The following is a 57,323-nucleotide window of genomic DNA, read 5'->3' as shown; positions in this document are numbered from 1 at the left end:
GTGGTTGGACGAGGGATGTCGCGGTAGCGTCGTCCACCGATCGTCACGCTGCCGGACGTGGGCACGACATGGTCGATCATCATGCGCATGGTCGTGGTCTTGCCGGCCCCGTTGGGGCCGAGGAAGGCGGTGACCGCTCCCGGTCTGACGGTGAAGCTGAGGTCGTCGACGGCGGTGAGCGCACCGTACCTCTTCGTCAGGTTACGGACCTCGATGCCGCTCATGAGGCCACGGCCCGGATCGCCTCGACGAGCCGGTCGGTGTCGGGGGCCGAGATGACGACTTCGTCGAATTCGCCGCCGGAGCTCGCGCGATCCAGCAGCAGGTGCACTCCGGGCAGGTGGCGGTTGACCGACACCAGTTGCCGTGGACCACCGTAGAGGCCCCACACGCCGATCTTGGTGTGGCCTGACACGGTCAGTCCCCTTCTTGCGCCGCGCGGGACACGCAGCGGCTGATCCGCGGCGATCGCCTGTCGTACCGCTGCCAGGGGAATGGTGTGCCGGGCGCGGCCGACGAAGAATCGCTCCCACGGGCCGAACTCCATAATGATCGAACCGTCTTTGATGGTCACCGTCGCCATGTGTCAGCCTTCTTTCGTCAGAGGAAGGAGAATCGTCGCCAGCAACCGGGCCGTGCGGCCTCGTCCCGGCTCGTTGGTGAGCAGGGGCTGGACCAACTCGGCGAACCCCTGCGCGAAGCGGATGAACTCCTCGTCATCCAGGTGCAGCACCAGCTGCTGGTAGCCGGCGCCGTCGGCAGCCAGGTCGACGTGCTCCCTGGCGAGGTAGCGCGAGAACTCCGACAGCAGGCTGCTGACGAACGCGGTGAAATACCGCGCGTGATCTTCGGTGGAAGTCGAAGCCAGCGCTTCGGCGGTGGGGGTCACCCCGCCTTGCGCCACGGCGTAAATCCGCTCCGTCGCTCCTCCGACCTTGCGTTCGTCCACCACCTCCAGAAGACCCGCCTTGGCCAGCGTGGCGATCTGCCGGTACAGCGTCGCCTGTGGCACGTCGGGCAGCAGGCCCGCCAGATCGGATGCCGTGCGACGGCCGCCGGCCACGGCGCCCAGGATGCGGATGCGCACGGGATGGAGCGCCAACTCGGCCCAGCGCCCTGTCGAAGTACTCACGATCAGAACATTATCACTATCGATAATGAGAAAGACATGGGGATGCGAACACGTGAGCTTGATCGCTGTCGGCGTGATCCCACCCGGACATGATCGGCCCGACACCTACGCCGACGCGGTAGATGAAGGCCGCCATCGCCTGGTGGCGCAGCCGTGGCCGGCGGCCCCCGGCCGGCCTCGGCCCAGCCGGCCTCCTCGGCGAGTCGATGAGCGCGCCGCCCATTCACGGGACCGCACGAGGACCGTGACCATGGCCGGTGCGACCGTGTTCACCCCCGTGGGAAGACCGGGCGGGAAGGAGCGTCCTCCCGTGTCACCCGGTGCCCGGCCGGTCGCGCCAGGCCAGGCCGCCCCCCTCCACCTGGACACCGACCTTGTCGCCGACGGTCATCGGCTCGGTCGGGGCCGTCACCCGCGCGGTGACGTGCGTGCTGTCGGACAGGCTCAGGGTGACGAGCGCGTCGTGGCCGTGGAAGTCGTCGCCGACCACGGTCGCGATCACGGCCTGCGGCGCCGGTGGCGTGGTGATCCGGACCTGTTCCGGACGGACCAGCACGGTGAGCGCTCCGCCTCCCGGGGGGAGTTCGGCCACCACGACCGGGCCGAGCGCGGTGCGCAACACCGCGGGATCACCGTGGTGACCCGGCTCGTCCTGTGCGGACAGCAGGATCGCCTCGCCGACGAAGGCGGCCACCCAGGCGTCGGCGGGCCGGTGGTAGACGTCGGTGGGGGAGCCGCTCTGCACGATGACGCCCTCGCGCATCACCGCGATCTGGTCGGCCACAGACAGCGCCTCGCCCTGGTCGTGGGTGACCAGGATCCCGGTGGCGCGGTCCGCGCGCAGCGCGGCCCGTACGTCGTGCCTCAACTCGGCGCGGAGCCCGGCGTCGAGCGCGCTGAACGGCTCGTCGAGCAGGATGAGGGAGGGGCGCGGCGCCATGGCGCGGGCGACGGCCACCCGTTGCTGCTGTCCTCCGGACATCTGGTGCGGCATCCGGTCGCCGTACCCGGCCAGGCCGACCAGGCTCAGCGCCTCCTCGATCCTGTCGCCCCGCCGCTCGGCCCGGCTCAGCCCGTACCCCACGTTCTCGCGTACCGACAGGTGGGGGAAGAGCGCGCCCTCCTGCGGCACGATCACGATCTGGCGCCGCTGAGGCGGCGTGTGCGCGGCGGGACCGGCGACGACCCGCCCGTCGACGGTGATCTCGCCCGCGTCGAGGCGTTCGAAGCCCGCCACGCAGCGCAGCAGGGTCGTCTTGCCGCAGCCGGAGGGGCCGAGGACGGCGGTGAGGGTGCCGCTCGGCACGGTGAGGTCGACCCCGTCGAGGGCGGCGACGGACCCGTAGCGCCGGGCGAGCCCGCGCAGTTCCAACCGGCTCACCGCTGAACCTCCTTGCTGAGAATCCCGGTACGCGCGGCGAGCAACCAGGTGGGCACCGATGACAACACCACGAGCAGAACCGCGTAGGGGGCGGCGCCCGCGTAGGCGGCGACCGCCGTGTTCGACCACAGCTCGGTGGCGAGGGTGTCGACACCGGTCGGGCGGAGCAGCAGCGTCGCGGGCAGTTCCTTCATGCAGGTGAGGAAGACGAGCGCCGCGCCGGCGCCGATCCCCGGCAGGGTGAGCGGCAGGGTCACCGTGCCCAGCACCGCGAGCGGCCCCTTGCCCAGGGAGCGGGCGACCTCTTCGAGTACGGGCGGCGCCTGGGCCGTCGCGGTGGCGACGGCGGCGACGCCCAGCGGCAGGAAGAGCGCGGCGTAGGCGAGCGCGAGCAGCCAGGTCGTCTGGTAGAGCGGGAAGGCGACGTTGATCCCGAAGAACACCAGGGACAGGCCGATCACCACCCCCGGCAGGGCGTGGCTGAGGTAGCTGAGCCGCTCCAGCGTCGCGGCCAGGCGCCCCGGCACCCGGGCGTTCAACACCCCGACCGGCAACGCGAGCAGCATGGTCAGCGCCGTCCCCGCCAGCGCGAGCAGGAGGGAGTTGCCCGCGGCGGCCAGCACCTCCGGCCAGGTTCCCGGACGGGAGATGCCCTCGGCCATCCGCCGGGCGAGACTGTACGTGGTGACGCCGAGCGCGAGGACCGCGACGGCGAGCAGTGCGGCCGCGGCGGGCAGGCGTGCCACGCCCAGAGCGGCCCTGGCGGGCGGGCGGCGGGTGCCGCTCAGCCGGGAGTAGCGGGCTCCGCGCCGCCGGGTCGCGCCCTCCCCGGCCAGGATGAACACGGTCAGCACCACGAGTACGGTCGACAGCACCAGTGCGCCGGTACGGTCGAAGCCGAGGTCGAAGGCGAGGAAGATGGCGCGGGTGAAGGTGTCGGCGCGCAGGATCGAGACCGCGCCGAAGTCCGACAGCACGTACAGCGCCACCAGCAGCCCGCCACCGGCGATCGCGGGGCGGATCTGGCGCAGCGTCACCCGGGTGAAGGTGTGCCAGGCGTCGTGGCCCAGCGACCGCGACACCTCCTCCTGCGCCGGGTCGGCACCGGCGAGGGCCGCGGCGGTCGGCAGCAGGACGTAGGGATAGGAGCAGAGCGTCAGCACCAGGGCCGCCGCCCAGAAGCCCTCGAAGCCGTCCACCGCCGACACCCAGGCGAAGGCGGCGATGTAGGTCGGCACCGCGAGGGGCAGGACGGCGAGGACGGCGAAGACGCGGCGGCCCGGCAGGTCGGTGCGCACCAGCAGGAAGGCCGAGCCGACCCCGAGCACCAGGCAGGCGAGGGTCACCACGGCCGCGAGCGCGAGCGTGCTCGCCGCCAGCGCCGCGACCCGCGCGGTGAGCAGTTCCTCGGCGATCCTCATCCCGCCCGCCTCGGCGGTCCGGACGGCGAGGTAGGCGAGCGGGATGAGGGCGACCGCGACGGCGAGCACCGACAGCGCCAGCACCACGGGCCTGGCCGGGCGGGGCCGCCTCGCACCTCCTGCCGGGACGCCGGGACGGCCGGGCCGCGGCGAGGATCCGCCGCGACCCGGCCGCCTCACGGAGAGCGGCGACGTTCTCAGGGGACCAGTCCCGATTCCTTGATGAGCGCGATCGTCGCCTCAAGCTGGTCGAGGTCGTTCAGGTCGACCGACGGGACCTTCAGCTCGTCCAGGGCGGGCACCCCGGCGGGCGGGGCGGCGTCGGCCAGGACCGGGTACTCGAAGGTCTCCTCGGCGAAGTACTTCTGCGCCTCGGCGCCGAGCAGGTAGTCGACGAAGGCCTGCACGTCAGGGTTGTCGGCGGCCTTCTTCAGCACGCCGACGCCCGCCACGTTGACCAGGGCGCCGCTGTCCCCGTCGGGGAAGAAGTGCAGCTTGGCGGCGAGCCCGTCGGGCGTCTTGCCCCGCTCCTTGGCCAGCTCGCCCAGGTAGTAGTGGTTGATCAGGCCGACGGCGACCTTGCCCGAGTCGACCTCCTCCAGGATCGGGCCGTTGCCCTCCCGGATCTGCGGCTCGTTGGCCTTGAGCCCGGCGAGGAACTCCTTCGCCTTGGCCTCTCCGTGCTGCACGGTCACGGCGGTGACGAACGACTGGAAGGACGCGTTGGTCGGGGCCACCCCGACCTTGCCCTTCCACTCCGGAGCGGTGAGGTCGAACACCGAGGTGGGCAGCTGGTCGGCGGGGACCAGGTCGGGGTTGTAGACCAGCACCCGCGAGCGGGCGGTGACGCCGACCCACTCCCCGCTCTTGGCGCGGTAGGTGGCGGGCACCTTGTCGAGCACGGCGGCCGGAAGCGGGGCGAACATCCCCTTCTTGGCCACGGCGCCGAGCGCGCCGGCGTCCTGGGCGAAGAAGACGTCCGCCGGTGACTTCTCCCCCTCTTCCAGGAGCTGGGTGGCCATGGCCGAGGTGCTGGCGTAGCGGGCCTCGACGGCGATGCCGCTCTGCGCGGTGAACTTCTCCAGCAGGGGCTTGACCAGGGCCTCGTTGCGCCCGCTGTAGACGGTGATCTTCTTCTCGGCCGCCTGGCCGGCGGCATCGCCGGTGTCCGCGGACTCGCCGCCGCACGCGGCCAGACCGAAGAGGAGAGCACCCGTGGTGGCCAGTTTGAGCATGGTTCTGGGGAGGGACGTCGGCACCGGGGTGCTCCTTCGATCATGGCGCTTGCAACTACATCGCTGTAGAAGTTAGCAGAGCCTAACCTAAGGAGCTGCGGCAGGGGGTGGGGCGCCTCCTGGGAGGGGCATCTGATCTACGTGCCGGGGAGGCCGGGTTCGGTCAGGACTTATGTGTGGGGAGGCCGGGTTCGGTCGGGACCTATGTGCCGGGGAGATCGAGTTCGGTCAGGCCGAAGCCGAGTTGGCTGTACAGCTCCAGCTGGTCGAAGTAGTCCCGTTGCGTAATGATCTTTTCGTTGGCGACGTAGGCCATGCACGCGCCGCGGACGGTGATGCGACGGCCGGTCTCCTCCACCTCGCGCCCGTCGGGCAGAAGGAAGGGGCCCGTGTGGGTGCCGGTGAGCGTCCATTCCGCGACCACGGGATCCTCGCAGGGGACCTCCAGCCAGACCGTCTTCTTGAAGTCGGGAAACGCCTTGAAGTACTGCTCGTAGAGCCAGGCGATCTGCTCATGTCCCTCCATCGTGCCCGACGGTGCGACGAGGACGGCGTCCGGGCTGTAGCAGTCGAGTACTCGGTGCAGATCGTGAGCGTTGATCGCTTCGATCAGGCGGCGTTCGAGCTCCAAGGAATTCACGTGACCCTCCTGGTGCTGGACGAGGCGTTGGGCTTCCGGGACTTCCGGTCCGACCGGGATGCCGTACGTCGGGGGTGCTCAGGGGGCGTCGGACCGAGAGCCTTGACGGCGCTCTTTCAAAGCTATCCAGTGGGAAGTGAGCCTTTGGTCCGGGTGTCGTGGTATTCGCACCACGGAAGGTGCTGTAGGTCCCCGGTCGTCCCATGGGAGTGTCATGTCTTCGTCATGCCCGCTCGCCCGGTGCATCGGAGAGGAGGATTCACCTACAAAATAGCTGAAACCGCCAAAAAAGCGATTTATATTGAACTCTGCGCTATAAATGGAAATCAGCGAAAATAGCGCTGGTCGGCGAGTCCCGTGCGGGTTAGGTTGACCAGCATGAGCACCTCCTATCACCCCCCTCACAACTACCGGGTCGTGGCACCCGACCAGCTGCGCGGATTCCCCAAGGCGCTGGGGATAAGCGACTACTGGATGCCGAGGACGATCGCCCTGGTCACACAGGGGAAACCCGGCGACCTGGCCCTGGTCGGCGATCCGCCGTACGACTCCTCCCAGCACGACTCCTCCGGGATCGGGGTTGGCACGTTCCACTTCGACATGACGACCCGCACCTCCCAGGGATGGGGCGGCGGCATCGTCCGCTATATCCAGTCGGGCAAGCCTTGTGTGTGGAAGCCCGCGGAGCCGAAGGAGGGCACCTTCAACCTGGTGGTGGAGATAACCGCCGAGGACGCCACCGAGATTCGCATCTCGGAACGGGAGCACATCGAGGATTTCCAGCGCGCCTGGGACTGCTCCTTCGGGCTGGTCGCCGGCCTGGCGCCCAAGTGCTCCGCCGAGTCGACGGAAGGGGCGATCAGGGCACTGGTCACCCGTCTGATCGAGATGGGAGCGGCGTACGTGATCCCGGCCGACCCCGGTGACCTGGCCAACTGGGGTCCCCGCGTCCTCGCCGTCTACAAGGCCCTGTGCGCCCACTCCTACAAACGCGACGACAAAGGCCATCACTCGCCGATCGAATACCGGTTCACGGTGCACGAGAAGACCATCACCGTGCGTTTCGCCTTCGGCCCGAGACATTCCAGTGAGGAGTTCGTGATTCCCGGGGAGATCTCCCCGGTGTTCACCGCCGCGAGCTACGAGGAGTACCTCCAGGCGAAGAAGGCCGCCGTCTCCCAGCCTCCGGTGGTGGCCGTTGCCGGGTTGAAGGTCGGCACCGTGGTCGTGTGGTCCGATGTCGTCGCCGACGGCCGGCTGTTCGAGGACTATCCGCTGGGGCCCTCCATCGCGGAGCAGACCGTCTACGCCGTCCCCGATCTTGAGACGGAGCGGTGGGTGGTGGACATGCCGGCCATCAACGGCCGGCTCCACTTCGAGGAGGGAACGGTGGTCGCGGTGGGCGACACCCACGCCTGGGTGAAGATCGACTTTCGGGATCACGGCTCTGACGGCACCTTCTCCTGGGTCACGTCGAAGGTGGCGGAGCTCGACCTCCCCGGCGGGTACGGCTACGTGTGGCTGCGGCACCACCTGCTGAAGCCGAAAACCTGACCGGCGTCACCGCCCGTCTCTCTCGACCGCTCACCTGATCGCCTGATCGCCTCGCTCGATCGGCCCGCATCCCGTGATCCGACCGCGGTGGCCCGGCGAGAAGCTCGCCGGGCTACCCCGGAAGGCGCGGCTCGGAAGGTGCGACGGCGGTCGGTGGTCATCGGTCTGTGACCCCCGCGCTGAGAAGGTGAACCACTCCCGACCGTAACTGTCGAACAGGAGTCAAGTTCGGCGGTCAAATTGGGCCTTCTCAGCCGCCCGGTCGGCGGGTTATCAAGAGTCTGGGGGCGCCCGCGCGCCATCCCCGCTCATGACCACCACTCCGATGCGGACGAGGGATGACATGCGCCGGCTATGGGCAGTGATCGTACGAACGCTCTGCGTCGCGGCCCTCGCCGCGACCGGGCTCACCGGGACCGTCACGACCGCCGCAGCCACTGTGACCGCCACCGCGGCCGAGCCTCCCCGCTGGGGATTCGCCGTCGTCAGAGGCAGCGCGGTGGTGGAGACCCTGCACCAGGCGGGCTCGTGGCCGCAGGGGCTCAAGGTCGAGGCCACCCAGGGCGAGCCCGGTCAGGTGTTCGTGAGGTTCCCGCAGATCGGTAGGGCTTCGGGGGGAGTCGCCCACGTTACGGCGATCTCCCAGTCCGCCGACTGGTGCCAGGTCGAGGGCTGGTGGCAGTCGGGCGCCGACGAGATCGTGGCGGTGCGGTGTCACCGGTACGGCGTCGGGCCGATCGCCTCGCGGTTCTCGGTCACCTTCGGCTCCAGCGAACAGTACCTGCCCGCGCGCCAGGCGTTCGGGTACGTGCACTGGGACGGCTCCGCCGTGGCCACGGGGTTCAACTCCTCGGGGCCGGCCGCGGTGAACACCGTCGTGCCGCTGACGGCCCCGGGAACGTGGCGGGTCACCCTGCCCGGACTCGGCTCGGCGGGCCAGGCTGGGAACATCCAGGTCACCGCGGTCGAGCCGACCGTGCCGGCACACTGCAAGCTGGGCGGATGGAGCGCGACGACGACCACGCAGAGCATCGTGGTGCGCTGCTACGACGCCACCGGCACATCACTGAACACCGGATGGAGCCTGACCTACCACCGCGAGCGGGCCATCACCTGGACACCTTCGGGGTACCGCTTCGCCTACACCTTCGACAACGCCCCCACGACCCAGGGCCCCTATGTGCCGACGCCGTACCCGGTCAGCTACAACTCGCAGTCCGGGGGCCTGCAGCTCAACAATTTCGGGGTCGCCAGGAAACAGGTGATGTTCGGCGAGGTCAGCGGATATGCGGACAACGTCCAGGTGACCGCGTTCGGCTACGGCCCGGAGTTCTGCAATCTGTACGCCCCCTGGGAGACGTATTCGACGTATGTGAGCATCCGGTACGTCAGCTGCTACAACGGCACCGTCCCGGTCGACCACCCGGCGATGATCACCTACATAGCCCGCTGACCAGGGTCTTCTTTCCCCTTAGGCGCCGGACCGCCGACGGCGGAAACGAGCGTCCGCCTCCCCGTGCGGCGATCGGCGGTGATGAGGATGCCGTCGAACGCCACGTCGCCCGCGAGGTCGGCATCACCCGAACGGCGCCTGAGCCAGAGTGATGCCAAGCTGAGCCAATATGGCTTGTAAGTGGCATCACCGTGTGCCATAGTGATGCCATGGACTTGACCCCGTATGTGGCCTCGCTCGGTCGCGAGTTGCTGACCGCCGCCGAGACCGGTGAAGGCGACGCCAGTGTGCTGATCGAGCGGTTGACCGTTTCGATGGAGTCGGCGATCCGGCTCACCCTGCTTGAGGCGTTGTCGGCGGCCGCCGACGAGATCACCCGAGATCTGGCTCCCGGTTCGGTCCAGGTTCACCTGCGGGGGCGTGACCCGAGCTTCGTCGTGGCGGTTCGGCAGATGGAGCATCTCGCCGCCGACACCCCGGCTCCGAGCGCGCCGTCGGCCGACGACGCCGCGGCGAGCTTCGAGGACGGGCCGGTGACACGGATCAACGTCCGCCTCCCCGAGCAGCTCAAGGCCGCGATCGAGGAGGCGGCCGCCAAGGAGGGCCGTTCGCTCAACGCCTGGCTGGTGCGGGCCGCCTCGACCGCGCTGCGCGCCTCGGAGCGCGACCACGACTCCGACCGACGCGGTAAACGCGGCGCGCAGCGTTCCACCGGCTGGGCCCGCTGACCCACCCGATCGACGCGGCGAACGCGGCCTACGGCGTTTCACGGGCCGAGCTCACTGCCCCACCCAACCGACGCGGCGTACGACGTTCCACCGGCCGGCCTCACCGGCCCACCTCGACATCCAGAGCCACTTTCTCCACACACCTCCGACCAGCGGAAATGTTCTTCTGACTCACTCCGAGGGGACAGCCATGCCAATTTTCGCCACGCCCGAACCGATTTCCGCCACGATCGAGCTCTCCACCGGTGACGTTCAGATCATCGCGAGCGACCGGACCGACACCGTCGTCGAGGTGCGGCCGAGCGACGCGTCCGACGAGTCCGACGTGGACGCCGCGCAGAAGACGCGCGTCGAGTACGCCAACGGCACCTTGACGGTGAGAGGGCCGAAGGCCCGCATGCTCGACTTCTCCAAGAAGACCAGGTCGGTCGACCTGCTGATCGAGCTTCCCACCGGCTCGCACGTGCACGCGGACCTGTCGATGGGAGACCTGCGCGGCGTCGGCACGCTGGGAGAGTGCCGGTTCAAGGCGTCGGCCGGGCACTTCCACCTCGACCGGACCGGACCGCTTCGACTGAGCACCTCCGGTGGAGACATCACCGTCGAAGCGGTCACGGGCGACGTCGACGTCTCCACCGGCACCGGGCGCGTGCGCATCGGCGACATCGACGGCGCCGCCGTCGTCAAGAACTCCAACGGCAACACCGAGCTCGGCACCGTCACCGGTGAGCTGCGGGTGCGCTCGGCCAACGGCGACATCTCCGTCAACCGGGCCGACGCGCTGGTGGACGCCAAGACCTCCAACGGAGCCATCCGCGTCGGCCGGGTCGCGCGCGACACCGTCACGCTGCACACCTCGACCGGCCACCTCGACATCGGCATCGCCTCCGGCACCGCCGCATGGCTCGACCTGGACACCTCCTACGGGCGGGTGTCCAACTCGCTGGACGACCTCGGCGAGGCACCCGAGGAGTCCGAGCAGACCGTCGAGGTCCGCGCGCACACGTCGTTCGGCGACATCACCGTCCGTCGCTCCTGACCAGACATCAGAAGGGTCTCTCATGAACATGCCGTCCCCCTCCGCGATCACGGCGACCAGACTGCGCCGCTCGTACGGCGACCACGTCGTGCTCGACGGCGTCGACCTGGACGTCCCGCGTGGCACCGTCTTCTCGCTGCTCGGCGCGAACGGCGCCGGCAAGACCACCACGGTCAAGATCTTGTCCACCCTCATCCGGGCGGACGGAGGCAGCGCGCGCGTCGCGGGCCACGACTTATCCACCGAGCCGGACGCGGTGCGTGCCGCGATCGGCGTCACCGGCCAGTTCTCCGCGGTCGACAACCTGCTCACCGGCGAGGAGAACCTCGCCCTCATGGCGGACCTGCACCACCTCGACCGCAAGACGGGCAGGCACAGGATCGCCCGGCTGCTCGACCGGTTCGACCTCGCCGACGCGGCGAAGAAGACGGCGGCGACCTACTCCGGCGGGATGCGGCGACGGCTCGACCTCGCGATGACGCTGGTCGGCTCACCACAGGTGATCTTCCTCGACGAGCCGACCACCGGGCTCGACCCGCGCAGCCGCCGCGCCATGTGGCAGATCGTGCGGGAGCTCGTGGCCGATGGCGTCACCATCTTCCTCACCACCCAGTACCTGGAGGAGGCCGACGAACTCGCCGACCGGATCGCGGTCCTCGACCACGGCAAGATCGTCGCCGAGGGCACCGCGGACGAGCTCAAGCGGCGCGTCCCCGGCGGCCACGTCCTGCTGCGGTTCGCCGACGAACGCGACCTCGAATCCGCCGCACGCGCCGTGGGCGAGGTGTCCCGCGACAGCGAAACGCTCGTCCTGCGCGTACCGCACGACGGCAGCCTCGCATCGCTGAAGGCCCTGCTCGACCGGCTCGACCGCGACGCGGTCGAGGTCGGCTCGCTGAGCGTGCACACCCCCGACCTCGACGACGTCTTCCTCGCTCTCACCGGAAACAAGGAGAAGGTGGCCCCCCGATGAGCACCATGTCGCACGCCCTGACCGACTCGGCGACGATGCTCCGCCGCAACCTCAGACGCATGGTGCGCTACCCGTCCATGACACTGCAGCTCATCGGCATGCCGATCGTCTTCCTGCTGCTGTTCGTCTACGTCTTCGGCGGCACGCTCGGCGCCGGGATCGGCGGAGTCACCGGCGGACGCGCCGAATACGTCAACTACGTCACCCCCGCGATCATCCTGATGACGATCACCGCCGCGATCCAGGGCACCACCATCTCGATCGCGATGGACATGACCGAGGGCATCGTCGACCGGTTCCGCACCATGGCGATCGCCCGCGTGTCCGTCCTGACCGGACATGTCATCGGCAGCCTCATCCAGACGATGCTCAGCATCGCGGCGGTGCTCGGCGTCGCGCTGCTCATCGGCTTCCGGCCGTCGGCGGGGCCCGGCGACTGGCTCGCCCTCGCCGGTGTCCTGGTGATGATGGCCTTCGCCTTCATCTGGCTGGCGGTCGCGCTCGGTCTGGCCAGCAAGTCCGTCGAGTCCTCCAGCAACGTCGGCCTGCCGCTGGTGCTGCTCCCGTTCCTGGGCAGCGGGTTCGTCCCGACCGACTCGATGCCGACCGCGCTGCGCTGGTTCGCCGAGTACCAGCCGTTCACACCGCTCATCGAGACCCTGCGCGGCCTGCTGATGGGCACCCCGATCGGCAACAGCGCCGCCATCGCGGTCGGCTGGTGCCTCGTCATCGGCCTCGGCGGCTACCTCTGGTCGAAGAGGCTCTTCAACCGCGAGTCCACCCGCTGAACCCGATGTCCGCGAATCCATCCGATGGCCGCGAGTCCACTCGCTGAGCCCGATGTCCGCAAGTCCACCCGCCAAGCCGCGCCTCAATTCGCGGACACCCGGTTCGGCCCATGCGCTTCCCACGGCTGACAGGAATTTCGAGCCGCGAAGAACACACGCCATCGCAAGTAACCCCCGAGCAGAGAAGAGGAACGACCATGGAACACATCGTCACCACCCTGCCGACCGCGCGCCCGTCCGGCTGTCCCTTCGACCCGCCCAAGGAGCTGCTCGACGCGCGCGAGCACGGCCCGATCAGCCGCTTCACCTTCCCCGACGAGCACTCAGGTTGGCTGGTCACCGGCTACGACCTGGTCAGGGCGGTCCTGGCCGACCCCCGGTTCAGCTCGCGCAGGGAGCTGATGCGCCACCACCCGCTGGTCGACCTCGGCGACATCGAGGTGCCTCCGGCGCCGCCCGGCGAGTTCCTGCTGATGGACGAGCCGCAGCACGGCCGCTACCGCAAACCGCTGGTCGGCAAGTTCACCGTACGACGGATGCGGCAGCTCACCGAGCGCGTCGAGCAGGTCACCGCCGAGCACCTGGACGCGATGGAGCAGGCCGGGCCGACGGCCGACCTGGTGACCGCGTTCGCCAAGCCCATCCCCTCCGTCATCATCTGCGAGCTGCTGGGCGTCCCGTACGAGGACCGCGGCCGCTTCCAGGAGAACATCGACAAATTCCTCGGCGGGGAGACCGCCGACGAAGAACTCATCGCGGCCTACACCGCCACCCAGGAGTATCTCGCCGAGCTGGTGGCCGCCAAGCGCGCCAACCCCACCGACGACGTGCTCAGCGACCTGCTCGACAGCGACCTGACCGACGAGGAGCTCAAGGGCATGGCCCTGATCCTGCTCTCGGCCGGGTTCGACACCACCGCCAACATGCTCGCGCTGGGCACCTTCGCGCTACTGCAGAACCCGGAGCAGCTCGCCGCCCTGCGCGCCGACCCCGCGCTCGTCGACCGGGCCGTGGAGGAGCTGCTGAGATATCTGAGCGTCGCCAAGCAGTTCTTCAGGGTCGCCTTGGAGGACGTCGAGCTGGGCGGCCACACCATCAGGGCCGGCTCGATGATGATCCTGTCGTACAACACCGCCAACCGTGACCCCGAGCGCTTCGCCGACCCCCACAGGCTCGACCTGCGCAGGCAGGACGGCGGGCATCTGGCCTTCGGCCACGGCATCCACCAGTGCCTGGGCCAGCAGCTCGCCCGCGTCGAGATGCGGGTCGCCTTCCCCGCCCTGCTCGACCGCTTCCCCACCCTGCGCCTGGCCGTGCCGGCCGAGGAGATCGGCCTGCGCCCGGAGACCGCCGACATCTACGGGGTGAAGAGCCTCCCGGTCACCTGGGACACGTGACCGGTCCGTCCGCCCACGCAGAGCGTCACCGCTTCCTTTTCCGGTTGATTTGGGCCTTCTCAACCGCATGGCCGGCGGGTTATCAAGGGCCTAACCCTCCTCTCTCCAACGTGGTGAAGGATGTCATGCGCCGATCATGGGCAATGATCGTACGAATGTTCTGCGTCGTGGCCCTGGCCGCGACCGGGCTCACCGCGACCGCCACGGCGGCCACGGCGGCCGACCCTCCTCGCTGGGGCTTCGCCGTCATCAGGATCGACGGCGTCCCGGACTCCTCACGCCAGGGGGGCTCGTGGCCGGGCGGATACAGGGTCCAGACCACTTTGGGCGGTCCCGGTCAGGTGTTCGTGAGGTTCCCGCAGATCGGAAGGGCCTCGGGGGGAGTCGCCCACGTCACGGCGATCTCCTCTTCCGCCGACTGGTGCCAGGTCGAGGGCTGGTGGCAGTCGGGTGCCGACGAGGTCGTGGCGGTCCAGTGCCACCGGTACGGTGTCGGCCCGATCGCCTCGTGGTTCTCCCTCTCCTTCGGAGACAGTTCCCAGTATCTCCCCATGCCCCGGGCGTTCGGGTACGTGCACTGGGACGGCTCCGCGGTGGTCTCGCGCTTCAACTCCTCGGGTCCGGCCGCGGTGAACACCGTCGAGCCGACGTCGCTCCCGGGAGTGTGGTGGGCCGTCCTGCCGGGGTTCGGTTCGGAGGTTCACGCGGGGAACATCCAGGTCACCGCGGTCGACCCGTCCGTACCCGCGCGTTGCAAGGTGGCCGGGTGGCAACCAACGCCGCCCGCGCAGAGAATCGTGGTGCGCTGCTACGACGCCACCGGCGCGCCGCTGAGCACCGGATGGAGCCTCACCTACCACCGCGAGCGGCCCGTCGTCGGGCCCTCCGAGTCGAACCGTTTCGCCTACACCTTCCACATCGCCCCCGGCACGAGCGTCAGCCCGATGACAATGGCTCATCTGAACTACAACTCCCGGGGCGGGACCGTGCAGATCAGCGGTAGTCCCGATGGCCCCAAGAAGCAGGTGGTCTTCACCGAGGTCGGCGCGCCCCCGGACAACGTCCAGGTCACCGCGGTCGGCTACAACGCGGAGTTCTGCAACCTGTCGGCCCCCTGGGACTGGTACACGACGCGCGTGATGATCCGGCATGTCGTCTGCTACAACGGCAACTGGAAGGTCGACCACTCAGCGATGATCACGTACGCGGCCCGCTGACCGGCGGCCTGGGGCACAGCCCTCAGAGGGTGAGGTCCTCGCCCTGCTTGAGGGCGGCGACCTCATAGGTCTCGGCCGAGGTCGCGTCCAAGAACCGGGAAAGCTCATCGGGCCGGGTGTCGTAGAAGCCGTCGATGTGGAATCCGTCGTAGTGGATCGGCACCGCGACCCTCGCTCCCAGCAGGCGCGCGGCCACGGCCGCCTGGCCGGCGTCGAGCGAGGCCGGGTACGGGCTCGGGGGCTGACAGTGCGGGAAACACACGGTCGGCCCGTTGATGGGGGTGAGCACCGCGTCGAACGGCCCGAACCGGTGGGCGGCGCGCCACCAGTAGCCGTGGAACATGCTGTCGCCCAGGTGCAGCACGCGTTTTCCGCCCGCTTCGACGGCCCAGGACACCTGCGGATCACCCAGGGTGTCGACGGCCGGAACGGCCGCGATCGTGAAAGGGCCGATCGTGACGGTCTCCCACAGACCCATCGGACGCCGGGACAGGTGCCGTTCGTCGAGCTCGCGGTCGGCCTTGAGCGTCCACAGGTTCTCGTGGTCGTCGCCACCGAAGGAGACCGGATGCAACACCCGGCCGTCGGGGCGTAGCGCTTCGGCCAGTGCCGCGGCGTCGGTGTGGTCCCGGTGCAGATGCGTGCACAGCCCGGCGATCACGTCCCCCTCGGTGCGGGGCCGGACGACCTGCGGCATGGGTGCCGACAACGGGGTATCCTCCAGCACTCCCTCCGGGTAGCCGAGCAGGTCGATCACCACGCTGTGACCCCGCGCTTCCAGCTCCACCCCGGCCCAGCCCAGCCACCGAACACGCATCTCCCGGACCCCTTTTTTAGCGTACGATCGTTCGTTAATCGGTTAGCGTACGATCGTTTGCTAAACTCGTCAATCATGAGAAGATCCGCCGAGGCGGCCCAGCTGACCCGCGACCGAATCGTCGCCACCGGCGTGACGAAGGCCTCCAGCGACGGCCTCCACGCGCTGACCATCGGCTCCCTGGCCGAAGCCCTCGGCATGAGCAAGGCAGGCGTCGTCGGCCCCTTCGGCTCCCGCGCCGAACTGCAGTCCGCCGTGCTGACCAAGGCGGCCGACATGTTCGTCGCCGCCGTCGTCGCGCCGAGCATGAAGGAGGAGCCGGGCCTGCCGCGCCTGCGCGCGCTGATCGACCTGTGGTGCGGCTATCTGGACAGCAGCCCGTTTCCCAACGGGTGCTTCATCACCGCCGCGTCCTGTGAGCTGGACGGCCGGCCAGGCGAGTTGCGGAGCCTCCTCCTCACCATCGTGACCCAGTGGCGGGCCTTCCTGCGCGAGCAGATCGTGATCGCGCGGACCGCGGGCGACATCACCACGACGCCGGACGCGGACGACCTCGTGACGACCCTGATCGGGATCGCGATGTCGGCCAACCAGGAGATCCAGCTCCTCGCCGACGCCACCGCACCGTCACGCGCACGGCGTCTCATGCTGGCCGCCATAACCCGGTGAACTTCCCGATCAGGCGGGACAGAACCGACACGAGCGATCACCGCCTCGTCGGCGCCGATACCGGCGAGCATCGCGACCTCCTCTTTTCGGTATCTCGGCGTCGAAGCGGTTGACGGGGCGGCGACGAATCAGTGATTACGAGGCTTCACCGGAAGGGGCGGTGGCGGCGAGATGGTCGTGCAGGGCCGCGTGGCGGAACTGATAGACCGGGCCGACCGCACGCAGCAGCCCCAGGCGGTGGGCATCATCGAGAAAATCCATGATCCGCCAGGGAAGCCGGCGTTGGAGGGCTAACCGGGCCACCGCGATGGTGCAGACCAGCCACGCATGATGCTTGCCCATCACGGCCCCGGCCCCGAGCCCGAGCGTGAGCCCCACCGCGAGCCAGATCATGAGCAGGATCGTGAGCTGTTCCCAGTCCCAGTGCTGGGTCCTGATCTCGGTCGCGATATCGAGCCCGACCAGGGGCCCGAATACGAGCCCGCACGCGAGTACGGCCACGACCAATCGCAGAAGGGTAAGCGCTCTGTCGGCTCGCCAACTGGAGCGGGGTGTGCTGGTCGATGTGAGGGTGGGCTGCTCCGCCCAGGTGATCAGCCCGGATGCCAACGTGATCCCCAGCCAGACGAGAAGCCCGAACCCGAATATGAATTCAAAATTGAGATCGAAAAAATTGATTCGGCCGGGACGTAAAGAGATCCCGGAATCGAGATCGACATTGAGCGTCAACGACGCGAACGAGAGCGTTAGCCCGGACACGATCCCAATCGTGAGCCTGATCGTGAGCCCGAACGTGAGGGCGTCTTTCATGGAGCGGAAGAGAAGAGAGATTCGTCCGCGCAGGCGCGGGTCTGCGTATCCAGGTTTTTCGTTGACCCAGGGCTTGGCGCGCACAAGCCCGCTCGTGAGCCCGAACGTGATTCCGAGCGCGAGACCGAGCGCGAGACCGAACGCGCTCCTCGCCGCGATCCGGGACGCGGTCTCGTACGAGCTCCCGAAGGCGGTCCCGATGATCCCGAACACGATCCCGAGCGCGATCCCGAGCCCGAACCCGAGCGCGATCCCGACTGTTGACCGAATGTGGGGTGTGGTATGGGCGATGTGCCACCAGGTGATGTCGCGGGTGGTGGCCGGGGGGAAGGCGTGGGCCAGGTAGGTCAGGAAGCGTCGGGTGGTGTCGGGGTCGAGCCGGTGGCGGGGGCGGAAATGGTCGGCGGGGTCGGTGCTGGGTGGGCGGGCGGCGATGACAGCGGGGATGACGTGGTCCAGCAGGTGAGTGCGTAGCGCGTCGGCGTCGGCTCCGAGCGGGCCGGTCAGGGAGGCGGGGTCGGTGCCGGGGGTGACGTAGACGGTGCGGATCAGCCACAGGCCCAGCGGGGTGGCGGCGAGCTGGGTCAGACCGGGGGCGGTGCGGGAGCGCAGTGCGGTCAGGGTCTGTCTCCAGACCTGGGCCGGGGAGGCGGGGAGGCAGGCGGCCAGGTAGTCGGCGGCGGTGTGTGAGAGCAGGGATTGAGGGACGATGACCGCCGTTGCGGTGAGCGGGCGGCCGACCTCGTGGATGGCGGTGGTGAACTCGGCGCGGCGGCTGGTGAGGATTAACTGGTCGCGAGTGGTCAGCGAGGCGTTGAGCGCGGTGATCACCTGGGCGCGGGCGGGTGCGGGGATTTCGTCCAGGCCGTCCAGGACGGGCAGGATGTGACCGCCGGAGACGAGCGCGCCGGCAGCGCCGGCACCGAGCTCGGGAGCGACCAGTGCCGGGTAGTCCTGGACCAGCCGGACGGTGAGCCAGTCCTGCAGCCGGGGATGGGCACCGGTGTCCCAGCCGGAGACCGGCAGCAGCACCGGCACCGGCACGATCTCCCCCTCGCCGGCGCCGGTCTGATCGGTTGCGCGGGTGGACAGCAGCTGCAGCAGCAGCTGGATCGCCAGGGTGGTCTTGCCCATGCCCGCGCCGCCGGTGATGACCAGCCGCCGCCGGGTCAGGGCGCGAAAGTCGCTCGCGAGGGCGGCGATGTCGTCGCTGCGGCCGGCGAAGGTGAACTCGGTCGCGGTGCTGATCAGCCGAGGGATGCTCATCACTGTCCCGTTGGCGGTGAGCTGCCAGCGGATCGGAATGGGTGCGGGGTCATCGAGCAGCCGGTTGCGGGCCTCGTCCTGCCATTGCCTGCGCACCAGGTCGGCCAGCACATCGGCGGCTTTCGTCACATCGGCGGGTCTGTTGGCGCTGGTGTTGCGGCGCTTGGCCCATGCCACGACGGCGGCCGTGGCCACCGATGCGGCGATCGCGACCGCGGCCAGATCAGCGGGGTTGACCGGGTCGTCCGGTTTCAGCGCTCGCCATACCGAGACCACTGTGGTGACCAGCGCGACGATGGCCAGCAGGGCGGCTGAATTCCACCAGCGAATGGGGGGTCGGCTCACACCGATATATTCGCCGCCGTTCAGTACCGGCGGCATGAATCATGGCCCATCTCAGTGCTGAATCGTGATTACCGACAGCCGGCCGCGATCATTACTGACACCCTCTCGGCGGCGACGATGCAGCGGCGTGACGTTGCAACACACCGGAGAAGCCGGGACGCCGCACTCCACGGCGTCAATCGGACGCATGCCGACGAGGAGGAGCACCACCGCCCCGCCGCACCCGTCGATCCCCGGCCCGTGCTGGGCGGAGTGTCCCTGAAGAACTGTAAACAACAAGGTGAGGCAGGGCGGCGGCCGTTGGAGCCGTTGACCTATACAGCCGAGGTCAGCCGGTGGGGTGCAGGTCGGCGGTGTCCGGGTCGGGGACGGACTGGGACGCGGCGGCGCCTCGGGCACGCGGACCGGGGAGCCTGAGGGCGGCGAGGACGGCCGTCAGCATGACGGCGCCCAGGACGTAGACGGCGACGCGCATCCCCTCGGCGGAGGCGACGCGCAACGCCTGCCCGGACAGCCCTTCGATGCCGTGGTTGGCGACGGCCACCAGGACCGCCAGGCCCGCGGCGGTTCCCACCTGCAATGCGGTGGAGGCCACCCCGGAGGCGAGCCCCTGCTCGTCCGCCGAGACACCGGTGCCCGCGGCGATCCACATCGCCTCGTACGTGATGCCCATGCCCAGACCGATGACGACGATCCCGGCCAGGACGGTGAGGAAGGATCCGTCCGTGTGCATGCCGGGGGCGAGGAACGCGGCGCCCACGGCGTTGACGACGATGCCGGTGATCAGCGTGCTCCGGGTGCCGAAACGATGGACGAGCCGCTCGCTGAGGAAGTTTCCCGCCGTGATCGAGAGGGTCGGCCCGAGGAACGCGAGCCCGGTCTCCAGCGCGCTGAAGCCAAGGACATCCTGGAAATACAAGGTGAGGAAGTACGGCACGGCCTGCATCGTCAGCCCGAAGACGAGGATGACCACGACCGCCCCGCTGAACGCGCGGTTGCCGAACAGCCGCAACGGCATCAGCGGTGTCCGCCCCCGAGCCTGGACACGCAGGAACGTGGCCAGCAGGACCACCGCGAGAACGGCCGAGGCGACCACCTCGGCTCGCGTCCAGCCGACCTCGGAGCCGTGCGCGACCGCGAAGATCAGCAGCGTGATGCCCGCCGTACCGGTGAGCGTTCCGAGCACGTCCACGCTTCCCGAGGTGACGCGGCCGTCGGGGGGCAGCAGGGCGAAGGCGGCGACGGCCCCCGCGGCGGCGAGCGGGACGTTGACGTAGAACACGGCCTGCCAGCCCAGGGCCTGGGTGAGCACCCCGCCCGCGAGCGCGCCCGCCGTGAGCCCACCGGCGCCCGCCATCGCCCAGACCGTCAGTGCGCGGTTGCGCTCCCTGCCCTCGGCGAAGGTGGTGTTGACCAGGGCGAGCACCGCCGGGAAGAGCACCGCACCGGCGAGACCCTGCAGAGCGCGTGCGGTGAGCAGCACCGCGGGCGCCGTGGCCAGGCCGCCCAGCACGGAGGCCACCCCGTACAGCACCATGCCGAGCACGAACATCCGCCGGCGTCCCACCAGGTCGGACAACCGCCCGCCGAGCAGCAGGAAGCCTCCGTACAGGACGACGTACGCGGTGACCACCCACTGCAGGGTGTGCGGAGTGAAGCCGACATCGGTGGCGATGTCGGGGAGAGCTACGTAGATGATGGTGAAGTCGAGACTGATGATCAGATGCCCGAGCGCGAGCAGCGCGAGGCTCCATCCCGGCCGTCGGCTGCGAGCCGGGGACTGGGTTGTGGACATGGGTGTGCCTTTCGTCCGTATGTGGTCCGGTGGCCTGTCATGGCTGCACCGGGACCGGCGGACATTTGTTGGCACACCCCCTGAGGGCACTGGGATGGGCGGCCCCCGCGCTCGGCCCGTCCGGTCCGATCATCGCCCCTCCCCTCCCTCACGTGTTCCGCGCTGTCTTCGCGTGTTCCGCGCTGTCTTCGGGACGACTATGCCGCTCGCCGTGGCTGACGGCATCGGACGTCAGGTCGACATGGCCTGGGACCTTGGACCTAAGACCACTGAGATGGGGGTCGGGTAATCGCGGGTCGCGAGATAGCGCGCGGAGCCGATCTGGGCAAGGTCTGCGCTGCTCCTCCGGAGGGCTTCGTCGCCGGATGGTCTGTTGAGACGGCGCGACCAGCGGGTGAAGGCTCCGCGGAGGCTGTCCCGGATCATCCGCGACACCCTCTAACCTTCTAGGTTCCACAAAGAGCCATACAGCCCAATGATGTCAATTAATTCGCCGCGGGGGCGATGGGCAGAAAACGCAACAAAGTCCTGCCAATCGATCGGAACGAACTAGGGGAGTTCGATGAATCCGGGTTTCCAGGGAAGCGTGCTGGAGTAGCGGCGACGGCCGTAACGGCCCTCTTGTCGCCGGCGTGCGTTTCGGTGGGAAGGACACGCCTGCATGGCTCATTCCTGCCGTTACTATCGCAACGACGTCCGCCGCTTTCTCGGCATGTCCGATCTGCGAGTGTGGATCACTCACAGGTGAGCACACCTTCAACATGCCAGGGCCGCGGGCACTCCTGGGCAACTATTGGCGCTCAGAGGCGATGAAACAGCTTCGGATATCGCCGATGCTCATACACGAAACATCCGTTTGGGAACCTCCCTCCTATTGTGTGGTCACACGTGGGAGGAAAACCACCAAGTGACTCGTCGCGGGGCTGTTCAATGCGGCCCCGTGGTCACAGTGCTCAAAAAGGGGAAATTAAATGAGTAAGGGACGATTCATGTTCCGGGCTGCCAAATTCTCGGCCGCCATCGTCGCAATGGCTGCCGCCGGCGTGCTGCTGCCGGTGTCACCGGCATCGGCCAGGCCGATCGACTGCAATCTTACCGTGAATCTGGTAAAAGTGTCCGAGGGTTTTAATGCTGCCGCAAATGTGTACTGCTCGAAGGGGGAGCACTATACAGCTTACGTCTACATTCGCCGGGAAGACACGTTCGGAAATTCGGTCGTCGCTTCCGGGAAGGTGGACAGCAATGGGAAGTCCGGCTGGTTCCACGCGCGTGCCAGTGAGCCCTGCTCGGACGTCCAGACCAATAAAAAATACCATGCACATGGATATATTTACGACACGACATACGGCTATCCCATTGAGGTGAAGGACTTCAAGACCAGCAGTGTGACTGGTCATTGCTAGGGATCAAGTCCACGGCCGCCTTCCCCACTGAGGCCACTCTCGGCGGGGAAGGCGGCTTCGCATTTCGCCACCCCGGGACCTCATCCGCCGAGGCCGGATAACCCGGAGGCGTCTCACCTTTGGGTTATCCGGCGCCCATGAACATCCCGGCTTAGCCGTGGATATAACGCATCACCTCGCGGCGCACTCGAACCAGACAACGGTTCCTGTGGGGTCGCGGTGGAAGCCCCAGCGGGTGGCGAGTTCGTTGACGAGGAGGAGTCCTCGGCCGCCGGTGGCGCCTGGGCCGGAGTTCCTGACGCTAGGGATCTGTGCGGAGCCGGGGTCTTGGACGGTGATGATGACGCCGTGCGGGGTGAAGGCGACCGTGACGACGAACTCCGATGGCCGGTTGTCGCCCGCTGTGGTGTCCGCGGTTCCGCTGTCGGTCGCTCTGGCGCCGACTGGTTCGGCGCCGACCGGCCGTGTGCCGGTCGGCCCGGTGTCGGTCGGTCTGGTGGAGTGTTCGACGGCGTTGGTGGCCAGCTCGCTGGTGAGGAGGGTGGCGTCGTCACGGAGTGGGTGGTCGTCGCCGAGGATGTCGGCGACGAAGGCGCGGGCGTTCCTGACCTGGTCGGGGGTGGCGGGGAAGCGCTGGGAGATGACGGGGGTGTGGTTCGGCGTCGTCGACCAGCCGGGGATCCGGCCTGGGTAGGGCGGCCAGATGGTGACGGCCGGTCCGTTGAGGTCGTCGGTCGCCGTCCGGAACCGGTCAGCGAGCACCCCGGCGAGCACGGACAGCAGTCGTACGGTCATCCCGGTCACCTCCCTTGCTGATGGTCTCGTTGCCTGCGTTATTTTCGGCGGCCCCGAGGTCCCTGTCGGTTGTCTGGTGTGCCTGCTCGGGGTGGGGGTGGAAGTCCTCGATGTGCTGCATCCGGGCGGCGAGTTCGGCGGGGGTGTCGGCTTCGATGAGGCCGATGCGTTGGCGGTATCGGGTGGGGGAGAGTGCCCACCAGCGTCCGGTGGCGTGGCCGTACCAGGGACGCCAGTCGGGGAAGCGGAGCCTCAGCGTGCGTAGCGCGCGGGGGTCGTCGCCGGGTTCGTGCCGGAGGTGTTCCGCGTCCGCCTCTGCCTCTGCCTGGATGGGAGGTGCGCTCATGCCGTGACTCCCTTCCGGTGCGACTCGCGCCTGCCGGGCCGTGCTCCTGGCGGCGATTCGCGTCCGTAGGGCGGGGTGGCCGGTCGCGCGTGGCGTCCCCGGATGGTGGGGGAACCCGTGAAGGGGAGGCTCGGCGGGCGCGGGGTCACGATGGCCGGTACGGAAGGCGCGGGCAGTCGACCGCAGAGCCCGAGGCGACGCCGGGCCGTCATGCGGGTACGGACCTGGGCCGAGGTGGGCTGCTCCCACAGGTGCCCAGGGCGGTGCGGCAGGCTGGCGGCGTCGTGCGCGTACGGAGGATGACCGCACCAACGACAGCCCAGGGGTGAGGGCGGACGCTCGGCATGCCAACGGATACGGATGATTTTCGGAGTTCTACTACTGTGAGACACAGATCGCGCACCTCCAGAGTGCGGTCGAGGCTCTGCCAGGCGACGCCATTCGCCAGGCAGAGCCGTTTTTGATGTTCTTGGGCTCGCCGGTCGTGAGCACCCGCCGTTCCCCGCCGGATCGGGTCGCTGTTCTTTCTCGCCGCTGCTGCGGGCAGTGGATACGCGCGGAGGAGTTCTCGCCACACCTCGGCGTGCTTCGTCGGACAGGGCGGCGTCGCCCGCGTGCTCGGGGGCGCGTTTCTTCAGCCGATCGAGGGCATGTATCGAGGCGGTGCTCATGGGCGTCCATCTCTCACGATCCAGCTTGCTCAAGGTGCTGACAGCAGACCGCACGACCTGATTTGCTCGCAACGAACAGCAAAAACAGCAGGGAGTGTTTGGATGGCTACCGAAAGGAAAGGTGGTCGCGGGCGGCCGGCCAAGGCCCTCGACCCAGGCTCGTCATTGCTCGCCGCGCTGGGGTCCAGGATGCGCGAACTCCGTAAGGCGCGCTCGCTCACGCTGATGGACCTCGGCGAGCTGACCGGATACTCCTGGCAACACCTCGGCGCCGTGGAACGGGCTTCGGTCGCTCCCTCGGAGTCCGTGGTCCTCGCATGCGACACGGCGCTCGGCGCGGGCGGAACGCTCAACAACATGCTCCCGGGTGTCATCCGCGAGCAGGCGCATCTCCGTCACCGCAGCGAAGCCGCGCGTAGGCCCAGTTCGGAGGCGCCGGATTCCGGTGTCGACTGGGGACGGCTCAGCACGTGCGGCAAGCACGTTTCGGCGATCACCTCCGCCGTGGTGGAGGACATCGAAATGATCACCGTGCGCCAGCGCCGCCTCTACCACGAACTGACATCGGCCGAGATGCTCGTTCCAGTCGATGGCCACCTCGCCCTCCTGTGCTCTCTCCTGGAGGCTCCCGCCCCTGACAAGCTGCGGCGGCGAATCGCCTACGCGGCGGGGGAGGCGGCCGGGTTCGCGGCGTGGATCTGGTTCGATCTCGGTGACCACTTCGCGATGGGGCACCGGTACGCCACCGCCTTGGACGCTCTTGGGGAAGCGGGCGACAAAGGGCTTCGGTCCTACGTCAGTGCTTACCGTTCCATCACCGCGGATACGGCCGGACGGGCCGATGAAGCCGTTCGACACGCTTCAGCGGCTCTGGACACGGCTGGTCGTTCTGTCACCCACGTGACGAGGTCCTGGCTGCACGCCGTGAGCGCCACCGCACGTGTCCACGCGGGCGACGGCAGAGCGGCACTGGCCGAACTCAACAAGGCGAACACGGCCCTGGAACGGGCCGGTGACGAGCGGGACGAATGGATGTACGACTTCGACCGCGAGCGACTGCTCGGCTACCAGGGCAACTGCCTCCTCGAACTCGGTGACTACACCCAGGCCGCCCGTTCCTTCGAGCAGGCCATCGGCGGGGTTCCCGCCACGTGCGTGCGCCGCAAAGCGGAACTCACTGTGGACCTGGCGCAGGCACGCCTCGGAGAAGGCGAACCCGCCGAGGCCGTACGGCTGGCCCAGGAGGCGATCGCCGTATTCGCCCGGCGAGGATCGGTCGCCGGGATGTCCCGGGTCCACCGCTTCCGCGACCGGGTGGCACCCCGGCAACCCGAGGTCGCTCGCGAACTGGATGACTTCGTCCGATCATTATCAAGAGTGAGCCCTATCCCCGCTGAGGTCGTCGCCCGCGCCACCGTCTCGTACGACGCGGTCCAAGCGGTCGGTGAGACCGTCTACTGGATCGAGGGACGGCCGGACGGGGATGTGCTCGTGCGCTGGACCGCTGCCGACGGCCGCCAGGACGTGCTGCCGGAGGGGTTCCACGTCGCTTCCTACGTGCATGAGTACGGCGGAGGTGCCTACCTGGCCACCGAGCGGGATCTGTGGTTCTGCAACGCGGATGACCAGCGGGTCTATCACGTACGCGACGGCGGTCACCCTGTGCCGGTGACCCCCGCGTCGTCGGGAAGCTGGCGCTATGCCGACCTTCGTCTTCTTCCGGGCACCGGCGAGCTGGTCTGTGTACGGGAACGTCATGAAGAGAACGGCGTTCACAACGAGCTGGTCGTTCTGTCGGCCGAGCCGTCGATCATCGCCTCCGGCGAGGACTTCTCCATGTCCCCGGAGCCCAGTCCCGATGGGAAGCAGCTCGCCTGGATCTCATGGAACGCGCCGCTCATGCCGTGGGACGGCTCCCGGCTCTGGCTGGCCGACATCGGGCCCGATGGTGCGCTTACCGGTACGAGGCTGATCGCGGGCGGGGACGAGGAGTCGGTGTGCCAGCCGCGGTGGAGTGACGACGGGGTGCTGCACTTCGTTTCCGACCGGTCGGGCTGGTGGAATCTGTACGCCTGGCGCGACGGCCATGCCGAGCCGGTCATCACGGGGGAGTTCGAGGTCGCGGCGGCTCCCTGGGAGTTCGGGTATCGCACTTATGTTCTTCAGGGTGATCAGGTCATGGCCGTCATCCAGCAGGGGCCGCTGCACTCCTTGGTCGTGAAGCGCTCCGGCGGTGGTGTGGAACGGCTCGCGTTGCCGTACACCTCGATCAAGCCCTACCTAGCGGTGGTAGGCGGGAAAGTCGCCTTCATCGGCTCCAGTCCCACTCAGTTGCCCACGGTGGTGCTGGCCGAGGCCAGTGGTGCCGTTCATGAGCTGACGCCGGCCGACGTCACCCTTGACCAGGCATCGCTCGTCCGGCCAGAGCCTTTCACCTTCGGCACCCGCGACGGGGATGAGGCGCACGGCCTCTACCACCCGCCCTCGGAAGGAAGCGATGGGCCTCCGCCACTGCTTGTACGGGCTCATCCAGGGCCGACGGCGAATTGGCCGCTACGGCTGGATCTCCACGCGCAGTACTTCACGAGCAGGGGCTTTGCCGTCGTCGATGTCGACTACCGGGGGAGTACTGGGTACGGTCGCGCGTACCGGTTAGGGCTTCGTCATGGGTGGGGGACGGTCGACGCCACCGACTGCGCCGATGCGGCTCGTCATCTGGTGTCCGTCGGTCGAGCGGATCCCGGGCGGGTGGCGATCTGGGGGGCCAGTGCCGGCGGGTACACCGTTCTGCGTGCCTTGGCGATCACCGATGTGTTCGCGGCCGGGATCGCCAGGTCAGCCGTGGTCGATCTGGAGAGCTGGAGCAGAGCCGCACCGAAGTTCCAGGCTCATCACGCGGAGTTGCTCCGGGATGAGCTCTCCGGCGAATCAGAAGCCGCGATTCGACGTCCGTTGCTTCTGATCCATGGAGATGAGGATCGGGTAACCCCACTTGACCAGGCTCGGACTCTTAGTCGGCACTTGGGTTCCGGCTCGCGTCTGGTCGTTGTCACCGGGGTAGGACACAGCCTGCGGAGAGCTGCTGACATCCACCATGTGCTCCGCCTGGAGTTGGAGCACGTTTGATTGTCACTCCTCGTCTCTGCCCTCAAGCTTGGTCGTCACCTTGTTCACGGGCGGCGCCTTAATGGAGACCTTGCCGCCCCAGCCGGTGAAGCGGGTCTCGACACTGATCGTATTGCCCTCCCAGCCGGTGCTGTCGTAGATGCCAGTGGGTGGGAAGGACGTGGTCAGGCGCTGTGGCAGGTGGTTTCTGTCCAGGGTGAGCTTGAACGTCACCACGGTCTTGTCGCTCGACCGGAGCGGCAGGGTGGCACGGAACCAGGGCGAGACTTTGGCGAGCTTGCCGAAAGTGGTGGTGCCGCTGTAGGTGGTACGTGACTTCTTGGCGCCCTTGAGCAGGCTTGCCAGGGTCGCCGGCTCTGCGACGTTCACCAGCTGGCTGAACCAGCCGCCCACGCCGCCCGTCATGCCGTCCGAGCCCTTGTACCAGCTTTTACCGCTCGGCATCTTGTCGCGGTAGGTGCCGCCCTGAGAGTAGCTCGTGGTGCCGATCCGGATCGTCCGCCCGGAGACGGACGAGGTGAAGACTTCATCAGCTGGGCCGGGGCCCTTCGAGCTGATGTCGGAGGCGACGATCCCGCCTCGGCCAAACTGGAAGGAGCCGGTGCGCCGCAGGTAAGGCTGCCCCTTGCCCTCTTCGATCATGGTGGTCCGGTCGGTGAACCTCACCCCCTTGCCCGGAACGAACTGGCTCTTTAACGCCTTGACCGGGTCGGCAGGGGCGGCTTGAGCGTGGGCTTGGGCGGGTGCCCCGGTCACGAGCGCGACGGCCGTGACCGCGGAGATGCTCGCGATCATTCGCTTCATAGGGGTTCCTTGATAGTCCGGGAAAGGAAGGGCAATCTTCCCCGACCTTGATCACGGACGTGTCTCACCCCTGTGGGCCGTCATAGCCGAGCATCAGGAACACGGCTCGTTTCACAGGTGTCGGTCGTACCGATGCCTCGACCTGCTCGTAGGACGGCACGTCGTCGGTGATTGTGGCCCCTTTCCTCCCCGCCGCCGTGTTCGGTGAGATCCGCTCGGCCGTAGGCGGGGTCCACGGTTGGGCAGATGGGACGGCGAGAGGCACCTCTGAGAAGACCGAACGGGCATCCTTGCTGGTACCCCTCGGAACTGAGATGGACCTGGCCGAGTAACCTCGCTCGAACCGAGGTCGCGCATGCCGTACCTTCTCCATCTCCGAGGTACGAGGGAAGGAACCACCATCCACAACTACCAGCAGCCTGCGAAGAAGCCGGGAGGCGGATGCCTGAAACTCCTCTTGCTCGGTGTGGCGGCCCCCGTGGCACTGCTCGTGTACGTACTCATCGGGGCCGGTTCGAGGGACGAGCAGAGTCTCGCGTACACGCCCGCGGGTACCCCATCGCCCACTTTCTCGCCAGGCGTGCCCGTGCAGAAGGCGGAGGAGGTCCTCGCTGAGGTGTCGACCCCGAAGCCGACCCCGAAGGCGCCCGGAATCGGGGATGTGGTCAGGGACGGGAAGTTCTCATTCAAGGTAACCAAGGTAGAAAGGCGGTCGGTGGTGGGACAGGGACTGCTCGCCAAGAAGGCTCAGGGGCAGTTCGTTCTGATTCATGTGACGGTGAAGAATGTCGGGGGCAAGGCCGCGACGTTCTCCGATTACAACCAGAAGCTGTTCGACAGCAAGTACCGGGAGTTTAAGGCCGACTCTGGAACTGCGGTTATGCTCCTGAAGAACTCCAACGCCTACCTCAAACAGATCAACCCCGGCAACGGCGTCAAGGGGATTCTGCTGTACGACGTACCCAAGAGCGCCAAGCTCACCACGCTGGTGCTGCGTGACTCCGTCTTCTCCGCCGGTGCCAGGGTCGGCCTTCGGTAATCGGTGGTAGGCGTTCACTCACTCTCGAAGAGGCGACGCTTGTCCAACCTCGCGTCGTCATGTCGGTCTGTCAGGTGAGCTCGAACCAGACGGTGGTCGCGGTGGGGTCGCGCTGAAAGCGCCAGCGGGTCGCGAAGTCGTTGACGAGCATCAGTCCTCGACCACCCGTGGCGTCCAACCCGGAGTTCTTCACGCAGGGAATCCGCGAGGAGCCGGTGTCCTGGACGGCTATTAGCACGCCGTGCGGGACGAAGGCCACCGTGACGACGAACTCTCTCGGCTGTTCGGCCGGTTCCGTACCGTCCCGGGCGGTGTGGGCGGTTGCGGTATCGGTCGGTCTGGTGGCGTGTTCGATGGCGTTGGTGGCGAGTTAGCTGGTGAGGAGGGTGGCGTCGTCGCGCAGGGGGTGGTCGTCGCCGAGGATGTCGGCGGCGAAGGCGCGGGCGCCTCTGACCTGGTCGGGGGTGGCGGGGAAGCGCTGGGAGATGACGGGGATGTGCTTCGGTGTCGTCGACCAGCCGGGGGCAGAGCCGCGGCCCATCACGCGGAGCTTCTCCGCGATGAACTCTCCGGTGGCGGCGTAGTCCGGATGACGATGCTCCTCCAGTGGAGGCGATGGCTCATATCGACACGGCCAGTGCCTCTTTCGCGATCCGTGTCGAGTTGATGAGCGAATCGAGCAGCGGCTCCGGCAAGATCCCGGATCCCAGACCGGAGCGGGTCACCAGCTCCGACAGTGCCTCGCGTCGCACGTCGGTCAGCCCTATGCGAGGGCTACGGTATCCGAGCACGTCGCGTGCGGCGTATCCGTCGTCGGCCTCGACCGTCTCCGCGACTACCTGGGCGAGTACGCGGTCGGCCGCATCGGCGTCGGCGACGTCGGCGAGGGTGGCCACGGTCAGCCCGAGCCGGGCACGGAAGACCGCGTAGCCGGGCACAGGCTCCCGCCCGAGAAAGTGCCCGACCATCGCCGTGACGTCCCGGCTGATCGATGCGTCGTTCGGGGCCGAGCACATCACGTTCAGGCAGGAGTAGACCTGCTGTTCCCACGGTTGTGTCGGAGTGCTCTCTTCCAGTTCCGCGCGCGCCGCCAGCGGAGCTCCGCGCAGGCAGTGGGCGATGATCGCGGCTTGCCGCCCCTCCATGAGGTGCAGTCCGACGCCCCTGTGTGCCCTGGCGTGCGCGACCGCGTCGTCCCAGCGCCCGGCGAGGGCCAGGGCGCGGATCCCGTCCGCGAGATACTGCAGCCAGACCCACTCGCGTAGTTCGCGGTGCTCCTGCCGTGTGCCGGTGAGGTCGGCCAGCGGCAGCGTGCGCTCGTCGACGACCAGTTCGGTGTTCGTGATGACGGCCTGATACATCGCCTTCAGCAGTCGCAGGGCCTGCCCGCCACTGTCGGCGCGGATCTGGAGACGGGCGAGGTTGAGGACGGGTTCGAGCATGTATCTGGCTTGCGGCACGGTGAGCCGAGGGCCTGCCGCGAGGTAGACGTCGATGTGCTGCCTGCACAGTTCACGGGCCAGATCCGCCAGGCCGCAGTCGCTGGCCAGCAACGCGGCCTTGTTCAAGGCATGGGCTCCTTCGGCCATGCCATCCGAGCCCTGTCGTCCGGCCGCGCCCGCGATCTCGGCGATCTCGGTAACCCGTTCGGGAAGTGATGGGCAGGCGGGCCGGGGACGGCCCAGGAGCGGGAAGCGGCGCGCGGCGGCGCTCAGCGTCGCGATGTCCATGATCAGCTCCGGGGCAGGATGGCTTCGATCACCGCGCGGGCGAGGATGCCTTGGGTAGTGGCTGACAGGCCGAACCGGTTCCAGTGGAAGATCAGCACGTGGGTGAGGACGGCGCGCACCCCACGGTCGAGGCGGCCCCTGGCAGCCGCATCGCCGAGCCGGCGGCCGGCGGCCTCGAACGCGGCGAGCCAGGGCGCGGCGAACTCGACCGGCCCGCCGGGCGCGAACAGCGGGCTGTCGACCTGTGCGGGCAGGGCCAGCAGGGCATGTACGCCGTCCGCCAGCCGTGCGACGCGCGCGGCGTCGACGGCGGAAGGTGCGGGGCGCAGCCGGGCCACCCGGCCGAAGACGTCGCCGCGTTCGAACCAGTCCAGTCCCGCCGCGTGCAGCAAGCCATTGATCAACAGGACGGACAGCTCGCGACGGCCGAGGCCGGGAGCACTACGGCGGGCGTACTCCAGCACGCCGCGGCTGTCGGCGCAGAACAGGTCGTGGACGGCGTTCACACCGGCCGGTCCGCCGAAGGCGGTGATTTCCGGTTCGTACACGGTCGGCCACCAGCGTGCGAGCACTCCGGACGCGGTCAGCTCGTCGAGCACCTGGTCCACCGCCGCAGTGTCCGCTCCGCGCAGGCGTAGCCGCCAGCAAGGGTGCTTGCGCAGGAACCACCATCCGGCCACGGCCCCTTCGGCCTGAAGCCGGTCCAGGTGCGGCCCGAGCCACATGGCTCCGGCCGTCTCCGCGATGTCCCAGCCGGGGAACTGAACATGAAGCTGATACCACCCCGTTTCCGCGCGCCGCTCCAGCGCGGTGAGCCCGGCGGCCTGATACACCCGCAGAGCTTCCTGGAGGTCGGCCGGGTCCAAGCCGTTCTCGGCCGCGCTGGTTCCAATGGCGGCGCCCGCGAGGACAGCGAGCACGCCGTCCGCGATCTGGTAGGGCGGGACGTCGGTCAGGTGATCAGCAGGCATGCGTCCCATCCCGAGCGTGGCGGCGTGGCGTGCCGCGTGGTCTCCAGCACCAGGCCCACTCCGGCACCTCCGGTCAGCAATCCGGTCTTGTCGTCGCGTACGGTCGCCGTGTGCCGGGTCAGTGCGGCGGCCACTACGGGAATCCGCTGTTCGATCGCGGGGTTTCGCGCGTCACGGGCGGCTCGGTAGGCGGTCTGGTAAACCCCGGCCATCCCGTGGCACAGTCCCGTCTCGGTGATCCGGTGGAGTTGCCGGTCAGACAGGCACGCGGCCAGGACCTTCTCTGCGGCCTCGCGCCGCGTTGAATCGTCGGTGGCGATGGCCGCGAGCTGCTGGGCGCGGGCGATCCCGATCGCGCCGTAGCACCATGACGGACGGCCTGGGCCGCCTCGGGCGGGACGGCCGGTGCGCAGTTCCTCGCGGGTGAGCCACTGCGGCCACCACGACCCGTCCGCCGAGTCCTGCCGCCACCGGTCGAACCAGGCGTGCAGGCACTCGATCGCCTCGTCTTGGCCTTCGACCACACAGCCGCGAGAGGTGGCGAGGGCGAGCAGGGCGAGTAACCCACCGATTCCGTGAGCCATCCCGAAGTTCGCGTGCCCGCCAGGGGTCGGCAGAGTCGGGTCTGGGTCGTGAGCCACCCACCAGCCCGGCAGTTCGAGCCCATCGTCGTTACGCGGCTCGGTCAACCGGATGACGTAGCGCAACACGTCGGCGAGGATCTCGCTGCCGGGCATACGGCGCAGCAGGAGCGCGCCGATCCCCGTCAGCCCATAAAAGAGGTCGTACTCGCCGAACGTGGCGGCCTCGCCGCGTTCCATCCGGCCTGCGGCGGTTGTCAGACGCCTGTGAGCCAGGCGTAGGACGTGCCGGTCCAGGGCCGTGGCCGTGGAGCGGTAGCGGGAATGCCCAGCTGCGGCGGCGTGCAGCACGAAGTCGATCGCCGGAGCTCCGTAGTACAGCCCGGCGTGCGCGGCGGCGTCGATCGGACCGGCCGCAGCCTGCCGGATGTGTGTGTGCGCGCTCGCCCAGCCCCCGGAGCCGTTCAGGGCTCGCTCGATATGCAGGAGCGCGGTCCCAGCCGTCCCGGTCGCCAGGGACTGGCCTGCCACTTCGTCGGTGGTGAGCGTGACCGGGCCGGTGTTCACAGGGCATCGACCAGGGCCAGGCGGCGCAGCGCGGCGGCACGGGCGAGGCGATCGGTCACCCGCTCGAACGCCGGATCGACGCCGACGGCGCGCACGTGGTGCTCGTGCAGCAGGGTGCGCAGCGCGGTGACCGGGTCACGCTGGGAGGCGAGAGCGCGATGGTAGGAGGTCAGGGCCGCGTCCCGGACGCGCCATGCGGCGGCCACCGCGTCGCCGCCCGGCAGAAGCCGTACGGCTCGGAAATCCTCGGCGGGGTCGGCCAGGTGGAGCGCGTGGTCGCGGAGCGTCCGGTCCAGCGGCCCGGTCTGCTGTTTCAAGCGCCGGATCAGCGCCCGGTATCCGGAGGTGGTGTCGGCGGCGAAAGCCGCGGCCAGGTGTGCCATCGAGGCGGCGGCCAGGGCCTGGGCGGCGATCCCGGCAGCCTCGGCCATCGCGATCTGGGCGATGGCGGCCACCGTGTCGGCGGCGAACACCCGCTCGGCCGCGATGAGCGCCGGACCCTCACCGTAGCGTGCGGGATGCTGCGGGCAGGAAGCCAAGGTGAGCTGAGCGGGCAGGCCACGCGCCTGGAGGTCGGCGGCGAAGGCAGCCAGGTGGTCGGCGGCTGAGCCGTACTGTTCGGGGGCGGTGAGCCGCAGGAACACGGCAAGGTGCTGATCGGCTTCGAGCCGGATCATGTCGCGGTGCCGACGCACCCACCAGCGCTCCACCAGTGGGCCGAGCATGTCGACGAAGGCAGGCAGGTGACCGGTCAAGATCTCGTCGAACCGCGCGGGATTGCCTACGACCTGCGCGTGCACCAGCGCGGAAGCACCTGGCAGCAGGACGGCTCCCGGCGCCGTGGTCACCGGCAGCCTGCGCGGTGGCGGGGTGATCGCGGTCATCGGGATCAGCAGTTCCGTCGGTCGCCCGATCCAGTCCTGACAGCCGGGCGGGCCGTCCTCGGCCAGCTCGATCCGCCCGGCTCGCTCCAGCCGCGTACGCAGCAGGGTGCGGTCCAGCGCGTGCTCCAGATCGAGTGGAAGCCGTAGCTCCCCAGCGCACAGCACGACCCTTGCCGGTACCCGCCACTGTTGCCGCCAGGCGCCCACAGCCGCATCCCACCGGTCGCCGATGAGGGCGCCCGGTAGGTCGGTGGAGCTGAGGATCCATCGGGCGGCGGCCAGCACGGTGCGTCGATGGCGGATGCGCGGGACGTACGGCAGGGTGCGCGCGGCACCGAGGTCGAAAGGCCCGAAAACCGCGCTGCGCGCGTCGGCGACCTCGGCGAGAAACCGTGCCAGCGGTGGGGTCTGGACAGAGGTGTCCAGCGCATGCGGTATCCGGGGGACCACGCGCCGCCCGGTGGAGCGCTGAACCAGATACATCTGGTCGGCATCGACGGTGACCGCCAGGTCGTCCACGTCGATCACATCGCCGTCAGGGTGCTCGGACAGGGACACGACGTCGGCCAGCAATCGCGGTAGGCGCACCACGTTCTCGTTGTGCGGGCGGCGAGGCGGGAAGGACAGCTGCACCGCCGTCGCGGCGTCCTGGTCGTCCGCCGCATAGGACGCGGCCAACAGTGCGCGGTCGGTGTCACCGAGCAGAGGAGCGAATCGTCCGGCCATGCTCGTATGAGCGCGAGGTGCGGCGGTGACCCGTAGCTCGAAATCACCCCGGTCGATCGCCTCGATGGAGGTGGCATGCAGCGCGACACCGAGCTCGATGCGCTGCGGCGGCACGATGTCGGCGTACTCGCCCACGGTCAACGCCTGGATGTCGGTCTCGGTCAGCTCGATCTCCTCGGCCCCATCCAGGACCGCCTTCTGGATCAGCGCCAGCAGGACGGCGTCGCGCTCGGTCAGCGTCCGCCAGGCAGGCCGGGCGCGTGGCGCGCCGAGATAGCCACCGGGGTAACCGAGCCCGGAGTCGGCGACCAACTCCCGCACCGGCACCAGAGCACCGGGGCCGTAACGGGCGCGGAAGCGGACGTGGTAGTCGAGCCAGGCCGCCGAACCGAAGGGCCGGGGGGAAAGGCGTAGCAAAACGCCGGCGGCGAGTGTGGCCTCGGCCAGCACGTGCTCGGGGACGGTGATCCGCGCGTCCAGCCGCATGTCGGCGGCGAGCACATGCCCGGTGCCGGGTACGAGCGCGGTCATCCGCGCGGCGACCGACGCTCGGATCGCCGCGGCCTGTTGTGGGTCGACGCCGGTGTTGTGGCGGACCAACTGCGCGCTGATCTCCTCAAGCCGATGTAGCAGCGCCGCGATGTCGGCCAAATGCTTCGCGTCCGCCGTGTGTAGCGCGCCGATCAGGTGGGTCAGCCCGTCGGCGGCCGTCATCGGTGGACGCAGGCCGGTGATCAGGATGCGCCGGTCGACCAGGCCGTGCAGCAGAGTGAGGACCTTGTCCGGCGAGGTGGCCGGGAAATGGGAGGTCAGCTGGGCGGCAAGCGTGTCGAACCGTATCGGCGAGGTGGCCGCGGCCAGCGCGACCCGCACGGGCCGGGTGTGGCGTACGGAGATCTCTTGTAGCGGTCCGGGGGTGCGGGCACCCACCTGTGCCCGTCCGGCCACGATGAAGCGGCCGTCACGCACGATTCCGGCGCTGTCGGTCACCACCGTCAGATGCGGGCGTAGGTCCGGGCACCGCTCGATCTCGTCGATCAGGGCCGTGAGCCATTCGGCATCCGCGCGCACCAGCGCACGGTGTCGGGCGCCGACTGCCGCCGTCGCGGGGCCGACGCCGGCGGTGGCGACCCCGGCGAACATCCCGAACGGGGTGGCACGCCGTTGCCAGCGCAGCAGGTAGGAGGCCACAGACACGATGGCGCGACGCAGGTCGCCGCCGATGGCCGGGCCGGTGTCGGCGCGTAGGAGCTGGTCGATGCGTGATCCCAGGACCGGGCTGGCCATCCGCAGTGCCTCGCGCACCTCACCGCGACTCCACATCTTCGCCAGCCACGCCAGGCCTTCCCGTTCGATCGCGGCCGGGTCGGATACGTCCAGATGCGTCGGCGGGTCCAGGTCGCCCGGGTCTGTCGTCGCGCGCACCAGTACCAGGCCGGTGTGCCGATAGCGCGTGGGCACGGTCACGGTGATCCGACTCCTTCTCGGCCGGTCGTGGATCGCGCCGTCGGCGCCTCGCGTGCGAGGGCGCCGACGGCAGAGGGACTGGTTCAGGACGGGTCGTTGGAGCTGGTGCTGCACGCACTGGTGCCGCACGTGGCGCCGCACCCGTCACTGGTGTCGCACATCATGATCACGAGCGGCGTGGTGGCCTCGACCACGCGCATGTCCAGCTCGAACTCCTCGTCGGCGGCGACGGCGACCTCGGCTTCGGCGGCGTCGAGAGTCAGCGGTGGAGCCATCGGATCACACTCCTCACATTGCAGGGTTGGGGGTGGTGCGTCCTGGCCCGCGCGTCGCTCAGCTCGTCGCGGGCCAGGAGATCGTGACCAGTCCATGGGTCTTTTCCAGGACCGCCGAGCCTTCGGGGATCCGGGTGAGGTCGCCGCCGGTCGGCCAGAAGGCGAACGTGGGGGCCGGACCACTTCGGGCCTGCCGGTCCCACGCCTGGATCTGCTCGACCATCGCGGTCGCGGCCTCCTGACCGTGCGCTCCGTAGGCGCGCGCCCCGAACTCGACTCCGGCACCTTCCACGGCCGGGCGCACCGCCAGATAGGCGAACGAGTCACCGCGTACGACCCCGAAGGGGAACCACTTCCCGCGCTCCCCGGACAGTTCGGTTCCCTCGTCTGCGGCGAGCTTGCAGAAGCCGGGCAGGAAGCAGGCGAACCACAGGTGTAGGTCGGCGAACGAGATCCCATGCCCGATCGTGACGCCGGACCACACCGCGGTGCGCTGGGTCGCGAGCACGCCGTCGAGCAGGCTCGGGTTCTCCGGCACTCCGGTATCGAACCGGAGACTGACGTGGCGGCCTTGGGCGTCGGGGAGTCGGAAGACGGGCTCGGAGTGCTCGCCATCGCCCCGCATCGCGACGAACCCGCACACCTCAGCGGACGTGCTCACCAGATGGTCCGCTACACGCCGGAACGCGATCGAGCGGGTGACCCCGTTCATCCGCAGCGGCACGACGATCACTCCGTCCTCGGCCAGCTGATCCAGCCAGGCCGGAGGCAGATCCCACGCGCCCACTTCCCTGTTAGATGTACGTGTCTTCGCGCATCTGAAAGGGAGGTGGCGTGTGGGGTGGAGGGTGTACTGGACGCCGGTCCGGCGCTCGGTTGTGACCGATCGGGTCCCCGTATTGTCCGGTTGGGAAGATCTGGCGGAGCGGGAGGAGCGCACCGGAATCCATCCGGGTGACCCAATCATGTTGTCGCCGGACTGCCGGATCGATGAATTGCTGAGTTTGTTCTTCTGTCGTTCTTCGTTCGCGCGCTTGGCGTCGGAGACGAAGCGGAACTACACCGACGACTACCGGATTTTCTTCGACTTCCTGTGGTGGCGGGGAAAGGCGTGGACGGACGCGACAGCAGATGATCTATGGGATTTCGAGGATTGGCGGACGAGATCGCCGAGGAACCTCGAAAAGGTCGGTGCGGCCCGCTGGAACCGAGGGCTGGCGGCGCTGACGCGCCTCTACCGGTGGGCCGTGCGATGCGAGTACGTGGCGACGAACCCGATCGAGATGCGGGAACGGCCAGGCCTGTATGGCGAGGTCGTCGCGACACCGGCTGCGCGGGCGAAGAACGCCAAGTCGAGCAACGTGCACTGGCTGACACCGCGGATGTTCCGGCTCTGGGTGAACGTTGGCCTGCGCGGCCACACGACCAAGGGTCTGGTCGGCGGAGAGTGGGTGGGCCGGCTGGAGGACCGTAACGCGAGCTTCGCCGACCTGCTGTTCTGCTCCGGCTTGCGGCTTACCGAGGGCGCCTCACTGCTCACCCTTGAGCTGCCCGGCAGCGCGCTGGACGGCGGCAAGTACTACCCGGCCCGGCTGGCCAGGGCGGTCACCAAGTCCAAGAAGGCCAGGACCTTCTACATCTCCGCGTCGGCGCTGGTCCAGATCGAGAGCTACCTCCAGGCCGGGCGCGCAGCCGCGATCCGGCGCGCGCAGGCGCGGGATCTCTACGACACCTTGCCCGAGATGCGGGTCGTCACCAAGGTGTCCGGTCACCGGAAGAAGGTCCTGCACTGGCATAACCGGAACGGAGCCGAGGGCCGGACCGCGTTGAATGACGCGACGGTCGAGGAGCGGATGACGTTCTTCACCCCTGGGCCGACAGGGCCGGAACCGCTCTGGATCTGGCTGACCGAGGCGGGCTTGCCGTTCCGCCCACTGTCCTGGGAGAACGTCTTCCGCGCGGCGAACGAGCGCTGCGAAACCGTTCTAAGCGGGGTGATGAGCGAACCGCCGTTCGCCACCCCACACTCGGCGCGGCACTCCTTCGCGCTCTACATGCTGGTGGCCCTCCACCACGCCATGGACCTGCGGATGGGCCTCACGCCGGAGGAGCGAAGGGACTTCCGGCTGCTCTACGGCGACCCCTGGCGAATGGTCCAGGACCTGCTCGGGCACTCCGACGTCGCCACGACCCGCGACCACTACCTCGCACCCGTCTCGGATCTACAGCTGCGCTCGCTGCTCGCCGATCCCGATCCCGCCCGTTCGCAGGAGAATGCAGAGCGCTCTGACGAGCGGGTGACCACTTTGTTGGCCCGGCTGGCGCGGGAGAGCGAAGGAATCCAGGACTTCCATGAGGCGGTGGTCTCGTGAGCACCCGGGGCCGCAGGGCCGCCCGTCCTGAGCAACCGCATCACCGGCCGGTTCCGCTTGCCCCGCAGGGCCTGGTGGTGGAGCACCGCGACCGCAAGGGCCGTATCGCCACCTATGACTTCGGGACGCTGCCGATCGCTCCAGCATTGCAGCGGTCTTGGGCGGTGGTGTTCGCCGCGTTCTGCGCACCGGGCGGCGGTTGGGACTCCCGGCACACCAGCGAGGATATGTGGTGGCTGCTCGGCCAGTTCGCGCGGTCCTTGGCCGAGCACGACTGTCCCCCCACGGAAGTCGACGAGTTAACCCCGGCGCACTGGGCGGCCTGGCTGATCAAGATCCCGGTGGACAAAGGTGGAGGCTACGGGAAGACCACGAGGATCTCGGGCTTTCTGCGGGCCGACCCACGGCTGCGGGCCGACACCCGACAGGCTCTGGCCAAGCGGATGCAGAAGCTCAAGCCGCAGGAGAAGGCCTTCACCGAGGAGGAGTTCCACGAGGTCCGGACGAAGGCCAGGCGGATGTTCCGCGCCGCGCATCTGCGGATCCAGGAGAACACCAGGATCTTGGATGACTGGCGGTCGGGCCGCTTGGAGGAGAGGAGCGAGCAGTGGCTGCTCGGCGAAGCTTTGGATGTCTTGGCGCGCACCGGAGATGTCCCCCGGGCCGCCCGCGTCGACAACAACGGCAGTCAACGGGTGGATCACCGCTATGTGAAGGCGTTGGGCGGTGAGGACGCGTACTTCACCTGGAAGCGTCTCTATCTGAATCGGATGGAGGCCGCGGCGCTGGCGGTGCTGCTGGCGGCGGAGTTCGGGCTGAACGCCACGACGGTCGAGGAGATGGCGACGCCGCGGGCCACTCCCGACTCCGGAGAGGGCGGGTCTCCGACCTACCGGCTGGAACTGGAGAAACGGCGACGGGATAGCGGTCGACACTTCGAGACCCGGAACGTCACCGACCTCGGTGCTGACACCTCGGGAAGGTTGATCACCCAGGCCCTTGAGGCGACCGCTCACGCTCGCACGTTCATCAGGGGCTGCGGCAGCGACGTCGACCGCCTGCTACTCTGGCGCGCTCACCACACACCCCGGTCCAACGAGACGGTGCTGCGGGTGGGGCCGTTCGGAGCCGGTCTTCACCGCAAGGCGCTGCAGGACTGGGGCACATTGACCGGTCTGGGGGCCTCCCCGATGCGGCGGCTGCGCAAGACCACGAACGTCCTGCACCGGCGTGCGCCTAGCCAGAACTCCCAGGACACCCACGATCGCGTCTATGTGGTGACCGAACCGCAGGCGCAGCAAGCCGCGGTCCCCGTGATCGCCGAGGGCGCCGCCGACGCGCTGGAGGCCGCTCGCCGGACCGTGGTGGCCCAGCTGGCCGACACCCGCCGAGACGGAGACCAGGGGACAGCCACGGCCGACTGCTGCGGCTACCGCAACAGTCCGTTCGCCCCCCGCGGCCAGGCCTGCGACGCTTCGTTTCTCCTCTGCCTGGCCTGCCCGAACGCGCGTATCACCCCGGACCACCACCCCCGGCTCGTCCTGTTGCACAAGGCCCTTGACGACCTCCGGGGCGTGCTTCACCCGGACGTCTGGGCCGAGGACTGGGATGACGCCCATGCCCGCCTGGCCGATCTTCGGCAGCGGCTGGGAGAACCGACCTGGCAGGCCGCCACGGCCGAGATCTCCCCGGCCGACCATGACCTCGTCCATGACCTGCTGAACGGACATTACGACCGATGACCGCACTGGCCGCTGAACGCCCGGCACGCCCCGCCCCGGACACACCGATGATCAACTCCACGCTCATCCACGGCCACGACGGTCCGGTGGCCCGCTACGCCGATGACGCCTGGCCGCTCGGCCCGCTCTCGGACAATCCCAGCGCTGATCGGCGCACCATTTACTGGAACAAGGTCGTTGCAGTGCTCCGCGAAGAGCTGCGCTATCTGAGCTGGCTTTTGATTAACGAACCGGTCCCGGATCGGTTGCTATTCGACCAGGCCCCCTCCTACCGGTCCCGGCTCGGCGCCCCCAGGATCTACGCCACCGCGCTGGCCTGGCGGAACTTCGCTCGATGGCTCGCCCAGCGCGGCCTGACCTCCCTCGCGGACTGCTCGGAGCGGGACTACCGCGACTACATCAGGCACCTGACCGCCAAGGGCACGTCCAGGGACCAGACCAGGGAGGCACTGAACTGCCTCACCCGTCTTTGGGTCTTCGACTCCATCAGCGACCCTCCACTGGGTCTGCCCGAACCGCCCTGGCAGCGGGAAGGCGCCGACGACTTCCTGCCCGCCGCGACCAGCCGGGGAGAGAACATGACCGAGCCGATCAGCCCGGCCACCATGGGACCCCTGCTGATCTGGGCAGTGCGCGTGATCGATGAGTTCTCCGCGGACATCCTCACCGCCTGGCAGACCTTCCAGCGCATGACGACGGCCGCCGCGCAGAATACGGCGACCAAGCAAACGCTGGTCGCCCTGAATGCCTACCTCGCCGATCTCGCCGCGCATGACCGGCCGCTGCCCAGCATGCCCACGCGGAACGGCCGCGGAACCGCGAACACCTACATCAGCGCCCTCACCGGAGCCTCCCGGACCCAGTGCCACAGCACAACGAAACACCCAGCCTGGAGGAACTACCTCCAGCGCAACCCGGGACCCTGCCCGCTGCCGATGAAGATCACCGCAACTGTCGACGGACGGCCCTGGACCCGGGCCATCGACTTCACCGAGGCCACGACCTTGATGAAACACCTGGTCACCGCCGCATTCATCGTCGTGAGCTACCTGACCGGCATGCGCCCGGGAGAGGTCCTCGGACTCCGCGCCGGCTGCTGCCCGGACCCCGAATCCGGCCACCATCTAATCCACGGGCACGTCTTCAAGACCGCCCGTGACGACTCGGGCAACCATTTGTCCGCAGGCCAGCTCCGCGATGTTCCCTGGGTCGCGATCCCCCCGGTGGTGAGGGCGATCCGGATCCTGGAACACATCGTTCCCGACGGGCTTCTGTTCAGTTCGGCCGCCCACGACTTCAGCAGACGACGAGAACTCGTCGGCTCGGCCACGAAGACAGCCATGGGAGATCGGATCGAACGCTTCGTCACCTGGGCCAACACCTTGGCAGCCGACCTCGGCCGCCCCTACGAGATCATCCCCGCCGACCCGCACGGCGCGATCGGAACTGCACGCTTTCGCCGCACCCTGGCTTGGCATATCGCCCGCCGACCCGGCGGCTTGGTCGCTCTCGCCATCCAGTACGGCCACCTGCGCACCGCCGTTAGCGGTCACTACGCCTCCCGCAGCCGCGATGGCGTCCATGACCTCCTGGACATCGAGACCGCCCGCGCCACCGCCGACACCCTCGCCGAACTCAACGACACCCTCGCCACCGGCGACGGCATCTCCGGACCCGCTGCCCGCCGCGCAATTCAGGCCGCCGCACACGCACCCGCCTACGCGGGCGCCGTTCTCACCGCCCGAGACGCCCGCAACCTGCTAGCCAACCCTGCCCTGGCCGTTCACAACAACCCGCACGCCCTGCTGCTCTGCGTCTATGACCCCCGCAAGGCGCTCTGCCGACGCCAAGGCCAGCAAGCCGCCCCCAGTCTCGACCGCTGCGTCGCCGACTGCGCCAACATCTCCCGCACCGATCAGCAGGCTCACCAGCTCGTACTCAAAGCTGAGGCCCTGGAGAAACAGGCCGCTGGCCTCGTCCCCGAGCCCTTGGCCGAACGGCTTCGCGCCCGCGCCGACACTCTCCGTCTCTACGCCGATCAGCACGAATGCACTCGCATCACTCTTCAGGAGCCTTCCGCATGAGCCCCGCCCTCGACGAACGCGCCCGGATCCTCACCGCCATGGATCGCATCCTGAACGGAATCCCCCAGCATTCCACCGGAGCGCTCACGATCGTCGCCCTGGCACAGGAGGCCCAGGTCCCGCGCAACGCTCTCACCCAGCGACACGTCGACCTCAAGAACGACTTCTATGAACGCATCAGAGCACGCAAGGAAGTGCCCGAGACCGAGCAGAAACTCCGGAAGCAACTCGCCAAACTCAAGAAACTCCGGGCCGCCGAACTAGAAGAACTCCAACAACTAAGAACCGACAACGAGACCCTGGTCGGAGCACTTCACCAAGCACAAATGGAGAACCGGCAACTCCGCCTCGAACTCGCCAAGCAGACACCTCGCCTACGCGCTCTTCCGGGTCAACCTCGCCCTACCTCACCGCACTGATTCAGATTAAACACCACGTGTCAGGTCGTTCGGCTAACCTCATCGCTATGGCGCCCCCCGTCAAGGCAGAGACACTGCGCTCCTCGATAGCCAGCGCGCTCGCGACAACGTTCAAATCCTACGAGCTTCCCCAAGCCTGCGAAGCCCTTGGCCTGGAGTCTGGAACCGAGGACGAAGCTTTCAGGAGCAAGCATCGCTACGTCATGGCACGGCTACGCCAACGCTCACTCACCGAGCTGACGACCCTCGCGCTGCGCTTCCTGGATGAATACGACGACGCCGACCTGGAAGTGACCCTGGCTTCCCTAGGACCCCGTGGGGTTGATGGCGAGTTCAAAAACTTGATCTTCGCGGCCAACGGCCCCAAACCGAAGATCGTCCTCCGCAGCGCCATCAACAACGACCTAGAGATCACCGAGAACGCCGAATACTGCCTCACATACACGCGCCCTCTGACACCAGCAGGCCTGACCTGGCGAGACCTCATCACCTGGTGGCGAGAAACGGTTCCTGATCTGCGCAATGCAGACGACATCCAGGTCTCCCGCAACCTTTATGCGCGACTGCGTGCATCTCTAGATTCTCCTCCCGAAGAGATGTTGTTCGATATTTATGGCGCCTTCTACCCGCAGCCAGGCGGGCTTGATCTCCCTGCCCTGATTCCACAGGTCTATCTTCACTACGACCCCCAGCTGCGACGCTCCCCAGCTACTCCTGGGCCGCTGCCCCGGCAACGCATGGACTTCTTACTCTTGCTCCCGAACCGAAACCGCGTGGTCATCGAGATCGACGGCGTCCAGCACTACTCGACACTCACTGCGGATGCTCCATCGTCAAGAACGCCCGATCATTTCGACATGAATCCCGACCATCGGCGCCCAGACACGCGCAAGTACTCCGAAATGGTTTCAGAAGACCGACGTCTACGGCTCGAAGGCTATGAGGTCTACCGATTAGGCGGCTATGAGCTGATAGCTCGCGATGGAAAGCGAATCCTCCTGGACTTCTTTCACGCCCTGTTCGTTCGCCATAACATCGCCCCGTCTTAACCTGTGGAGAACACAGAGAGCTTGGTCGCAGGAGCGCTGACTGGCCATCGTGGGTGGAGACTTGAGCCAGAATCTTGCCCCGAATTCCTTGCTGCAGGAGACGTCCGAGCGAAGAATCCGATCATCAGATGTCGGCTTTGAGGCTAGAGGTTCTCCCTAATCCACTTTGCTACTTCATCGAAGATCTCATTGAGATGCGCATGCATGCTTGGTCGTTTGACGCTAGCGTCTTTACGCCACTGCTTCTCAAGAAGAATTCCAGATTCGGCAACTCGCTGAATCTCAGCGATCAAGTATACGGAATCCTGTTCCAGAATGGCATTGAAAACTATATGAAGTTTCTTGTCTGGAGTGGTGATGGAATATACGATATCGGCTTCCGGCTCAAACCCGTCTTCGGAATTTGGCTCGAAGTCGTGATCGCCTATGGGGACGATTGTGAAGCCGTTTGTTCCGTCCTCCGTGATCCATGAATGAGGATTTCCGGTAACCTCCATTGACAGGTTTGATATGGCAGGTTGCATGTGCTCATGAATGGTTCTTTTTGAGCTTCTCAAGTGCTCAATTATTGGGATTAAAGGGCGCCATCCTGATGTAACTGCCGAAGATCGAGGCGGTTCTTTCTGGGTATCCGAAGCATGTGTTTCTAGCCAGTAACCAAGTTCGTTGGCGAACTCTTGCATACTAGGCCGGTCATGAGGGCGGAACCTAGTCGCAGCTTCAAGGAGATGGCCAATTGATTCCGCCGCTTTGCCTCCCGCGCTCCATAGAGAAAATTCCCGGGCGGTCGCAACATGAGTACCACCCGGTGGATGCAAACCCCGACCCGGGAGAGCGAGTACGAACATGGTTTTAGCCAGAGACCAAACATCGGCGAGATTATCGGAAACGTCTTTGGGGCGTTTCAGCATCTCGGGAGCTAGAAAAGATACGGCCCCAACCTTCTCTCCTGTTGAAGTGAGCGGTTCTCGGCCCGGCCATGCGGCAATCCCGAAATCCCCAACAACAGCGCTGTGCTCATACCAGAAAAGATTGTCAGGTTTAATGTCCCGGTGCGCAATTTTTTGCTTGGCAAGGCGGGCTAAAGTCTCAGCAACTTGATGCACCGCCGATACGGCGCTATAGAAGTCTGGCTTCGACTCTAGGTGTTTAGCGAGCATTTCCGCTTCCGGCATTACGAACCAGCTTGGATCGTCGCTCCTGTCATAGTCGATGACAGGAATTACTCCAGCTTCCCCGGAAAGGGCAACCATCTGCTTAACTTCGTTACGATAACGCCTTTCGGCTATAAGTAACCGATAGCTGTCTTTTATTTCCTTACTGTTGGGGATGAGCTTTACTACTCCATGGACGTCTTCATCGTCAACAACGAAGCGAACTAGCGGCTTGCTTCTGCGTACTTCTCCGATGTCGCGCCAACGACCCCATCTTTTTTTCGGGGAAAAAGAGGAGCTGTGGTAGCGACCACTTTGACCGCGTCTTGCCCTGGACATGAAGTGATCTTATACGGGATCGACGTACCTGATGCAATAGATTAAGCGCCTGATGCAAGCAGAGAGACGAGTGCGCCCCTGTCGAATTTGTCCGATAGCGGATGCCTTTAGAGGTTTTGGGGAAGACGGGAAGGGTTTGATGACATTTGGGACTATTGGGATCTGACTCCACAGACAGCTTTCGCCTGGAGAGCTCGTGGTTTCCCGCCCATCCTGAAAAGATCTTGTGTGTCAACACGCTGGACTTGACAGAGAAGCCCACCGTCACGATGATCCGGTCGAACAACTCGGACGCGGGCACACCGTGCTCGGCGTCGGCCAGCACGACCGTTACCCGCTCGCCGTACCCGGCCGCCTCCAGCAGGACCTTGGCCCGGTCGGTCACCTCCGGGTCGATGTCCACGCTGACCACACGCCCATTCGGGCCGACGACCTCTGCGAGGAGCGCGGCGTTGTAGCCGCCCGAACCGATCTCCAGCACGCTCATCCCCGGCCCGAGCCCCGACTGCTCGATCATCAGGGCCTGGATGAACGGCGCACTGATCGAAGAGACGATCACGCCGTGCTCGTCCGTCTTGGTCGCCACCGAGTCGTCCACGTTGTACGTGGCCTCCAGCGGCGTACCCTCCGGCACGAACACGTGCCGCTCCACCACCGCGAACGCGTCGGCGACCCGGTCGTCGCGGATGAATCCTCGCTTGCGCAACTGCTGGACGAGAGCCTCGCGCAGCAGCTCAGCGGAAGGGGAGTCGTTGTGCCGGGACGTCATCATGAACGAGCTTCCTTCAAAGGGTTGGCGAGGACGGCAGACCGCCGTCAGGGCGATCATGTCCTCGTTTCTCAGGCGGTATAGCTGTCTTCACCGGACATCGGGGCGCGGTGCTGCGGCGGCACTTGGTCGCACCGCCTTGACGTGCACCCACCGGAAGGTGACGGACCGTAACCGTCCAGGTTGACGCTAGGTGGCTCCGCGTTCGGGCATCAACGAACTTCTACGAACTTGCAGATGAGTCCACTATCGGAGATCGTCGATGGCTTTTGTGATCAAGGCTCGGGCGGCCCCGCCATACACGGCCATGTCGGCGAGCCCACCGAACGCCTTGATGTAGAGGGCGATCTCACGGGGCTGTGTGACAGTCACCTGGGCCGAGAGCAGTTCGATGTTCACTTGCATGTCATCAAAAACGCTGAAGCCCTCCAGCGGCCACACGGGGCGCCCGCTCGTGGCGAACGGGACGATTCCCAGACTGACCGAGGGCAGAGCCGCCATGGCGATCAGGTGGCCAAGCTGCCCCGCCATCACCTCCGCGTCGCCGACCTGGTAGCTCAGCACCGATTGTTCGACCAAGACGGCGAACCGCGCGCCGGAGTGGAGCACCTTCTGACGCTCCATACGGACGGCGACCGCCTGCTCGATGTCGTCGGGAATCTCACGGAAAGCCGTGATGGCCCCCATCAGCGCCGTCGCGTAGCCAGGAGTCTGAAACAGGCCGGGGATCAGGAGCGAATGATAGAAGCGGAAGTGACGGGTCCGCTCGTAAAGAGGGATGGAAGACCTCTGAAGCCGCCCGAGGCCGGTGCGCTGGACCCGGCGCCATTCGACGTACATCGAGGAAACGGCTCGGGCTGAGGCGATCAGGTCTCTGGTCTGCTCGGCAGCCCCGCACACCTCGCACCAGGTCCTGATGTCCTTGTCAGACGGTGAGGTCCTGGCGTTCTCGATCCGAGACGTCTTCGACTCGTGCCACCCCGCCGCCGCCGCCAGCGCCCGAGCGGACAGGCTCGCATCGAGGCGGATCTCACGAAGACGGCCGGCCAGTACTTCCCGGGCCTGCTGGACGCTGGACGACGGTGACGAGGACATGACCGTGTGGGGGGTGAGCAGCAGGTCAGGCGGGACGATAGTCGTGGTGGTCGACGGCGCGTTCCCACACCCGTTCGAAGGCCTCGACACACAGCTTCACGACAGTGGGATTCTCGGTCATCTCGTCCTGGACGAACTCTCCGTTGCCGCCGAAGTGACTGAGCCGAACCAGGCGGCCGTCGAATACCCAGAAGTCGTTGCCGGGAAGCGCCAGGTCCGAAGCCCGGCGCCTAGGCAGCCACCGCACCTGTTCGCCGGCCGCGATGTTGGAGAAGGTGACGTCGTACTCGAACTGGACATAGTCGCTGACCGGTTCGGACACGACACGGGCGCGACGCACCTGGACGCCGCGGGCGACGGCTTCAGCGATCACGCTGTGAAAGGGGTTCCACCACTCGTCACGGTTCGCCGGATTCTCGCGATGGCCGGACCGCCAGCTCGCGAACCGGCGGGAGCCGGGATCGTAGACATCACGCATCTCCAGATGCATCGCCGACCGTTGGGTGCCGGAGATCAGCTCACTGAACGCCGGGACCGGAGCCGTCTCCATCGTGTGCCTCCAGAACGAACGGGATCATCCGTACTGGAAATCGTATGACCGTCTCGTTCTCGGGGACGACGCCGATCTCCGCCTGGGTCTTCGCGTCAGTGATCTTCCAGCCTTGCAGGATGAGGTCGCCAGTCATCTCGTCGAGCCACACCGTGGGCGAATGGTCGTTGTCGCTGCCTGGGTCCTTGCCGATGAACCGTAGTCCCATGAAGATCTCCATGTGTCCAGGTGTGCACGGACTTGCAGGATCGACCTTCACCCGATGCGGTGAACCGGTCAAGGATTTCAGCATGTCAGCCGTTGTTCTGACCGGAATCGGACAACCTTCGGGTCACCGCGTTCAGAGTGACCTCGCCCTGATGACCCCGCTGCGTGACCGGCTCGCCTGCCATGGACCCACTTAGCCGAGAGGTACGCGAAGCGCTCATCACCGGTAGACGGCCGACGCCGGTGCTCGACCGCCGGGGGGATGGTTGAGGACGTGGCGGCGCTGCTCCTCCAGACTCGCGTCGCCACGCCGGGTGGTTAGGTGAGTTCGAACCAGATGACGGTTCCTGTGGGGTCGCGGTGGAAGCCCCAACGGGTGGCGAGGTCGTTGACGAGGAGGAGTCCTCGGCCGCCGGTGGCGTTCAGGCTGGGGTTCTTGACGTGGGGGATCTGTGTGGAGCCGGGGTCTTGGACGGTGATGATGACGCCATGCGGGGTGAAGGCGACCGTGACGACGAACTCCCGTGGCGGGTCCTTCGGCTCGGTGGCGGCTGGTTGGGTGCCGGTTGGCTCGGTGTCGATCGGCCGGGTGCCAGTCGGCCTGGTGGTGTGTTCGACGGCGTTGGTGGCGAGTTCGCTGGTGAGGAGTGTGGCGTCGTCACGGAGTGGGTGGTCGTCGCCGAGGATGTCGGCGACGAAGGTGCGGGCGTTTCTGACCTGGTCGCGGGTGGCGGGGAAGCGCTGGGAGATGACGGGGGTGTGGTTCGGCATCGTCGACCAGCCGGGGATTCGGCCGGGGTAGGGCGGCCAGATGGTGGCGGCCGGTCCGTTGGGCTCGTCGGTTGTCGTCCGGAATCGGTCAGTGAGCACTCCGGCGAGTACGGACAGCAGTCGTACGGTCATCCCGGTCACCTCCCTTGCCGGTGGTCTCGTTGTCTTCGGTGCTCTTGGGGTCCTGGTGGATCTGCTCGGGGTGGGGGTGGAAGTCCTCGATGTGCTGTATCCGGGCGGCGAGTTCGGCGGGGGTGTCGGCTTCGAGGAGGCCGATGCGTTGGCGGTATCGGGTGGGGGAGAGTGCCCACCAGCGTCCGGTGGCGTGGCCGTACCAGGGACGCCAGTCGGGGAAGCGGAGCGTCAGGGTGCGCAGCGCGCGGGGGTCGTCGCCGGGTTCGTGCCGGAGGTTCTCCCTTCCGAGGGAGAGGGTGCTCATGTCGTCACCCCTTTCCGATGCGTCTCGCGCCTGCCATGCCCGGACCGCGTGCCCGGCGGCGATTCACGTCCGTACGGCGGGGTGGCCGGTCGCGCGTGGCGTCCTCGGATGGTGGGGGAACCCGTGAAGGGGTGGCTCGGCGGGCGCGGGGTCACGATGGCCGGTACGGAAGGCGCGGGCAGTCGACCGCAGAGCCCGAGGCGACGCCGGGCCGTCATGCGGGTACGGACCTGGGCCGAGGTGGGCTGCTCCCACAGGTGCCCAGGGCGGTGCGGCAGGCTGGCCGCGTCGTGCGCGTACGGGGGATGACCGCACCAACGGCAGCCCAGGGGTGAGGGCGGACGCTCGGCATGCCAACGGACTCGGATGATCTTGATGGCTCTACTAGGGTTGAGCACAGTTTGCACCTCCGGTGTGCAGGCGAGGCTCTGCCAGGCGAAGCCACTCGACTGGCAGAGCCGTTTTCTCTGGCGATATCACCGGCCATGTCCGTGTCCTGGCTGGTGACAAAGGGTTTCCGTGTGAGGGGCGGTGCGTTCGTCAGGTGGGTTCGGCCACCTGCTTCGGCGCCTGATGTGCTTCACGGAGTTCGGCGTATCGGGACGAGGGACGCCCCGGCCGGCTGCACGCATGGAGGGCATGCCCGTAACGGACGTTCCAGCCGATCTCCCACATGGCGATTCCGTCCGTCGCACTACACGACGGGTTCGCGCTGCACGAACAGGAGCGTCGGCCTGTTGTATCGATGCGCCTCCGTAGAGACCCAGCACCGCGGGCTTCCACTGGAGTCAGTCCGACAGCTGCTCCGACCGTCAGGTGACGGGAACAGTGGCCACTCCCACACTCATCCATCCTCACGGAAAGTGAAGTTATGAGTGCGGAGAGGTGTGGACATCAACGCCCTTGATACTTTGACGAGGAGGGGAGTCAAGAGAGTCAAGGCGGGTTACCGTGAGGCCATGACCTACTCAGACCCGGCGGCGGAGAGCGTGGGAAAGCGCGTACGACGTGCGCGTAAGCGCCTGGGCATCACCCAGACCGAACTCGCTCGGCGCGTCAGCCGAGCGCAGTCCTGGGTGTCCGGCGTCGAGAACGACAGCATCCCTCTTGACTCCATCGCATTGATCAACACCGTCGCCCGAGTGTTGCGTGTGCACCCGAACGAACTCACCGCACGCCCCTACCGGGGCGACACCCCCGCCGAGGATCGGGGACACTCCGCGATCCCCGAGATTCGCCGCCATCTGGAGCGCTACGACCTCGACCCTGAGTGGGGCGGTGAAGTACGGTCACTGCCTGACCTTCAAGCCGCGACCGAGCACGCCTGCTGGTTGCGCCTGGAAGCTCGCTACGGTGAATTGGCCGACGCACTACCGCCCCTGTTCTCCGAACTTCAGGCGGCTACCCATCTGTACGCCGAGCCTGACCGGAGCAAGGCGTTCGGACTGCTCGCTTTCGCTTACCAGACAGCGAACTCGGTCGCCCACAACCTTGGGTACGCGGACCTCTCCCTGATCGCCACCAGCCGAGTCCGCTGGGCTGCAGAACGCTCGGGAGACCCGTACCACGGTGCTGTATCCGCTTACCTGCGGATACGAAACCTGTGGACCAGCACCTCGTGGAACGACGCGCTCGCCGTACTTGACGCGGCCTGCGCGAGCATCGAGGACGAGTACGTCGCGGGTAAGCCCGAGGCCCTGGCTGTCTGGGGCGGCCTTCAGTTACGGGCCGCGATCACCGCGGCTCGCAAAAACGACGCCGACGAAGCATGGTCACGGCATCGCCTCGCGGCCGAAGCGGTCACCCGACTCGGTGCTCGCCAGCGCACCAACTACTACGAGCTGTGCAGCAACCAGCACAACATCGACATCCACGGCGTCGCCGTCGCCGTCGAACTCGGTGACGGCCCCCGAGCCGTGACCCTGGGAAAGAAGGTTCGCCTACCGAAGGGCCTTCAGGCCAATCGCGTCGGACACCACCATCTCGACCACGCCCGAGGCTTGCTCTGGTGTGGCAAACGCGACGACGCCCTGGCCGAAATGGAGTACGCGGAGAAGGTGGCTCCCCAACTTGTCCGCAACCATCCGATGGCCCAGCAGGCCGTACGGACCTTGCTGGACCTGGAGCGGTACAGCTACCGGGAGCGGATCCGTCGACTGGGCGTTCGGATGCATATTCTCTGACATGTCCGGGATGGCCGGTTGTGGACATCGTCATAGCCGTGCTCTGTCGCGATCGGCGAGAAGGTGAGAACGTGGAAGCGCTTCATCGATCTTGACGCTGGTCAGGCGACGTGGGCGGTCGCTCGCACCCCAGGGAGGTCCGTGTGCTGGACAGGGGCGATGCGCAGTGGCTGGGCCGCAAACCCGTCGTGCTGGGCATGATCCATCTGCAGCCGCTGCCAGGCACCCCGTTTCACCGCGAGGGCAGCTTCCCGCAGATCTTGCGAACGGCGGTGGACTCGGCGCGCGCCTTGTACGACGGCGGCGCGGACGGAGGTCTGATTCAAACGGTGGATCGGGTCTACGCCCCCGGTGAGGAGAGTGATCCCGCGCGGATCGCCGCGCTCAGTCTCATCACCCGTGCGGTCACCGATGCCGTCGGCCCCGACTTCCGGGTAGGTGTGCAGCTGATGCGCAACGCGGTGCAGGCATCGCTGGCCGTCGCCAAAGTCGCCGGCGGTGCTTTCGTACGGGCAGGCGCGATCGTAGGGGCGACGCTCACCACACATGGCATGGTCGAAGCCGATCCGCTGGCGGTGATGGAGTACCGCAAGAAGATCGATGCCTGGGATGTGAAGATCATCGCCGAGGTGGAGTCGATGCACTACACATGGTTTGGCGGCGGCAGGACGGTCGCCGATGTCGCCAGGGCGGCCCGCCAGGTCGGCGCGGACGCGGTGTCGCTATGCCACTCCGATGAGGCGCGAGTGCTGGAGATGATCGCCTCGGTACGTGCCGCTGCGCCGGATTTGCCGATCATCCTGGCCGGCCACACCAACCACGACAACGCCGCCCGGCTGCTGGGCTCGCCCGAAGGTGCCGACGGTGTATTCGTCGGGACATGCCTGGAGGGTGACGGCTGGGGCAGCGCCATCGTCGCCGACAAGGTCAAGGCGTACGTGGACATCGTGCGTGCGGGAGCACGGTGAGTTCGGCCCTCGGCGATGAGGTCGGCAGAAGGTGAGCTTCGGTGCTGACGGTGGCAGAAGACAAGGAGGAACACGATGACCCCCTCCTACACTCTCGCGGAGATGTTGCGCCAGGCAGATGCCCTGGCCGGGGACTTGCGCACTCTGCACGGTCAGGCGCTGGAACAGATCCGCAGTCTGTTAGTCGTTGGGGAGCAACCGGTGATCTCACGGGTGTACCTCGTGGGCAGTGGCGACTCCTACCACGCCGCGTTGGCCGCGCAGATGGCCTTTCATCGGTTGGCGGGGGTGTCGTGTGAGCCGTTGAGTGCGTTGCGCATGCTGGAGTACGGTGCCGGCTGGAAGCAGGGTGACGCGCTGCTCTCGGGTGCGCTGATGATCGGGATCTCCGCCTCCGGCGGTAACCGGCGCCTTATCCAGGCGCTGGAGCGAGCCGCTGAGCACGGTGCCCATACCTTGGCCATCACCGCCACCGCGCACAGCCCGCTCACTCAGGTCGCCGCCCGCACTTTGACACTTCCGCTGGCGGACCTACAGCCCTGCCCCGGGATCCGCACCTACCAGGCCAGCCTGCTCGGCCTGCTGCTCACCGCCATCGAACTGGGGCGACAGCGTGGCCACCGATCGGCGTACGCCGATGTGCTCAACCGGGAGGTGCTGGCTGTGGCCGATGCGGTCGAAGCCACCACCGGGGCACTGCGCTCGCGGTGCGAGCAGCTCGCCGGCCGGATTGCCGAAGCACCGGTGACGATGGTTCTCGGCAGCGGCCCCGGCTACGGCACCGCTCTGTTCGCCGCCGCGAAACTCATTGAGGCCGCTGGAGTGTTCGCCGCAGGGCAGGACCTGGAGGAGTGGGAGCACGTCGAGGTTCTGGCGCGTCCTCGCGACATGCCGACCATAGTGATCGTCACGCCGGGTCGCAGTCGCAGTCATGCTCTGCGGGTAGCCACCCGCGCCCGTGATTATGGGCGCACTGTCATAGCCGTGGCCGACGAGGGAGATCAAGACCTGGCTGAGACCGCCCACGTGGTGTTGCCGGTGCATGGCACGATTCGTGAGGAGTTCTCCGGGCTTGTGTCTCACCTGTTCGCCGGCCCGCTGGCCTGCTTCGTAGCTGAACGCCTGAACCGGCTGCCATTCACGACCAACCGTGTTTCACCATAAGGACAGCGGTCAGCAGCGCGGGTTGGCGGACAGGTGGACCTTCGCTGCTACTCCCTTGTGAACAACCCCGCAGCTTTTGGGTGCGTCCCGGGTCACGTCCAGCGAAGTGGTGTATGAGTCGCCCTTCGCGTGATCCTGTTTCTGCAGGTTAAGCGGTGAGTGTCTGCGGGTGGAAGCTCAGTGCCGGTGTGTCGCCGGCCAGCAGGCGCATCCGGCACTTGGCCAGGATGTCCAGGCCCATGTAGCGGCGGGCCTCGGTCCACTCATCGGTCTGCTCGGCCAAGACCGCACCGACGAGACGGATGATCGCGCTGCGGCCGGGGAAGATCCCGACCACGTCGGTGCGGCGCCTGATCTCCTTGTTCAACCGCTCCTGGGGGTTGTTGGACCAGATCTGCCGCCAGGTCTCCTTCGGGAAGGCCGCAAAAGCCAGGAGTTCCTCGCGGGCGGCGTCCAGGTGCTCGGCGGTGGCCGGATACTTCGCCTCCAGGGCGTCGATGACTCAGGCGTGCTGGGTACGGACCTGCTCGGTGGCGGGCTGGTCGAAGATGGTCCGCACCAGCGTCGCCACCCACGGCTGGGCTGATTTGGGGACCGTGGTCAGCAGGTTGCGCAGGTAGTGAAGCCGTTAAGAATCAACACGGCGAGATGGAGGCGAGGAGCGCGGCTGCGGTCCGGTGACGGGTTGGGGCGGGCGCGGGGTTGTAGGCGTCGTGTTCCAGAAGTGGGCGGGTCTCGATGAGGGTGTCGCCGATCGTGCGGGGGCTGACTTCGAACAGTTCGCTGAGGACTTGCCGTGTGCAGACTTTCCGTCGGTAGAGGATGGCAGCGAGGATCCGCTCGGCGTCGGTGATCTTCTGTTGGAAGATGCCGCCTCGGGCTCCGGGGAGTCGTTCACCGCCGCGTCGCTGGTAGCGGAGGCGTTCGAGGCAGGCGGCTTGGAGCGGGGTGAGTCGCTCGATCACCTGGCGGAGTTCTTCGCGGCTCATCCCGGTCAGAGCGGGGTGCGAGAGCGTTTCGGAGATCCGGGGTCGCTGGGCGGTGACGTCGCCGTTGTCCAGGAAACTACGCAGCTGTTCGGCGGTGGTGAACCGCATGGTGGTGGCGGGGACCGTGACCTGGTGCTCGGTAAGCAGCTTGTGGGTCTCGGCGATCCAATAGCCGATCGTGAAGTCGCTGACCTCGAGCATGTCCGACAGGACCTTCTGGGAGCAGATCTGGCGGAGGTAGACGACTGTGATCAGCACCCGGTCCGCGTCGGAGAGCAGGCTGTGGGACCCGGCACCCTTGGCGCGACGGCGTTCGCCGCCGCGCTGGTGGAAGGTGCGCTGCTCGGCCCGAGCGGCCTGGGCGGTGGCGAGCCGGCGCGCCAGGTCGTCCAGTTGGGCTTCGGTCATGTCGGTCAGCCGAAAGTCGGCCAGGGCGCGTAGTGCGGCAGCGCGGATCTGCGCGCGGTCGGTGCCGACGACGGGTGGCCGGTCGGCGGCGACCAGGCCGGGGTGGATCGTGTAGTTCCAGGAGCCGTGGGTGGGGTGGGCGCGGATCGGCAGCTCGGCGAACCGGGCCTTGCTCACCGTGACGCCCAGCGGATATGAGGCGGTGTCGAGTTCGGCCTCGACCCGCAGCCCGGTGCGGGTCCTCGTTGAGGCGATGGTGTTGACGACGACCTGGTGACTGGTCAGCGGCCGTCCACGCCAGTTCATCGTGATGTGGGAGAACAGCCGGTGCTCGATCTTGTTCCATTTCGAGGTGCCCGGCGGGAAATGACACACGGTGATCGCCAGGCCGGTTTCTGCGGCCAGGGCCGCGAGCTCGGCCTTCCAGACCCGCAACCGGTAGCCGTTGGAGCCTCCCGCATCCGCAGTGATCAACAGCCGAGAGGCGTCCGGATAGTCCAGGCGGCCTTGGGCCTGCCACCAGCGGCGGATCGAGGCGACCGCGAACGTTGAGGTGTCGTGGTCGATGCCGACGTTCACCCAGCCGGTGTTCGCGCTGATGTCGTAGATCCCATACGGGATGGCCTGCTCGACGTCCGGCCCAGTGAAGAAGAAGCTGTGGTCCTCAACCTCGATCGGGTCGCCCTTCGGCCGCCACTCACGGCCTGGGTTGGGGAGCCGACCCAGTTGCTCGCGTTTCTTCGTATCGACACTGATTACTGGATCGCCTGCGGCCTGATGGTCCTTGACCTGCTCGTTGATGTAGCGGAACTGCGCGTCCCGCTCCGGGTGCTGCTTTCCTTCCAAGGTCTTGGCGTTGCCCTGCAAGCTGAACCCGTTCTCACGCAGCAGCCGCCCGACCGTGGGCGGTGATATCCGATACCCCCGCCGGGCCAACTCCTCCGCCAGGCGCCGCAGCGACTTGGCCGTCCACCGCAGCGGCGACTCCGGGTCGCCCCGCTCGTCCGGCTCGACCAGCGCCAACAACGCCGGCAGCACCCGAGGGTCCTGCTCCTCGACGCTCTTACGCCCACCGCCCTCACGACGCACCCGCCCGTCCGGTAGCACATCCTCGCCGTCCTCGAGTTCGAACACGCCCTTTCGCACGGTGGACTCGCTGACCCCGGCGACCCGAGCGACCGCACGAACCCCGCCATGCCCCAGTAACCGGGCCTCGGCCGCCATCAGCAACCGCCGCTGCCGCTCGTTCAGATGCGGCAGCACGACCTCGAACTTCAACGCCAGCTGATCGAGAACGCCGGGCAAGGTCGCCATAACATGACATCCAACCCGAAAGATCGAATCGTCGCGTTATTTCCTTACAGCTTCAGTGGGTGCGACACCTCTGCCAGGACGCGCCCGGCATGGTGGCGCCGATCGCCTCGACCAGACCATGGTGGGCATCGGAGATGACGAGCTGCACCCCGCCCAGGCCGCGGGCGACCAGGCTGCGCAGGAAGGCCAGCCAGCCGGCGCCGTCCTCGGCCGCCGACACCTCCAGCCCGAGGATCTCCCGGCGGTCGTCGGCATTGACCGCCGTGGCGACCAGGACGTGGACGTTGACCGTCCGCCCGCCCTCGCGGACCTTCTGCGTCAGCGCGTCCAGCCAGACGAAGGCATACGGCCCGGCGTCCAGGGCGCGGGTCCGCAAGGCCTCCACCTGCTCGTCGAGGATCTTGGCCATCTGGCTGACCTGGCTCTTGGAGATCCCGGTGATGCCGAGCTGCTCGACGAGTTTGTCGATGCGGCGGGTGGAGACCCCGAGCAGATAGCTGGTGGCCACCACGCTGATCAGCGCCTGCTCGGCCCGCCGACGGCGCTGCAGCAGCCAGTCGGGAAAGTAGCTTCCCGAGCGCAGCTTGGGAATGGCGAGCTCAATGGTGCCCGCGCGGGTGTCCCGCTCCCGGCTGCGGTAGCCGCCTGCGCCGGTTGGTCCGCTCATCGCTGCGCTCGCCGTAGCCGGCGCCGCACAGGCCGTCGGCCTCGGCCGACATCAACGTCTCGGCCATGGTCTTCACCATGGATCGCAACAGATCCGGATCGCCGTGCTCGATCTGCTGAGCCAGCCACGCGGCAGGGTCCACACTGTTGGTCGCGGCCATCGCTTCTCTCCTTCGATCTTGAAGTTCGCACTCGAAGGATCACGCGATGGCCGTCCTCATTTCACGGTGCCACGCCTGCTAGCTGGGCAACCTTACCGACGAAAACGAACCGGCCGCAGCCATGCACAGCGGCACGCACCGGCTACAAAAGCGCCCCGACATCGTCCAGGCATTCTTCACCGACCCCCACCTGGCCTATATCGGCCTATAACACCGATAGTCCAGAAACTTACGATCTGCTCAGTAGCAGATGGCGGCCTCCTGATGTTGAGGGAGAGAAGCGCCACTGAAAAGTGGATCAGAGTTCAGATTGCGGTATGAGATTCGGAGATTGACTCAATGAGGTGATCTCACCAAGATCAATAAGGGCGGTTGTGATTCGATGCCTTCAAAGCGGCGCCCGCTGACATGAACCGGGATGGATCGCGATGCCCC

Annotated in this window: 49 protein-coding genes and 2 pseudogenes (1 of these 51 running past the window's edge); 20 read left to right on the top strand and 31 right to left on the bottom strand. The window is 67.3% G+C overall.

The window, feature by feature from the left end; genetic code table 11:
* The 7 genes from AB0B96_RS32345 to AB0B96_RS32315 all read right to left on the bottom strand — a co-directional run.
* Positions 1-224, bottom strand: partial view of an ATP-binding cassette domain-containing protein gene (locus AB0B96_RS32345; RefSeq protein WP_362904858.1) — the beginning only. Its footprint begins 670 nt before the window's first position; 224 of the gene's 894 nt are visible here — the first part of the coding sequence; the start codon lies at positions 222-224; the stop codon falls past the left edge of the window.
* Positions 221-583: a hypothetical protein gene (locus AB0B96_RS32340; protein ID WP_362904856.1), complete on the bottom strand. Its 363-nt coding sequence runs from the start codon at positions 581-583 to the stop codon at positions 221-223. Before AB0B96_RS32340 ends, AB0B96_RS32345 begins: the two co-directional genes overlap by 4 nt.
* Before the next feature lie 3 nt (positions 584-586).
* Positions 587-1,132 (bottom strand): helix-turn-helix domain-containing protein, encoded by a 546-nt coding sequence (locus tag AB0B96_RS32335; RefSeq protein ID WP_362904854.1) that lies wholly within the window; start codon positions 1,130-1,132, stop codon positions 587-589.
* 313 nt (positions 1,133-1,445) lie between these two features.
* Positions 1,446-2,513: an ABC transporter ATP-binding protein gene (locus AB0B96_RS32330; RefSeq protein WP_362904852.1), complete on the bottom strand. Its 1,068-nt coding sequence runs from the start codon at positions 2,511-2,513 to the stop codon at positions 1,446-1,448.
* The gene (locus AB0B96_RS32325; RefSeq protein ID WP_362904850.1) at positions 2,510-4,021 is read right to left on the bottom strand and encodes an iron ABC transporter permease; all 1,512 of its coding nucleotides are present in this window, start codon (positions 4,019-4,021) and stop codon (positions 2,510-2,512) included. The genes AB0B96_RS32330 and AB0B96_RS32325 overlap by 4 nt, the downstream gene beginning before the upstream one ends.
* A gap of 110 nt (positions 4,022-4,131) precedes the next feature.
* Positions 4,132-5,193, bottom strand: coding sequence for an iron ABC transporter substrate-binding protein (locus tag AB0B96_RS32320; RefSeq protein ID WP_362904848.1), 1,062 nt, complete (start codon positions 5,191-5,193; stop codon positions 4,132-4,134).
* A 178-nt stretch (positions 5,194-5,371) separates the two neighbouring features.
* Entirely contained in the window at positions 5,372-5,809 is a 438-nt protein-coding gene (locus AB0B96_RS32315) for an ester cyclase (RefSeq protein ID WP_362904846.1), read from the bottom strand.
* A gap of 378 nt (positions 5,810-6,187) precedes the next feature.
* On the opposite strand from AB0B96_RS32315, the gene AB0B96_RS32310 reads away from it, so the two are divergent.
* The 8 genes from AB0B96_RS32310 to AB0B96_RS32275 all read left to right on the top strand — a co-directional run bounded on the left by AB0B96_RS32310 (position 6,188) and on the right by AB0B96_RS32275 (position 14,958).
* Positions 6,188-7,363 (top strand): hypothetical protein, encoded by a 1,176-nt coding sequence (locus AB0B96_RS32310; protein WP_362904845.1) that lies wholly within the window; start codon positions 6,188-6,190, stop codon positions 7,361-7,363.
* A 361-nt stretch (positions 7,364-7,724) separates the two neighbouring features.
* The gene (locus AB0B96_RS32305) at positions 7,725-8,816 is read left to right on the top strand and encodes a hypothetical protein (RefSeq protein WP_362904843.1); all 1,092 of its coding nucleotides are present in this window, start codon (positions 7,725-7,727) and stop codon (positions 8,814-8,816) included.
* A 209-nt stretch (positions 8,817-9,025) separates the two neighbouring features.
* Positions 9,026-9,544 carry a YlcI/YnfO family protein gene (locus AB0B96_RS32300; protein ID WP_350945684.1) on the top strand — a complete coding sequence of 173 codons (519 nt, stop codon included), beginning with the start codon at positions 9,026-9,028 and terminating at the stop codon, positions 9,542-9,544.
* 190 nt (positions 9,545-9,734) lie between these two features.
* Positions 9,735-10,583, top strand: a complete 849-nt coding sequence (locus tag AB0B96_RS32295) for a DUF4097 family beta strand repeat-containing protein (protein ID WP_362904841.1) — start codon at positions 9,735-9,737, stop codon at positions 10,581-10,583.
* Positions 10,584-10,605: 22 nt separating this feature from the next.
* Positions 10,606-11,556 (top strand): ATP-binding cassette domain-containing protein, encoded by a 951-nt coding sequence (locus AB0B96_RS32290; protein WP_362904839.1) that lies wholly within the window; start codon positions 10,606-10,608, stop codon positions 11,554-11,556.
* Positions 11,553-12,344, top strand: coding sequence for an ABC transporter permease (locus AB0B96_RS32285; RefSeq protein ID WP_362904837.1), 792 nt, complete (start codon positions 11,553-11,555; stop codon positions 12,342-12,344). The genes AB0B96_RS32290 and AB0B96_RS32285 overlap by 4 nt, the downstream gene beginning before the upstream one ends.
* A 197-nt stretch (positions 12,345-12,541) precedes the next feature.
* The gene (locus tag AB0B96_RS32280; RefSeq protein ID WP_362904835.1) at positions 12,542-13,741 is read left to right on the top strand and encodes a cytochrome P450; all 1,200 of its coding nucleotides are present in this window, start codon (positions 12,542-12,544) and stop codon (positions 13,739-13,741) included.
* Positions 13,742-13,896: 155 nt separating this feature from the next.
* A complete protein-coding gene (locus AB0B96_RS32275; RefSeq protein WP_362904833.1) occupies positions 13,897-14,958 on the top strand; it encodes a hypothetical protein in 1,062 nt (353 codons plus the stop codon).
* 22 nt (positions 14,959-14,980) lie between these two features.
* On the opposite strand, the gene AB0B96_RS32270 is transcribed toward AB0B96_RS32275, so the two are convergent.
* Entirely contained in the window at positions 14,981-15,775 is a 795-nt protein-coding gene (locus AB0B96_RS32270) for an MBL fold metallo-hydrolase (protein WP_362904831.1), read from the bottom strand.
* A gap of 75 nt (positions 15,776-15,850) precedes the next feature.
* Here AB0B96_RS32270 and AB0B96_RS32265 point away from each other — a divergent pair, with 75 nt between their 5' ends.
* Positions 15,851-16,444 (top strand): TetR/AcrR family transcriptional regulator, encoded by a 594-nt coding sequence (locus AB0B96_RS32265; protein ID WP_362904829.1) that lies wholly within the window; start codon positions 15,851-15,853, stop codon positions 16,442-16,444.
* 135 nt (positions 16,445-16,579) lie between these two features.
* Here AB0B96_RS32265 and AB0B96_RS32260 read toward each other — a convergent pair whose 3' ends face one another.
* Positions 16,580-18,865 (bottom strand): hypothetical protein, encoded by a 2,286-nt coding sequence (locus tag AB0B96_RS32260; RefSeq protein WP_362904827.1) that lies wholly within the window; start codon positions 18,863-18,865, stop codon positions 16,580-16,582.
* Positions 18,866-19,193: 328 nt separating this feature from the next.
* Positions 19,194-20,660 carry an MFS transporter gene (locus tag AB0B96_RS32255; protein ID WP_362904825.1) on the bottom strand — a complete coding sequence of 489 codons (1,467 nt, stop codon included), beginning with the start codon at positions 20,658-20,660 and terminating at the stop codon, positions 19,194-19,196.
* A 971-nt stretch (positions 20,661-21,631) separates the two neighbouring features.
* On the opposite strand from AB0B96_RS32255, the gene AB0B96_RS32250 reads away from it, so the two are divergent.
* Entirely contained in the window at positions 21,632-22,063 is a 432-nt protein-coding gene (locus tag AB0B96_RS32250) for a hypothetical protein (protein ID WP_362904823.1), read from the top strand.
* Positions 22,064-22,234: 171 nt separating this feature from the next.
* On the opposite strand, the gene AB0B96_RS32245 is transcribed toward AB0B96_RS32250, so the two are convergent.
* Together AB0B96_RS32245 and AB0B96_RS32240 are read right to left on the bottom strand one after the other, a co-directional pair.
* The gene (locus AB0B96_RS32245; protein WP_362904821.1) at positions 22,235-22,858 is read right to left on the bottom strand and encodes an ATP-binding protein; all 624 of its coding nucleotides are present in this window, start codon (positions 22,856-22,858) and stop codon (positions 22,235-22,237) included.
* Positions 22,815-23,204 (bottom strand): hypothetical protein, encoded by a 390-nt coding sequence (locus AB0B96_RS32240; protein WP_362904819.1) that lies wholly within the window; start codon positions 23,202-23,204, stop codon positions 22,815-22,817. The genes AB0B96_RS32245 and AB0B96_RS32240 overlap by 44 nt, the downstream gene beginning before the upstream one ends.
* A gap of 773 nt (positions 23,205-23,977) precedes the next feature.
* Between AB0B96_RS32240 and AB0B96_RS32235 the strand changes: the two genes are divergently transcribed.
* Positions 23,978-27,001 carry a prolyl oligopeptidase family serine peptidase gene (locus AB0B96_RS32235; protein WP_362904817.1) on the top strand — a complete coding sequence of 1,008 codons (3,024 nt, stop codon included), beginning with the start codon at positions 23,978-23,980 and terminating at the stop codon, positions 26,999-27,001.
* 3 nt (positions 27,002-27,004) lie between these two features.
* On the opposite strand, the gene AB0B96_RS32230 is transcribed toward AB0B96_RS32235, so the two are convergent.
* Positions 27,005-27,796 (bottom strand): hypothetical protein, encoded by a 792-nt coding sequence (locus AB0B96_RS32230; RefSeq protein ID WP_362904815.1) that lies wholly within the window; start codon positions 27,794-27,796, stop codon positions 27,005-27,007.
* 364 nt (positions 27,797-28,160) lie between these two features.
* Here AB0B96_RS32230 and AB0B96_RS32225 point away from each other — a divergent pair, with 364 nt between their 5' ends.
* Positions 28,161-28,844 (top strand): DUF4352 domain-containing protein, encoded by a 684-nt coding sequence (locus tag AB0B96_RS32225; protein ID WP_362904813.1) that lies wholly within the window; start codon positions 28,161-28,163, stop codon positions 28,842-28,844.
* A 70-nt stretch (positions 28,845-28,914) separates the two neighbouring features.
* On the opposite strand, the gene AB0B96_RS32220 is transcribed toward AB0B96_RS32225, so the two are convergent.
* The 8 genes from AB0B96_RS32220 to AB0B96_RS32185 form a co-directional block, all read right to left on the bottom strand.
* Entirely contained in the window at positions 28,915-29,103 is a 189-nt protein-coding gene (locus AB0B96_RS32220; RefSeq protein ID WP_362904811.1) for an ATP-binding protein, read from the bottom strand.
* A gap of 111 nt (positions 29,104-29,214) precedes the next feature.
* Entirely contained in the window at positions 29,215-29,385 is a 171-nt protein-coding gene (locus AB0B96_RS32215; RefSeq protein ID WP_362904809.1) for a hypothetical protein, read from the bottom strand.
* A 79-nt stretch (positions 29,386-29,464) separates the two neighbouring features.
* Complete coding sequence (locus AB0B96_RS32210; RefSeq protein ID WP_362904807.1) at positions 29,465-30,574, bottom strand: hypothetical protein; 1,110 nt, start codon at positions 30,572-30,574, stop codon at positions 29,465-29,467.
* 2 nt (positions 30,575-30,576) lie between these two features.
* Entirely contained in the window at positions 30,577-31,545 is a 969-nt protein-coding gene (locus AB0B96_RS32205) for a thiopeptide-type bacteriocin biosynthesis protein (RefSeq protein WP_362904805.1), read from the bottom strand.
* Positions 31,527-32,693 (bottom strand): lanthionine synthetase C family protein, encoded by a 1,167-nt coding sequence (locus AB0B96_RS32200; protein WP_362904804.1) that lies wholly within the window; start codon positions 32,691-32,693, stop codon positions 31,527-31,529. Before AB0B96_RS32200 ends, AB0B96_RS32205 begins: the two co-directional genes overlap by 19 nt.
* A complete protein-coding gene (locus AB0B96_RS32195; RefSeq protein ID WP_362904802.1) occupies positions 32,690-35,770 on the bottom strand; it encodes a lantibiotic dehydratase in 3,081 nt (1,026 codons plus the stop codon). Before AB0B96_RS32195 ends, AB0B96_RS32200 begins: the two co-directional genes overlap by 4 nt.
* A gap of 83 nt (positions 35,771-35,853) precedes the next feature.
* Positions 35,854-36,045, bottom strand: coding sequence for an FxLD family lanthipeptide (locus AB0B96_RS32190; RefSeq protein WP_362904800.1), 192 nt, complete (start codon positions 36,043-36,045; stop codon positions 35,854-35,856).
* 58 nt (positions 36,046-36,103) lie between these two features.
* Positions 36,104-36,832, bottom strand: a complete 729-nt coding sequence (locus tag AB0B96_RS32185) for a hypothetical protein (RefSeq protein WP_362904798.1) — start codon at positions 36,830-36,832, stop codon at positions 36,104-36,106.
* 247 nt (positions 36,833-37,079) lie between these two features.
* On the opposite strand from AB0B96_RS32185, the gene AB0B96_RS32180 reads away from it, so the two are divergent.
* The 5 genes from AB0B96_RS32180 to AB0B96_RS32160 are packed head-to-tail and all read left to right on the top strand — an operon-like array spanning position 37,080 to position 43,711.
* A complete protein-coding gene (locus AB0B96_RS32180; protein WP_362904796.1) occupies positions 37,080-38,417 on the top strand; it encodes a site-specific integrase in 1,338 nt (445 codons plus the stop codon).
* A complete protein-coding gene (locus AB0B96_RS32175; protein WP_362904794.1) occupies positions 38,414-40,159 on the top strand; it encodes a hypothetical protein in 1,746 nt (581 codons plus the stop codon). The genes AB0B96_RS32180 and AB0B96_RS32175 overlap by 4 nt, the downstream gene beginning before the upstream one ends.
* Positions 40,156-42,243, top strand: a complete 2,088-nt coding sequence (locus AB0B96_RS32170) for a hypothetical protein (RefSeq protein WP_362904792.1) — start codon at positions 40,156-40,158, stop codon at positions 42,241-42,243. Before AB0B96_RS32175 ends, AB0B96_RS32170 begins: the two co-directional genes overlap by 4 nt.
* Positions 42,240-42,662, top strand: a complete 423-nt coding sequence (locus tag AB0B96_RS32165; protein ID WP_362904790.1) for a hypothetical protein — start codon at positions 42,240-42,242, stop codon at positions 42,660-42,662. Before AB0B96_RS32170 ends, AB0B96_RS32165 begins: the two co-directional genes overlap by 4 nt.
* Before the next feature lie 47 nt (positions 42,663-42,709).
* Entirely contained in the window at positions 42,710-43,711 is a 1,002-nt protein-coding gene (locus tag AB0B96_RS32160; RefSeq protein ID WP_362904788.1) for a hypothetical protein, read from the top strand.
* Between the two features lie 143 nt (positions 43,712-43,854).
* On the opposite strand, the gene AB0B96_RS32155 is transcribed toward AB0B96_RS32160, so the two are convergent.
* From AB0B96_RS32155 to AB0B96_RS32125, 7 genes are all read right to left on the bottom strand, one after another.
* Positions 43,855-45,042, bottom strand: coding sequence for a protein kinase (locus AB0B96_RS32155; protein WP_362904925.1), 1,188 nt, complete (start codon positions 45,040-45,042; stop codon positions 43,855-43,857).
* Between the two features lie 31 nt (positions 45,043-45,073).
* The gene (locus tag AB0B96_RS32150; protein WP_362904786.1) at positions 45,074-46,033 is read right to left on the bottom strand and encodes a methyltransferase domain-containing protein; all 960 of its coding nucleotides are present in this window, start codon (positions 46,031-46,033) and stop codon (positions 45,074-45,076) included.
* A 186-nt stretch (positions 46,034-46,219) separates the two neighbouring features.
* On the bottom strand, positions 46,220-47,068 hold the full coding sequence (locus AB0B96_RS32145) for a DUF5753 domain-containing protein (protein WP_362904784.1): 849 nt from the start codon (positions 47,066-47,068) through the stop codon (positions 46,220-46,222).
* A 25-nt stretch (positions 47,069-47,093) separates the two neighbouring features.
* Complete coding sequence (locus tag AB0B96_RS32140; protein WP_362904782.1) at positions 47,094-47,618, bottom strand: DUF6879 family protein; 525 nt, start codon at positions 47,616-47,618, stop codon at positions 47,094-47,096.
* Positions 47,587-47,838, bottom strand: a complete 252-nt coding sequence (locus AB0B96_RS32135; protein ID WP_362904780.1) for a hypothetical protein — start codon at positions 47,836-47,838, stop codon at positions 47,587-47,589. The genes AB0B96_RS32140 and AB0B96_RS32135 overlap by 32 nt, the downstream gene beginning before the upstream one ends.
* A gap of 305 nt (positions 47,839-48,143) precedes the next feature.
* Positions 48,144-48,728, bottom strand: coding sequence for an ATP-binding protein (locus AB0B96_RS32130; protein ID WP_362904778.1), 585 nt, complete (start codon positions 48,726-48,728; stop codon positions 48,144-48,146).
* The gene (locus tag AB0B96_RS32125; protein ID WP_362904776.1) at positions 48,685-49,035 is read right to left on the bottom strand and encodes a hypothetical protein; all 351 of its coding nucleotides are present in this window, start codon (positions 49,033-49,035) and stop codon (positions 48,685-48,687) included. Before AB0B96_RS32125 ends, AB0B96_RS32130 begins: the two co-directional genes overlap by 44 nt.
* A 959-nt stretch (positions 49,036-49,994) precedes the next feature.
* Between AB0B96_RS32125 and AB0B96_RS32120 the strand changes: the two genes are divergently transcribed.
* The 3 genes from AB0B96_RS32120 to AB0B96_RS32110 all read left to right on the top strand — a co-directional run bounded on the left by AB0B96_RS32120 (position 49,995) and on the right by AB0B96_RS32110 (position 53,350).
* Entirely contained in the window at positions 49,995-51,218 is a 1,224-nt protein-coding gene (locus AB0B96_RS32120) for a helix-turn-helix transcriptional regulator (RefSeq protein ID WP_362904774.1), read from the top strand.
* Between the two features lie 143 nt (positions 51,219-51,361).
* Positions 51,362-52,186 (top strand): BtpA/SgcQ family protein, encoded by an 825-nt coding sequence (locus tag AB0B96_RS32115; RefSeq protein WP_362904772.1) that lies wholly within the window; start codon positions 51,362-51,364, stop codon positions 52,184-52,186.
* Positions 52,187-52,261: 75 nt separating this feature from the next.
* Positions 52,262-53,350: an SIS domain-containing protein gene (locus AB0B96_RS32110; protein WP_362904770.1), complete on the top strand. Its 1,089-nt coding sequence runs from the start codon at positions 52,262-52,264 to the stop codon at positions 53,348-53,350.
* 148 nt (positions 53,351-53,498) lie between these two features.
* On the opposite strand, the pseudogene AB0B96_RS32105 reads toward AB0B96_RS32110, so the two are convergent.
* From AB0B96_RS32105 to AB0B96_RS32095, 3 genes and pseudogenes are all read right to left on the bottom strand, one after another.
* Positions 53,499-53,978 (bottom strand): annotated as a pseudogene (locus AB0B96_RS32105) (transposase); the annotation flags it as partial.
* A gap of 7 nt (positions 53,979-53,985) precedes the next feature.
* Positions 53,986-56,061, bottom strand: coding sequence for an ISAzo13 family transposase (locus tag AB0B96_RS32100; protein WP_362904768.1), 2,076 nt, complete (start codon positions 56,059-56,061; stop codon positions 53,986-53,988).
* A gap of 55 nt (positions 56,062-56,116) precedes the next feature.
* Positions 56,117-56,888: pseudogene (locus AB0B96_RS32095) on the bottom strand (IS256 family transposase); the annotation flags it as partial.
* Positions 56,889-57,323 lie beyond the last annotated feature (435 nt).

This window comes from Streptosporangium sp. NPDC049046 (genome assembly GCF_040649155.1).
Taxonomy (GTDB): domain Bacteria; phylum Actinomycetota; class Actinomycetes; order Streptosporangiales; family Streptosporangiaceae; genus Streptosporangium.
Note: the sequence above shows the minus strand (reverse complement) of the source record. Positions and strands in the feature narration are given on the sequence as shown.

What these genes read in the sequence shown, in the direction of transcription:
- AB0B96_RS32340 (WP_362904856.1), bottom strand. Translation starts at nt 583, where the DNA reads ATGGCGACGGTGACCATCAAAGACGGTTCGATCATTATGGAGTTCGGC.
- AB0B96_RS32310 (WP_362904845.1), top strand. Translation starts at nt 6,188, where the DNA reads ATGAGCACCTCCTATCACCCCCCTCACAACTACCGGGTCGTGGCACCC.
- AB0B96_RS32300 (WP_350945684.1), top strand. Translation starts at nt 9,026, where the DNA reads ATGGACTTGACCCCGTATGTGGCCTCGCTCGGTCGCGAGTTGCTGACC.
- AB0B96_RS32295 (WP_362904841.1), top strand. Translation starts at nt 9,735, where the DNA reads ATGCCAATTTTCGCCACGCCCGAACCGATTTCCGCCACGATCGAGCTC.
- AB0B96_RS32290 (WP_362904839.1), top strand. Translation starts at nt 10,606, where the DNA reads ATGAACATGCCGTCCCCCTCCGCGATCACGGCGACCAGACTGCGCCGC.
- AB0B96_RS32285 (WP_362904837.1), top strand. Translation starts at nt 11,553, where the DNA reads ATGAGCACCATGTCGCACGCCCTGACCGACTCGGCGACGATGCTCCGC.
- AB0B96_RS32280 (WP_362904835.1), top strand. Translation starts at nt 12,542, where the DNA reads ATGGAACACATCGTCACCACCCTGCCGACCGCGCGCCCGTCCGGCTGT.
- AB0B96_RS32275 (WP_362904833.1), top strand. Translation starts at nt 13,897, where the DNA reads ATGTTCTGCGTCGTGGCCCTGGCCGCGACCGGGCTCACCGCGACCGCC.
- AB0B96_RS32270 (WP_362904831.1), bottom strand. Translation starts at nt 15,775, where the DNA reads ATGCGTGTTCGGTGGCTGGGCTGGGCCGGGGTGGAGCTGGAAGCGCGG.
- AB0B96_RS32265 (WP_362904829.1), top strand. Translation starts at nt 15,851, where the DNA reads ATGAGAAGATCCGCCGAGGCGGCCCAGCTGACCCGCGACCGAATCGTC.
- AB0B96_RS32255 (WP_362904825.1), bottom strand. Translation starts at nt 20,660, where the DNA reads ATGTCCACAACCCAGTCCCCGGCTCGCAGCCGACGGCCGGGATGGAGC.
- AB0B96_RS32250 (WP_362904823.1), top strand. Translation starts at nt 21,632, where the DNA reads ATGAGTAAGGGACGATTCATGTTCCGGGCTGCCAAATTCTCGGCCGCC.
- AB0B96_RS32245 (WP_362904821.1), bottom strand. Translation starts at nt 22,858, where the DNA reads ATGACCGTACGACTGCTGTCCGTGCTCGCCGGGGTGCTCGCTGACCGG.
- AB0B96_RS32240 (WP_362904819.1), bottom strand. Translation starts at nt 23,204, where the DNA reads ATGAGCGCACCTCCCATCCAGGCAGAGGCAGAGGCGGACGCGGAACAC.
- AB0B96_RS32235 (WP_362904817.1), top strand. Translation starts at nt 23,978, where the DNA reads ATGGCTACCGAAAGGAAAGGTGGTCGCGGGCGGCCGGCCAAGGCCCTC.
- AB0B96_RS32230 (WP_362904815.1), bottom strand. Translation starts at nt 27,796, where the DNA reads ATGATCGCGAGCATCTCCGCGGTCACGGCCGTCGCGCTCGTGACCGGG.
- AB0B96_RS32225 (WP_362904813.1), top strand. Translation starts at nt 28,161, where the DNA reads ATGCCGTACCTTCTCCATCTCCGAGGTACGAGGGAAGGAACCACCATC.
- AB0B96_RS32215 (WP_362904809.1), bottom strand. Translation starts at nt 29,385, where the DNA reads ATGGGCCGCGGCTCTGCCCCCGGCTGGTCGACGACACCGAAGCACATC.
- AB0B96_RS32210 (WP_362904807.1), bottom strand. Translation starts at nt 30,574, where the DNA reads ATGGACATCGCGACGCTGAGCGCCGCCGCGCGCCGCTTCCCGCTCCTG.
- AB0B96_RS32205 (WP_362904805.1), bottom strand. Translation starts at nt 31,545, where the DNA reads ATGCCTGCTGATCACCTGACCGACGTCCCGCCCTACCAGATCGCGGAC.
- AB0B96_RS32190 (WP_362904800.1), bottom strand. Translation starts at nt 36,045, where the DNA reads ATGGCTCCACCGCTGACTCTCGACGCCGCCGAAGCCGAGGTCGCCGTC.
- AB0B96_RS32170 (WP_362904792.1), top strand. Translation starts at nt 40,156, where the DNA reads ATGACCGCACTGGCCGCTGAACGCCCGGCACGCCCCGCCCCGGACACA.
- AB0B96_RS32165 (WP_362904790.1), top strand. Translation starts at nt 42,240, where the DNA reads ATGAGCCCCGCCCTCGACGAACGCGCCCGGATCCTCACCGCCATGGAT.
- AB0B96_RS32160 (WP_362904788.1), top strand. Translation starts at nt 42,710, where the DNA reads ATGGCGCCCCCCGTCAAGGCAGAGACACTGCGCTCCTCGATAGCCAGC.
- AB0B96_RS32150 (WP_362904786.1), bottom strand. Translation starts at nt 46,033, where the DNA reads ATGATCGCCCTGACGGCGGTCTGCCGTCCTCGCCAACCCTTTGAAGGA.
- AB0B96_RS32145 (WP_362904784.1), bottom strand. Translation starts at nt 47,068, where the DNA reads ATGTCCTCGTCACCGTCGTCCAGCGTCCAGCAGGCCCGGGAAGTACTG.
- AB0B96_RS32140 (WP_362904782.1), bottom strand. Translation starts at nt 47,618, where the DNA reads ATGGAGACGGCTCCGGTCCCGGCGTTCAGTGAGCTGATCTCCGGCACC.
- AB0B96_RS32135 (WP_362904780.1), bottom strand. Translation starts at nt 47,838, where the DNA reads ATGGAGATCTTCATGGGACTACGGTTCATCGGCAAGGACCCAGGCAGC.
- AB0B96_RS32130 (WP_362904778.1), bottom strand. Translation starts at nt 48,728, where the DNA reads ATGACCGTACGACTGCTGTCCGTACTCGCCGGAGTGCTCACTGACCGA.
- AB0B96_RS32125 (WP_362904776.1), bottom strand. Translation starts at nt 49,035, where the DNA reads ATGAGCACCCTCTCCCTCGGAAGGGAGAACCTCCGGCACGAACCCGGC.
- AB0B96_RS32120 (WP_362904774.1), top strand. Translation starts at nt 49,995, where the DNA reads ATGACCTACTCAGACCCGGCGGCGGAGAGCGTGGGAAAGCGCGTACGA.
- AB0B96_RS32110 (WP_362904770.1), top strand. Translation starts at nt 52,262, where the DNA reads ATGACCCCCTCCTACACTCTCGCGGAGATGTTGCGCCAGGCAGATGCC.
- AB0B96_RS32100 (WP_362904768.1), bottom strand. Translation starts at nt 56,061, where the DNA reads ATGGCGACCTTGCCCGGCGTTCTCGATCAGCTGGCGTTGAAGTTCGAG.